The sequence below is a fragment of the Nocardiopsis sp. LOL_012 genome (assembly GCF_048060475.1).
Classification (GTDB): Bacteria; Actinomycetota; Actinomycetes; order Streptosporangiales; family Streptosporangiaceae; genus Nocardiopsis.
Window position 1 is genome coordinate 1 of sequence record NZ_JBHMIV010000035.1, and the last position, 55,176, is coordinate 55,176.

The 55,176-nt window shown below is 72.7% G+C and carries 52 protein-coding genes and 1 pseudogene; 27 read left to right on the forward strand and 26 right to left on the reverse strand.

The genetic code is table 11. The annotated features are described in order from the left end of the window. Positions 1–1,187, forward strand: a 1,187-nt coding sequence (locus ACFHWE_RS19260; protein ID WP_416603071.1) for a silent information regulator protein Sir2, incomplete at its 5' end; no start/stop codon positions are given. A gap of 70 nt (positions 1,188–1,257) precedes the next feature. Here ACFHWE_RS19260 and ACFHWE_RS19265 read toward each other — a convergent pair. The 3 genes from ACFHWE_RS19265 to treY all read right to left on the reverse strand — a co-directional run bounded on the left by ACFHWE_RS19265 (position 1,258) and on the right by treY (position 5,122). Beyond that, positions 1,258–2,226, reverse strand: a complete 969-nt coding sequence (locus ACFHWE_RS19265; protein WP_416603072.1) for a TIGR03557 family F420-dependent LLM class oxidoreductase — start codon at positions 2,224–2,226, stop codon at positions 1,258–1,260. 14 nt (positions 2,227–2,240) lie between these two features. After that, positions 2,241–2,651, reverse strand: a complete 411-nt coding sequence (locus ACFHWE_RS19270) for a ChaB family protein (protein WP_416603073.1) — start codon at positions 2,649–2,651, stop codon at positions 2,241–2,243. Between the two features lie 86 nt (positions 2,652–2,737). Then, a complete protein-coding gene (gene treY / locus ACFHWE_RS19275; RefSeq protein ID WP_416603074.1) occupies positions 2,738–5,122 on the reverse strand; it encodes a malto-oligosyltrehalose synthase in 2,385 nt (794 codons plus the stop codon). Between the two features lie 181 nt (positions 5,123–5,303). Here treY and pstS point away from each other — a divergent pair, with 181 nt between their 5' ends. Continuing rightward, on the forward strand, positions 5,304–6,449 hold the full coding sequence (gene pstS / locus ACFHWE_RS19280; protein ID WP_416603075.1) for a phosphate ABC transporter substrate-binding protein PstS: 1,146 nt from the start codon (positions 5,304–5,306) through the stop codon (positions 6,447–6,449). A gap of 275 nt (positions 6,450–6,724) precedes the next feature. Here the strand turns inward: pstS and ACFHWE_RS19285 are convergent, their stop codons facing one another. Continuing rightward, positions 6,725–6,901: a DUF397 domain-containing protein gene (locus ACFHWE_RS19285; RefSeq protein ID WP_416603076.1), complete on the reverse strand. Its 177-nt coding sequence runs from the start codon at positions 6,899–6,901 to the stop codon at positions 6,725–6,727. Further along, entirely contained in the window at positions 6,898–7,200 is a 303-nt protein-coding gene (locus ACFHWE_RS19290; RefSeq protein ID WP_416603077.1) for a Scr1 family TA system antitoxin-like transcriptional regulator, read from the reverse strand. Before ACFHWE_RS19290 ends, ACFHWE_RS19285 begins: the two co-directional genes overlap by 4 nt. On the opposite strand from ACFHWE_RS19290, the gene ACFHWE_RS19295 reads away from it, so the two are divergent. Both ACFHWE_RS19295 and ACFHWE_RS19300 read left to right on the forward strand, forming a co-directional pair. Then, on the forward strand, positions 7,099–7,647 hold the full coding sequence (locus ACFHWE_RS19295; RefSeq protein ID WP_416603122.1) for a hypothetical protein: 549 nt from the start codon (positions 7,099–7,101) through the stop codon (positions 7,645–7,647). The genes ACFHWE_RS19290 and ACFHWE_RS19295 overlap by 102 nt on opposite strands. After that, a pseudogene (locus ACFHWE_RS19300) lies at positions 7,641–7,829 on the forward strand (amino acid--tRNA ligase-related protein); the annotation flags it as partial. The gene ACFHWE_RS19295 and the pseudogene ACFHWE_RS19300, both read left to right, overlap by 7 nt. Before the next feature lie 51 nt (positions 7,830–7,880). On the opposite strand, the gene ACFHWE_RS19305 reads toward ACFHWE_RS19300, so the two are convergent. From ACFHWE_RS19305 to ACFHWE_RS19315, 3 genes are all read right to left on the reverse strand, one after another. After that, the gene (locus ACFHWE_RS19305; protein WP_416603078.1) at positions 7,881–9,479 is read right to left on the reverse strand and encodes a glycosyltransferase; all 1,599 of its coding nucleotides are present in this window, start codon (positions 9,477–9,479) and stop codon (positions 7,881–7,883) included. A gap of 173 nt (positions 9,480–9,652) precedes the next feature. After that, the gene (locus tag ACFHWE_RS19310; RefSeq protein ID WP_416603079.1) at positions 9,653–10,651 is read right to left on the reverse strand and encodes an NlpC/P60 family protein; all 999 of its coding nucleotides are present in this window, start codon (positions 10,649–10,651) and stop codon (positions 9,653–9,655) included. A 487-nt stretch (positions 10,652–11,138) separates the two neighbouring features. Beyond that, positions 11,139–11,600: an Rv3235 family protein gene (locus ACFHWE_RS19315; protein WP_416603080.1), complete on the reverse strand. Its 462-nt coding sequence runs from the start codon at positions 11,598–11,600 to the stop codon at positions 11,139–11,141. Between the two features lie 144 nt (positions 11,601–11,744). Here ACFHWE_RS19315 and ACFHWE_RS19320 point away from each other — a divergent pair, with 144 nt between their 5' ends. From ACFHWE_RS19320 to ACFHWE_RS19340, 5 genes are all read left to right on the forward strand, one after another. Beyond that, complete coding sequence (locus ACFHWE_RS19320) at positions 11,745–12,560, forward strand: glycerophosphodiester phosphodiesterase (RefSeq protein WP_416603081.1); 816 nt, start codon at positions 11,745–11,747, stop codon at positions 12,558–12,560. A gap of 6 nt (positions 12,561–12,566) precedes the next feature. After that, a complete protein-coding gene (locus ACFHWE_RS19325; RefSeq protein WP_416603082.1) occupies positions 12,567–13,973 on the forward strand; it encodes an MFS transporter in 1,407 nt (468 codons plus the stop codon). A 78-nt stretch (positions 13,974–14,051) separates the two neighbouring features. Then, positions 14,052–17,018: a DEAD/DEAH box helicase gene (locus ACFHWE_RS19330; protein ID WP_416603083.1), complete on the forward strand. Its 2,967-nt coding sequence runs from the start codon at positions 14,052–14,054 to the stop codon at positions 17,016–17,018. Beyond that, positions 17,015–17,695, forward strand: coding sequence for a hypothetical protein (locus ACFHWE_RS19335; RefSeq protein ID WP_416603084.1), 681 nt, complete (start codon positions 17,015–17,017; stop codon positions 17,693–17,695). Before ACFHWE_RS19330 ends, ACFHWE_RS19335 begins: the two co-directional genes overlap by 4 nt. Positions 17,696–17,923: 228 nt before the next feature. Then, on the forward strand, positions 17,924–18,760 hold the full coding sequence (locus tag ACFHWE_RS19340; RefSeq protein ID WP_416603085.1) for an SAM-dependent methyltransferase: 837 nt from the start codon (positions 17,924–17,926) through the stop codon (positions 18,758–18,760). A gap of 18 nt (positions 18,761–18,778) precedes the next feature. Here ACFHWE_RS19340 and pcaD read toward each other — a convergent pair whose 3' ends face one another. Together pcaD and ACFHWE_RS19350 are read right to left on the reverse strand one after the other, a co-directional pair. Beyond that, a complete protein-coding gene (gene pcaD / locus ACFHWE_RS19345; RefSeq protein WP_416603086.1) occupies positions 18,779–19,546 on the reverse strand; it encodes a 3-oxoadipate enol-lactonase in 768 nt (255 codons plus the stop codon). A gap of 126 nt (positions 19,547–19,672) precedes the next feature. Further along, positions 19,673–20,848, reverse strand: coding sequence for a thiolase family protein (locus tag ACFHWE_RS19350; RefSeq protein ID WP_416603087.1), 1,176 nt, complete (start codon positions 20,846–20,848; stop codon positions 19,673–19,675). Between the two features lie 294 nt (positions 20,849–21,142). Between ACFHWE_RS19350 and ACFHWE_RS19355 the strand changes: the two genes are divergently transcribed. Continuing rightward, positions 21,143–21,946: an IclR family transcriptional regulator domain-containing protein gene (locus ACFHWE_RS19355; protein ID WP_416603088.1), complete on the forward strand. Its 804-nt coding sequence runs from the start codon at positions 21,143–21,145 to the stop codon at positions 21,944–21,946. Positions 21,947–21,988: 42 nt separating this feature from the next. On the opposite strand, the gene ACFHWE_RS19360 is transcribed toward ACFHWE_RS19355, so the two are convergent. The 7 genes from ACFHWE_RS19360 to ACFHWE_RS19390 all read right to left on the reverse strand — a co-directional run bounded on the left by ACFHWE_RS19360 (position 21,989) and on the right by ACFHWE_RS19390 (position 28,764). Continuing rightward, positions 21,989–22,522: a GNAT family N-acetyltransferase gene (locus ACFHWE_RS19360; protein WP_416603089.1), complete on the reverse strand. Its 534-nt coding sequence runs from the start codon at positions 22,520–22,522 to the stop codon at positions 21,989–21,991. A 148-nt stretch (positions 22,523–22,670) separates the two neighbouring features. Next, on the reverse strand, positions 22,671–23,504 hold the full coding sequence (locus ACFHWE_RS19365; protein WP_416603090.1) for an alpha/beta fold hydrolase: 834 nt from the start codon (positions 23,502–23,504) through the stop codon (positions 22,671–22,673). An 84-nt stretch (positions 23,505–23,588) separates the two neighbouring features. Next, entirely contained in the window at positions 23,589–23,906 is a 318-nt protein-coding gene (locus ACFHWE_RS19370; RefSeq protein ID WP_416603091.1) for an L-rhamnose mutarotase, read from the reverse strand. A 99-nt stretch (positions 23,907–24,005) separates the two neighbouring features. Beyond that, positions 24,006–25,076, reverse strand: coding sequence for a rhamnose ABC transporter substrate-binding protein (locus ACFHWE_RS19375; RefSeq protein WP_416603092.1), 1,071 nt, complete (start codon positions 25,074–25,076; stop codon positions 24,006–24,008). A 32-nt stretch (positions 25,077–25,108) separates the two neighbouring features. Further along, positions 25,109–26,158 carry an ABC transporter permease gene (locus tag ACFHWE_RS19380; protein WP_416603093.1) on the reverse strand — a complete coding sequence of 350 codons (1,050 nt, stop codon included), beginning with the start codon at positions 26,156–26,158 and terminating at the stop codon, positions 25,109–25,111. Further along, on the reverse strand, positions 26,148–27,197 hold the full coding sequence (locus ACFHWE_RS19385; RefSeq protein WP_416603119.1) for an ABC transporter permease: 1,050 nt from the start codon (positions 27,195–27,197) through the stop codon (positions 26,148–26,150). The genes ACFHWE_RS19380 and ACFHWE_RS19385 overlap by 11 nt, the downstream gene beginning before the upstream one ends. A gap of 46 nt (positions 27,198–27,243) precedes the next feature. Next, positions 27,244–28,764, reverse strand: a complete 1,521-nt coding sequence (locus ACFHWE_RS19390) for a sugar ABC transporter ATP-binding protein (protein ID WP_416603094.1) — start codon at positions 28,762–28,764, stop codon at positions 27,244–27,246. A 341-nt stretch (positions 28,765–29,105) separates the two neighbouring features. Between ACFHWE_RS19390 and ACFHWE_RS19395 the strand changes: the two genes are divergently transcribed. Together ACFHWE_RS19395 and ACFHWE_RS19400 are read left to right on the forward strand one after the other, a co-directional pair. After that, the gene (locus tag ACFHWE_RS19395; protein ID WP_416603095.1) at positions 29,106–30,176 is read left to right on the forward strand and encodes a LacI family DNA-binding transcriptional regulator; all 1,071 of its coding nucleotides are present in this window, start codon (positions 29,106–29,108) and stop codon (positions 30,174–30,176) included. Positions 30,177–30,211: 35 nt separating this feature from the next. After that, a complete protein-coding gene (locus tag ACFHWE_RS19400; RefSeq protein ID WP_416603096.1) occupies positions 30,212–31,651 on the forward strand; it encodes an arabinose isomerase in 1,440 nt (479 codons plus the stop codon). 70 nt (positions 31,652–31,721) lie between these two features. On the opposite strand, the gene phnE (ACFHWE_RS19405) is transcribed toward ACFHWE_RS19400, so the two are convergent. The 4 genes from phnE (ACFHWE_RS19405) to phnD form a co-directional block, all read right to left on the reverse strand. Next, positions 31,722–32,588 (reverse strand): phosphonate ABC transporter, permease protein PhnE, encoded by an 867-nt coding sequence (gene phnE / locus ACFHWE_RS19405; protein ID WP_416603097.1) that lies wholly within the window; start codon positions 32,586–32,588, stop codon positions 31,722–31,724. Then, positions 32,585–33,418, reverse strand: coding sequence for a phosphonate ABC transporter, permease protein PhnE (gene phnE, locus ACFHWE_RS19410; RefSeq protein ID WP_416603098.1), 834 nt, complete (start codon positions 33,416–33,418; stop codon positions 32,585–32,587). Before phnE (ACFHWE_RS19410) ends, phnE (ACFHWE_RS19405) begins: the two co-directional genes overlap by 4 nt. Further along, positions 33,415–34,191 (reverse strand): phosphonate ABC transporter ATP-binding protein, encoded by a 777-nt coding sequence (gene phnC / locus ACFHWE_RS19415; protein WP_416603099.1) that lies wholly within the window; start codon positions 34,189–34,191, stop codon positions 33,415–33,417. The genes phnE (ACFHWE_RS19410) and phnC overlap by 4 nt, the downstream gene beginning before the upstream one ends. 86 nt (positions 34,192–34,277) lie before the next feature. After that, positions 34,278–35,273 carry a phosphate/phosphite/phosphonate ABC transporter substrate-binding protein gene (gene phnD / locus ACFHWE_RS19420; RefSeq protein WP_416603100.1) on the reverse strand — a complete coding sequence of 332 codons (996 nt, stop codon included), beginning with the start codon at positions 35,271–35,273 and terminating at the stop codon, positions 34,278–34,280. 301 nt (positions 35,274–35,574) lie between these two features. Here phnD and ACFHWE_RS19425 point away from each other — a divergent pair, with 301 nt between their 5' ends. Next, positions 35,575–36,216 carry a GTP cyclohydrolase II gene (locus tag ACFHWE_RS19425; protein ID WP_416603101.1) on the forward strand — a complete coding sequence of 214 codons (642 nt, stop codon included), beginning with the start codon at positions 35,575–35,577 and terminating at the stop codon, positions 36,214–36,216. 37 nt (positions 36,217–36,253) lie between these two features. Here ACFHWE_RS19425 and ACFHWE_RS19430 read toward each other — a convergent pair whose 3' ends face one another. Continuing rightward, a complete protein-coding gene (locus ACFHWE_RS19430; RefSeq protein WP_416603120.1) occupies positions 36,254–37,258 on the reverse strand; it encodes a LacI family DNA-binding transcriptional regulator in 1,005 nt (334 codons plus the stop codon). 178 nt (positions 37,259–37,436) lie between these two features. On the opposite strand from ACFHWE_RS19430, the gene ACFHWE_RS19435 reads away from it, so the two are divergent. The 11 genes from ACFHWE_RS19435 to ACFHWE_RS19485 all read left to right on the forward strand — a co-directional run bounded on the left by ACFHWE_RS19435 (position 37,437) and on the right by ACFHWE_RS19485 (position 48,825). Further along, positions 37,437–38,705, forward strand: coding sequence for an ABC transporter substrate-binding protein (locus tag ACFHWE_RS19435; RefSeq protein WP_416603102.1), 1,269 nt, complete (start codon positions 37,437–37,439; stop codon positions 38,703–38,705). A 35-nt stretch (positions 38,706–38,740) separates the two neighbouring features. Next, the gene (locus ACFHWE_RS19440) at positions 38,741–39,697 is read left to right on the forward strand and encodes a carbohydrate ABC transporter permease (RefSeq protein WP_416603103.1); all 957 of its coding nucleotides are present in this window, start codon (positions 38,741–38,743) and stop codon (positions 39,695–39,697) included. Beyond that, positions 39,694–40,575 carry a carbohydrate ABC transporter permease gene (locus tag ACFHWE_RS19445; RefSeq protein WP_416603104.1) on the forward strand — a complete coding sequence of 294 codons (882 nt, stop codon included), beginning with the start codon at positions 39,694–39,696 and terminating at the stop codon, positions 40,573–40,575. The genes ACFHWE_RS19440 and ACFHWE_RS19445 overlap by 4 nt, the downstream gene beginning before the upstream one ends. 60 nt (positions 40,576–40,635) lie before the next feature. Beyond that, the gene (locus ACFHWE_RS19450) at positions 40,636–43,002 is read left to right on the forward strand and encodes a beta-glucosidase family protein (protein WP_416603105.1); all 2,367 of its coding nucleotides are present in this window, start codon (positions 40,636–40,638) and stop codon (positions 43,000–43,002) included. Positions 43,003–43,120: 118 nt separating this feature from the next. Continuing rightward, the gene (locus tag ACFHWE_RS19455) at positions 43,121–43,879 is read left to right on the forward strand and encodes a CDP-alcohol phosphatidyltransferase family protein (protein ID WP_416603106.1); all 759 of its coding nucleotides are present in this window, start codon (positions 43,121–43,123) and stop codon (positions 43,877–43,879) included. Next, positions 43,879–44,859, forward strand: a complete 981-nt coding sequence (locus tag ACFHWE_RS19460) for a zinc-dependent alcohol dehydrogenase (RefSeq protein WP_416603107.1) — start codon at positions 43,879–43,881, stop codon at positions 44,857–44,859. The genes ACFHWE_RS19455 and ACFHWE_RS19460 overlap by 1 nt, the downstream gene beginning before the upstream one ends. 61 nt (positions 44,860–44,920) lie before the next feature. Further along, positions 44,921–45,304, forward strand: coding sequence for a 6-pyruvoyl trahydropterin synthase family protein (locus tag ACFHWE_RS19465; RefSeq protein WP_416603108.1), 384 nt, complete (start codon positions 44,921–44,923; stop codon positions 45,302–45,304). After that, entirely contained in the window at positions 45,301–46,338 is a 1,038-nt protein-coding gene (locus ACFHWE_RS19470) for a glycosyltransferase family 4 protein (RefSeq protein ID WP_416603109.1), read from the forward strand. Before ACFHWE_RS19465 ends, ACFHWE_RS19470 begins: the two co-directional genes overlap by 4 nt. 142 nt (positions 46,339–46,480) lie before the next feature. Next, positions 46,481–46,903 carry a hypothetical protein gene (locus ACFHWE_RS19475; RefSeq protein ID WP_416603110.1) on the forward strand — a complete coding sequence of 141 codons (423 nt, stop codon included), beginning with the start codon at positions 46,481–46,483 and terminating at the stop codon, positions 46,901–46,903. Positions 46,904–47,062: 159 nt separating this feature from the next. After that, entirely contained in the window at positions 47,063–47,839 is a 777-nt protein-coding gene (locus tag ACFHWE_RS19480; protein ID WP_416603121.1) for a class I SAM-dependent methyltransferase, read from the forward strand. Next, complete coding sequence (locus ACFHWE_RS19485; RefSeq protein WP_416603111.1) at positions 47,836–48,825, forward strand: lysylphosphatidylglycerol synthase transmembrane domain-containing protein; 990 nt, start codon at positions 47,836–47,838, stop codon at positions 48,823–48,825. The genes ACFHWE_RS19480 and ACFHWE_RS19485 overlap by 4 nt, the downstream gene beginning before the upstream one ends. On the opposite strand, the gene ACFHWE_RS19490 is transcribed toward ACFHWE_RS19485, so the two are convergent. Further along, a complete protein-coding gene (locus tag ACFHWE_RS19490) occupies positions 48,779–49,498 on the reverse strand; it encodes a creatininase family protein (protein WP_416603112.1) in 720 nt (239 codons plus the stop codon). The genes ACFHWE_RS19485 and ACFHWE_RS19490 overlap by 47 nt on opposite strands. A 137-nt stretch (positions 49,499–49,635) precedes the next feature. Here ACFHWE_RS19490 and ACFHWE_RS19495 point away from each other — a divergent pair, with 137 nt between their 5' ends. Both ACFHWE_RS19495 and ACFHWE_RS19500 read left to right on the forward strand, forming a co-directional pair. Continuing rightward, the gene (locus ACFHWE_RS19495; RefSeq protein ID WP_416603113.1) at positions 49,636–50,235 is read left to right on the forward strand and encodes an HAD family hydrolase; all 600 of its coding nucleotides are present in this window, start codon (positions 49,636–49,638) and stop codon (positions 50,233–50,235) included. 102 nt (positions 50,236–50,337) lie between these two features. Then, on the forward strand, positions 50,338–51,552 hold the full coding sequence (locus tag ACFHWE_RS19500) for an acyl-CoA dehydrogenase family protein (protein ID WP_416603114.1): 1,215 nt from the start codon (positions 50,338–50,340) through the stop codon (positions 51,550–51,552). Positions 51,553–51,748: 196 nt separating this feature from the next. Here the strand turns inward: ACFHWE_RS19500 and ACFHWE_RS19505 are convergent, their stop codons facing one another. Genes ACFHWE_RS19505 through ACFHWE_RS19515 form a run of 3 tightly spaced genes read right to left on the reverse strand, consistent with a single transcriptional unit; the run spans position 51,749 to position 54,053 of the window. After that, a complete protein-coding gene (locus tag ACFHWE_RS19505) occupies positions 51,749–52,357 on the reverse strand; it encodes a phosphatase PAP2 family protein (RefSeq protein ID WP_416603115.1) in 609 nt (202 codons plus the stop codon). Next, positions 52,354–53,565 carry an MAB_1171c family putative transporter gene (locus ACFHWE_RS19510; RefSeq protein WP_416603116.1) on the reverse strand — a complete coding sequence of 404 codons (1,212 nt, stop codon included), beginning with the start codon at positions 53,563–53,565 and terminating at the stop codon, positions 52,354–52,356. The genes ACFHWE_RS19505 and ACFHWE_RS19510 overlap by 4 nt, the downstream gene beginning before the upstream one ends. Further along, complete coding sequence (locus tag ACFHWE_RS19515) at positions 53,562–54,053, reverse strand: hypothetical protein (protein ID WP_416603117.1); 492 nt, start codon at positions 54,051–54,053, stop codon at positions 53,562–53,564. The genes ACFHWE_RS19510 and ACFHWE_RS19515 overlap by 4 nt, the downstream gene beginning before the upstream one ends. A 551-nt stretch (positions 54,054–54,604) precedes the next feature. Between ACFHWE_RS19515 and ACFHWE_RS19520 the strand changes: the two genes are divergently transcribed. Further along, positions 54,605–54,925, forward strand: coding sequence for a MazG nucleotide pyrophosphohydrolase domain-containing protein (locus ACFHWE_RS19520; protein ID WP_416603118.1), 321 nt, complete (start codon positions 54,605–54,607; stop codon positions 54,923–54,925). Positions 54,926–55,176 lie beyond the last annotated feature (251 nt).

A 55,176-nucleotide genomic window follows, 5' to 3' on the forward strand; every position in this document is an offset into this window, starting at 1 on the left:
GCGACCGCCTCTCCCAGTGGGACCCCCACGACGGCGCCAGCCAGATCTGGGACCTCATCGAAGTCGACGGCGGCACCGGCCCCACGGACCCGCCCGAGCCGACCGATCCGCCGGACGGTTCGGCGATCCACGCCGCGCCCGGCGGCAGCAGCGGCGCCTCCGGCAGCGCGTCGAACCCGACCACGCTCACCTCCGCGATCGACCGCGTCGACCCCGGCGGCACCATCTACCTGCGCGGCGGCACCTACCGCCTGTCCCAGACCGTCACCATCGGCGGCAACGGCGGCAGCTCCAGCGGACGCACACTGCTGTCGGCCTACCCGGGTGAGACGCCGGTGCTGAACTTCTCCGCGCAGAGCGAGAACTCCTCCAACCGCGGCCTGTCGCTGAACGCCTCCTACTGGCACCTGCGCGGCCTGGTCGTGGAGCACGCCGGGGACAACGGCATCTCCATCGGCGGCAGCCACAACATCGTGGAGGGCACCACCACCCGCTTCAACCACGACACCGGTCTGCAGATCTCGCGTGCCTCCTCCAGCACGCCGCGCAGCCAGTGGCCCGCGCACAACCTCGTGGTGTCCTCGGTCTCCCACGACAACGCCGACTCCGACGGCGAGGACGCCGACGGGTTCGCGGCCAAGCTGACCTCCGGTGAGGGCAACGTGTTCCGCGACACGGTGGCCCACCACAACATCGACGACGGCTGGGACCTGTACACCAAGACCGAGACCGGCGCGATCGGCGCGGTGACCATCGAGGACTCGCTGGCCTACGGCAACGGCACGCTCAGCGACGGGACACAGAACGCCAGCGGCGACCGCAACGGGTTCAAGCTCGGCGGCGAGGACATCTCGGTCCGGCACGTGATCAGGAACAACGTGGCCTACGACAACGGCAAGCACGGGTTCACCTACAACCGCAACCCGGGGCCGATGACGGTGGTGGGCAACGTGAGCGTCGGCAACGAGGTCCGCAACTTCAACTTCGACGGCGGGTCGTCCTACTTCCGGGACAACACCTCCTGCGACGGCGGCTCCACCGACCGGTACTACGGCGACGCCGACGGCTCCAACCAGTTCTGGAACGGGTCGAACGGGTCGCGCTGCTCGTCCTACAGCGGCGGGCTGGACTGGTCCTTCACCGGTGACGGCCAGCTCGTGGTGACCATCGGCGGCAACCGGGTCTGACCCCCGGCCGGAACGACGGCGGGGTCCGCACGGTTCGTGCGGACCCCGTTCGCGTTCACGGCCCGGCGTGTCAGGTGCGTACGCCCATCCGCCGCAGGGGCTCGGCGAGTTCGGTCTCGAAGAACGTGAAGAACCCCTGCGGGTCGGGGCCGGCGTTGATCAGGCACAGGTGGTCGAAGCCGGCGTCGGCGAACCGGGAGACGACCTCCAGGTGGCGGTCGGGGTCGGGCCCGTGGCCGAAGGTGTCGGCCATCTCCTCCTCGCCGACGAACGCGGTGGCGGCCTCGAAGTTCACGGGGTTGGGCAGTTCGGCCTGCACCTTCCATCCGGTGGCCCCGAAACGGAACATCGCACGGGCCGACTCCAGAGCGCCCTGCTCGCTGTCGGCCCAGGCCAGGGGCACTTCGGCGTAGCGCGGCCCGGTGCCGCCGCCGTCCTCGTACACCCTGGTGAGTTCGCGCTCGGGTTCCGTGCAGAAGAGGCCGTCGCCGAGTTCGGCGGCCAGGGCGGCGGCGCGGGGGCCGCCCGCGGCCACCAGGATCGGCGGCGGCTCGTCGGGGAGGTCGAACACCCGGGCGTCCTCCAGCGCCAGGTGCCTGCCCCGGTAGGAGTGGTATCCGCCGGACCAGAGGAGGCGGATGATCTCGATCGCCTCCCTCAGCATCTCGTGGCGCGTGGCGACGTTCGGCCATCCCTGGCCGACCACGTGCTCGTTCAGGCGCTCGCCGGAGCCCAGCCCGAGGCTGAACCGCCCGTCGGAGAGGATGGCCGTGGTCGCGGCGGCCTGCGCGACGATCGCCGGGTGCACGCGCAGGATCGGGCAGGTCACACCGGTGGCGAGTCCGACGGTGTCGGTGCGCTCGGCCATGGCGGCGAGCATCGACCACACGAACCCGGCGTGCCCGTGGTCGAACAGCCAGGGGTGGAAGTGGTCACTGACCTCGACGAAGTCGAATCCGGCCTGTTCGGCGCGGATCGCCTGGTCGACGATCTCGCGGGGCCCGTACCCCTCCGCGAAGAGCTTGTAGCCGACCTTCATGTCTGCCTCCCGTATCAGGTCGTGCCGCCGGAGCCGGAGGTGCGCCGTTCGCTCTCCCTGCGCAGGGCCTCCACGAGTTCGTCCTTGTCCATGGACGAGCGGCCCTGGATCCCCAGGTCCCTGGCCTGTGCGTAGAGGTGTTCCTTGGTGGCGTTGGCGTCGACGCCTCCGGCGGTCGGCAGGTCGCGGCCGCGTCCCGCCTCCGGGTTCTCGGCCTGGGCGTCGGAGGGGCCGCTGCGCTGCTTGGGCACCCACCGGTCGCCGTACTTCTCGAACTCGTGCTTGACCGCCGCGAACGCGACGCGGTGCGCGCGTTCGCCCTCCCCGTACTGTTCGACGGCCGAGTCGTGGGCCTTGACCCAGGTGTCCTGGGCCTTCTGCGGCGACCTCTGGAGGGTCGCGGGGAGTTCGCTTCTACCGGGCACCGGTCTCATCTCCCCTGTTCGGGACGGTTCACGGTGTAACCCACCATGCCCGGAGCGGGGTCACGCGAAAACCAAGGAGCCGGTGCCTACTCGCGGACCAGGACGGCGACGGGGTAGTGGTCGAGCAGGTCGGCCAGGGGCGCGGCGGTGAAGCCGTCGCTGCGCACGGGCGCGACGGCGCGGCCGGTGAGGCGGTCGGTCCAGGTGCCGGGGCCCGAGGGCAGCGGCAGGACGGTGTCGCGCCAGCCGCCCGTGTCGGCCAGGGTGAGCGGCAGCCGGGTAGCGACGGCGGCCAGGTCGGGGAAGCGGCCCCAGGCGGAGGTGCGGGCGAAGGCGACGGCGTGGGCGGCGGCCGGTCCGGTGGCGGTGAGCGGCAGGTAGCCGGTGGGGCGCAGGTCGCGGCGGGCGTGCAGGCAGGCGCGGACGAGGTGGAGTTTGGCGGCGCCGGTCGCGTCCACGGGCGGGCGCCAGCCGCGTTCGACGCGGCTGAGGAGGTCGTCGCGGGTGTCCCAGTCGACGGGGCGGCGGTTGTCGGGGTCGACCAGGGACAGGTCCCACAGTTCGGTGCCCTGGTAGAGGTCGGGGACGCCGGGGCCGAGGAGGTGCAGGGCCTTCTGGCCGAGGGAGTTGCTCCATCCGGCGCCTTCGACCCGGTCGACGAGGGCGGCGACCTCGCCGCGCAGGGCGACGTCGCCCAGGACCCGGTCGGGCCAGGCGCGCACGTGCTCCTCGAAACCGGGGTCGGGGTCGGTCCAGGAGGTGCCCAGGCGGGCCTCCTTGGCGGCTTTGAGCAGGTAGGCGGTGAGGCGTTCGGTGCTGATGGGCCAGGCGCCGACGAGGGTCTGCCAACCCAGGAGGTTGAGGGAGGGCTCGGGCAGGGGGCACCGCTCGGTCCAGCGGCGCACGGCGGCGGTGAAGTCGTCGGCGATCTCGGTGAGGGCGGCCAGGCGGGCGCGCACGTCCTCGGAGCGCTTGGTGTCGTGGGTGGACAGGGTGGTCATGGTGCGGGGGGCGGTGGCCTCGCGGTGGGCGGCGCGCTGGTGGAACTCCTCGGGCGGGACGGAGAACAGGGCCGGGTCGCCGCCGACCTCGTTGAGGGCGGTGAAGCGGGTGCCGCGGTAGAAGGCGGTGTTCTCGGTGCCCATGGCGGTGACCATGCCGCTGGTCTGCTGGATGCGACGGGCGGGCTCGCCGTCGGGGTCCTCGCGTACGCGCCGGTCGATGGCGTACAGGTCGTGGGCGAGGTCGGGTCTGCGGTCGGCGGCGCGGTGGACGGCCCGGGTCCAGGCGTCCTCGCCCTCGGGGAGGTAGGAGCGGTAGACGTCGAAGGAGCACAGGAGTTCGGTGACGGCGTCCTCGCGCTGGCGCACGGCCATGCCGGAGGGGCGGGGGGTGTTCTCCGGGGGCTGGGCGGGCAGCAGGGCGGCGATGCGGCGCACCTCGGCGTGCAGGAGGCCTGCGGCGGCCTGGCGGCGGGCGCGGGTGTCGACGGCGTCGGTGTCGGTCTCCACACCCTCCTCGACGGCCAGGGCGGTGAGCGCGTCCTCTCCGGCGGGGTCGGTGAAGACACCGCACACCTCGCGCAGGGCGTCGTAGCCGGTGGTGCCGTCCACGGGCCAGGAGGCGGGCAGAGCCTCGTCGGGGGCGAGGATCTTCTCGACCACCACCCACCCGTCGAAGCGCTCGGTGAGGCGGCGCAGGTAGCCGCCGGGGTCGGTGAGGCCGTCCACGTGGTCCACGCGCAGGCCGTCGAGCTGGCCCAGCGCGGCCCAGCGCAGGATCTCGGCGTGGGAGGCGTCGAAGACGCCGGGTTCCTCGACCCGGACGGCGGCGAGTTCGCTGACGTCGAAGAAGCGGCGGTAGGTGAGTTCGCTGTCGCCGCGGCGCCAGGAGACGAGCCGGTAGTGCTGGCGCCGGTGCACGGTGTCGGCGGTCTCACCGGGGCCGTGGGTGCCGGGGGCGAGGGGGTAGCGCTTGTCGTGGTAGGCCAGCGCGCCGTCGGCGATGGTGAGCTGGTCCAATGCGGCGCGGCCGCCGTCACCGTCGTCGGCCAGGACCGGGATGAGCAGGGGGCCGGCGTCGAAGTCGATGTCGAAGCAACGGGCGTAGGCGGAGTCGCGGCCGTGGCGGAGCACGTCCCACCACCAGGGGTTGGCGGCGGGGTCGGCGACGCACATGTGGTTGGGCACGATGTCGGCGACCACGCCCATGCCCAGGCCGTGCGCCTTGACGGCGAGGGCCTCGCGGGCGGTGTCGCCGCCCAGGGCCGGGGAGACCCGTGTGGGGTCGACCACGTCGTAGCCGTGCTGGGAGCCGGGGGCGGCGGCCAGGATCGGGGACAGGTAGACGGCGCCCGCGCCCAGGCGGTTCAACTGGTCCAGCCGAGCCGCCGCGTCGGCCAGGCCGAACTCGGGCCGCAGCTGGAGGCGGTAGGTGGAGGCCGGTTCTCGGATGCTCTTGTGGGCGCTCATCACGCTTGACTGTGCCCGCGCCGTCCGCGAGTCATGCACGGTGGAGGCGGCGAGTGGTGCCCGCTGCGCACCGGGGCGTGTTCGTCCGTGCGGTGACGCGATGGTTAAATCCTTGGGGGCCGCGCACCACCAGCCACGACGTGCCCAGGCCACCGGAACCGACGAAGAGGTGAGAAGAGCCGTGCCCGTGTCCAACCAACGTGCCCGTTCCTTCGGCCGAGGCGCCCGGGGTGCGGCGTCGGCGGCCCTGGCGGGCCTGCTGCTGTCGGCGACCGCCTGCGGCAGTGACGAGGCCGTGCCCGGGGGGCCCGGTCTGGCGGTCCCCGACGACCTGGAGTGCTTCTCCGGGAGCCTGTCGGGGGCGGGGTCCAGCGCCCAGGAGAACGCGATGACCACGTGGATCGCCGGGTACCAGTCGGCGTGTGAGGGCGCGCGGGTGTACTACGACTCGATCGGGTCCGGCGGCGGGCGCAGCCAGTTCATCGACGACGCTGTGGACTTCGCCGGTACCGACGCGGCGATGGGTCCGGAGGAGAACGCCGAGGCGCGGGAGCGCTGTGCGGGTTCGGACACGTTGAACCTGCCCGCCTACGTGGTGGCGATCGCGGCGGTGTTCACGCTGGAGGGCGTGGACTCGCTGGACCTGACGCCGGACACCCTGGCGCGGATCTTCAACCGGGACATCACGCGCTGGGACGACCCGGCGATCGCCGAGACCAACCCGGGCGTGGACCTGCCGGACCTGGAGATCACGCCGGTCAACCGGTCCGACGACTCGGGGACGACGGAGAACTTCACCCGCTACCTGTCGGCGGCGGCCCCGGAGGCGTGGCCGCACGAGCCCGATGGGCAGTGGCCGATCCGGCCGCGTGAGTCGGCGCAGGGCAACAGCGGTATCGCCGACACCGTGAAGCGGACCGAGGGCGCGATCGGCTATGTGGAGATGTCGCACATGCACGGCATGTCGGCGGTGAACCTCGGGGTGGGCGGCGAGTTCGTGGAGATCTCCCCCGAGGCCGCAGCCCAGGTGGTCGCGGGTTCCCCGCTCAGCGACACCAGCACCGGTGAGCACGACCTGGCCCTGGACCTGGACTACGGCACGACCGAGCCGGGCACCTACCCGATGGTGCTGGTGAGCTACGAGGTGGTGTGCTCGGTCTACCCCGACGCCGACGCGGCCGGGAAGGTGCAGGCGTTCCTGCGCTACATCGTCAGCCCGGAGGGGCAGGACAACGCCTCGGAGGAGACCGGGTCGGCGCCGGTGAACGACCGGCTGCGCGAGCAGTTGCTGGCCTCGATCGACTCGATCACCGCCGAGGAGGACTGAGGGCGGCGCCGTCGGCGTGGTCGATCGCGCCGACCGGGAAGGCCCGGCCGCCCGGGGTGTGGGCACCGGCCGGGGCCTTGCCGTCCAGGGCGGCGGTCAGCGGTCCGTTCGCTGCCGGGCGTTCGAAGACGCGCAGAGCGGCGCGGCGGCCTGGCCGGGTCCGAGAAGCAGGGGGCGCTCCGGAGACCGAAAGAGGACCACGCGTGGTACGGCCAGACCACAGCATGGAGAATCGGCCCCGCCAACACCTGGCAGGGCCGGTCCGTGCTGGCGGGCTATTGGACGCGCACGGCAGCCAGCAGAGCCACCCACTCCTGAGCCGGAGCCGAAAGGTGCCCCAGATCGCGGTTCTGGGTGTCACGGACCAGTGCGTCAGCCCCCTCGGAAACCTCGACACAACTTCCGCTACCACTGCTGTAGCTGGCCTTGTGCCACACGCGTTCTTCAGTCATCGTCCAACCATCTCTCGCAGCATGTGAAGCGTCGCCGCCTCTGACAGAGCCTCTCCCTGGAGAAGCCCGAACGAGGTCACGCACTCCTCATATCGGCCTTTATCGCTGATCACCGCCTTCCCGGTCATGTACTCCGCAGAGGCCACGGATGGCTCATCGGCGAACGTGTACAGACGGAACGGTCCACCGCTCCCGTAGTGGCGTCCGGTGTCTCGGGGGATGATCTGACGGGGTTGGACTTCGAGGAGCTGCCCGCCAACGACCTGCTGCCGCTGTCGGCCCCCTACTCGATGGGGCATGAGCCAGAAGCCTGGTCCTATGCGGGGCGCAACTGGGCGATGCTGCGCCACATCACCCGCCGCCCGGCTCCGCCGACCACTGTCGTGGCGGGTGAGGGGGGCGATGAGTTGCTGCTGGGCCAGGTGTTCGCCGTCGCGGACCGGATCGCCCGCGGTGACGCCGAAAACGGGTGGAGGGAAGCCGACACCTTCCCCGACCCGGCACGGGTGCGTGCCGTCCTCACCCACCTGCTCGCCGGGGACTACGACGCCCCCCGCGCCCGCCTGCAACGCGCTCTGAGCGAGGTCCCCTCCTGGTTCACCCAGACGTGGATGGACGAGGCCGCCGTCCTGCCCCGCCTCACTGACAGCTACCCCCGCCTCGGTGAGCCCGGCGGCATGACCGTCGCCTACTCACGCGGCCTGTTCGCCGAAGCCGGGGCCGCCGGACGAGCCCAGTGCGATTGATGGCCTCCGGTGGCGACCCCGAGGCGATGCAGCTCGACGAGGACTTCCTCCAGGCGCTGGAGTACGGCATGCCGCCGACCGCTGGCGTCGGGGTCGGGATCGACCGGCTGCTCATGGCCTTCACCGGCAAGAACATCCGGGAGACCGTGCTCTTCCCGATCGTGAAGCCGACCGGGAACTAGAGCCGGTGGAACCGGAGCCCCGGCGCCCTTGGGCACCGGGGCTCGCTCGCGTCAGGAACGGTGCCCGGAGGGGCCGCCCGGGTGGCGCCAGGCCCGGAGCCACTCCACGATCCGCCCCACACCGGGCGCGGCGGCCCCGCTCCGGGGGCGCCCCCGTCCGGAGCGCCCGTCGGCTCCCTCGTCCTCCTCGGCGCGGGCCGCCTCGACCGGCCGGGACAGGTCGGGCGGTCGGCGCGGCGGCGGTGGCACCGACCGGTACAGCGACAGGTCGGCCAGGGTCTCCTCGCCCGCGTGGATACGGTAGCGCCCGTGCAGCTGGGCGACCACGTCGCCCAGGTCCTCGCCGTCGCGGCGCACGCGCAGGGCCCGGGCCAGCGCCCTGGTGCGCCAGAGCCGCACGGCGCGCTCGCCCGAGGACGCGGCAGCGGGGAAGAGTTCGGTGAGCCCGGAGCGGGCGCGTTCGGCGCTGGCCAGCAGCCGGGACAGGGCCACCTGGCCCAGGCCCCACCCCACGGGGACCTGGAGCAGGAAGGGCGAGGGGAACCCGGTGCGGGGCGCGTTGGAGGCGAAGGACACCCGGGGCTCGCGCAGGTAGTTGGCCTGGACCAGGCGCAGGTCCAGGTGGGGGCCGGCGGCGCGCGCCGCGCCCTCCCAGTCGGCGACGAGGGTGAGGGCCAGATCGGTCTCGGCGCTGTCGAGGATCCGGTCGACGCAGCCGCGGACGAGGTCGTAGGGGGCTCCGGAGACGTCGACGACGGCGTGCACCAGCGGGACCCGGCGCCGGTGCTCGGGAAGGCGTTCGCGGTAGGCGTGCGGGTGGGGCATGTACTCGGCGAGCAGTTCGGTGCGGAAGCGCTCGGAGGGCAGGCGGGTACGGACGGCGGTGGCCCGGCCCACGTGCCAGGCGGTGGCGGCGCGTTCGGGCACCATGACGGCACCCGCCTGCCAGAGCCGGTAGCCGAACTCGGTGTCCTGGCCCAGGTCGAGGTCGGGGTCCAGGCCGCCGGCGGCCTCGTACAGGCTGCGCCGCAGGCCGGCGGCGGCCCCGACGTAGGCGTGGAAGCCCAGGTGGTCGGCGTCGCGCAGGTCGCGGCTGTCGGCCAGGAGGCCTTCGATCCAGTCGTGGTGGCGGCCGGTCTCCAGGATGTCGTGGAGGGTTCCGGCGCGGACGCGGGAGAGCACGTCTGCGGGGTCGGCGGGACCGGTGTCGGCGAAGCGGACCCTGCCGAGGGTCACGGTCTCGGCGTGGACGTGGTGCCACCGGGCCTGGGCCTCGACGAACTCGGGGCAGGCGACCATGTCGGCGTCCATCCACAGGAGGATGTCGCCGGAGCTGGCGTGTGCCCCGTAGGCGCGCGCGTACCCGGAGCCCCGGGCCCCGTCCAGGGCGGGCAGGATGCGGCAGTGGCGCGGGCGCAGGACGGGCAGGCGCAGGGGCGGCGAGGAGTGCGCGTCCACGACGACCACGTCGAGCAGGTGGTCGGGGTAGGTCTGGGCGGCCAGGGAGGCCAGCGCGAGATCGAGGCGGCGCTGGCCGCCCCGGGCGGGGATGACGACGCTGACCCGCAGTTCGGGGTCCCAGCGTCCGATCCGCGGCGGGGTCAGTCCGCCCCAGTCGTTGCGGTAGACGCGGCTGTGCACCTGTTCCACCCGGCCGCGGTGGGACACCCCGTCGACATGAGACCCTACGCGCTTATTCTGTGACACAGAGTCACTATAGCCGTGTTCTCCGCGTTCACGCGGTGCCGACGCCGCGAGTACGGCCGTCGGCCCGGGGACCGTGCCCCGGGCCGACATACGCTGCGGATTCGGGGAGGCCCCGATCAGCCGACGCGCACCGCGGAGGTGAAGACGCCGTCCCAGTAGTCGGCCAGTGCGACCTCCTCCAGGGGCTTGTCCGGGTTGGAGCCGTGGATCATCATGCCGTTGCCGGAGTAGAGGCCCACGTGGCTGGGCGCGGACTCGTCGTAGAAGAACAGCAGGTCGCCGGGTTGGACCTGGTCTCGCGAGACGCGGGTCCCGGCGTTGACCTGGTCGTAGGTGGTCCGCGGCAGGCTCACCCCGGCCTGCGCCCACGCGGCCTGGACGAGGCCGGAGCAGTCGTAGGCGTCGGGCCCGGTGCCGCCCCACTGGTAGGGCTTGCCGACCTGGGCGCGTGCGAAGTCCAGGACGGCCTGGACGTCGCCGGAGACGGCCACGTCCACGCCGGAGGCGGAGGACGTGCCCGCGGTCGGGTCCGCGCCGCCCAGTTCCTCCAGGAGTTCGGCCTGCTCGTCCAGGGCGGTCTCCCCAGCGGCCCGGGCCGCCTCGGCATCCTCCAGGGCCTGGGCCGCCTCGGTCTCGGCCCGGTCGGCCGCCTCGTGCAGGAGTTCGGCGTGCTCGAACTCGGTGACGTAGTCGCCCAGGACGGCCTGCTGGCCCTCCGACAGGAAGTTCAGGTCGGCGATGCTCTGAAGGGAGGCGTCCGGGTCGCCCTCGAAGAGCACGGCGAGCGGGTCGTGGGTCTGGCCGGTGTAGGCGGTGCGGACGATACTGCCCACGTCGCCGGACATCGAGTCCAGCTCCCCCTGGGCCTCCTCCAGCCGTTCCTCGACGTCGGCCAGTTCGGCCTCGGCCGCGGCGTGGTCCTCCTCGGCCTGGTTGTAGGCCTCGTTGAGGGCCGAGAGCTCCTCCTGCAGCGCCTCGTAGCGCTCCCGGGCCTGCTCGACCGTGGTGTCGGCCAGGGCGGTGCCCGAGGAGAGCAGCAGGGCTCCGGCCGCGACGCATCCGACCGCGGCGCCGCGGCGGGCCCCGCGCGTGCGGGTCTTGGGGTTGCGAGTCATGGGATCGGCTGCCTTTCTCCCACACCCGTCTACCGGCGCCGAGGACACGCCCGTCCGGGGCGTGCGGCGCTGTGTGGCGGGGGATCCGGTGCGGCGGCGCGGAGCCGTGCGGCCCGGGTGTCGATGGCGGCCCCTGCTCGTGGGAAGTGAGGTGAGGACGGAGGGCGAGCAGAGTACGACGGGAACCGGACACTGAACTCTTTTATGGGATCTTCAGTGCAATCCGGCTTGAAAAGAGACTAAACCACCCCCAAAGGGGTCGATGCCTATTCGTGACCTCCCCTTGGGCAACCCTCCTGACCAGCGCGATCCCTCTCTTCCCACACCCCCGCCCACTGCGGGGATACGGGAGCGCGCCCCCACCGGACCACCCCCTGAAGCGCCTCCAGAATGTGATTCACATCACTTTGATTACGGGAAGGTCTCGGGGCTGCCGCGAAGCCGAGCTCCGCCGCCCCGGCCCGGCAGGGGCCGGGGCGGCACCGGCTCACCCGGATCCGCGGGAGAGGTCGGTCTCCAGGTGGGTGCACACCCACCGCCCGTCCTCACGGCTGGCACGGAAGGCGAACGCCCGCGCACGCCGGTCGCAGGAGATCACGGCGCTCACCTCCAGGGAGGCGGGAGGGTGCGGCTGGTGGAAGACGCGCTCCAGCCGGGGCGAGAGCTCGCAGGGGACCGCCCCTCGCAGGCGGCGCAGTTCCTCGCGCACGGGCACGGCCACGAAGTCGCGCATCGCCTCCGGCCGGCGGCGACCCACCAGGACCTCCGCCATCCACTGGGCCAGGAGGCGGACATCGCCCGGGGTGCGGTGGCCCACCAGGGGCGAGCCGCAGCGCGCGGCACGCGCGGAACGGAGCGGGGTCCGGGCGGGGGTGGTGACAGGACGGCAGGCGGCGGTGCGGCGGTCGCAGACGGGGCGCGGGCACGGCCAGCGGCGTTCGTGGGTCACGGAGGGGTCCCTTCCTACGGCGAGGACGTGTGCCTTCACCCCTACAAGGAGGCGCCCGGACCGCGTTCGTGTCACCTGGAATTCCAGGTTTCGCGTCCTGATCGCGCTGGACTTACCACCGGTCACACGCGGCATACTGCACACGTGACCAACGCCTACCTTTCCTCCCCCGTCCCCATCGCCCTGGCCCACCGCGGCGGCTGGCTCACCGACGGCCGGGGAGTGCGGCGCACCGAACTGGAGAACACGGCGGCGGCCTTCCAACACGCCGTCGACCTCGGATACACCTACCTCGAAACCGACGTGCACGCCACGAGCGACGGCCGCCTCATGGCCTTCCACGACCCCACGCTGGACCGCGCCACCGACATGAGCGGCGCGATCGGCTCCCTGCCCTACCGGGAGGTCTCGCGCGCCCGCGTCGCGGGCCGCGAACCGGTGCCCGCCATGGAGGACCTGCTGGGCTCCTGGCCCCAGGCACGGTTCAACATCGACCTGAAGTCGGACGCGGCCGTCGAGCCCATGCGCGAGGTGCTGCGGCGCACCGGAGCCTGGGACCGCGTCTGCGTGGGCTCCTTCGACCAGGCCCGCCTGGACCGGGCCCGCCGCCTGTTCGACCGGCCCGTGGCCACCTCCTGCGGCCCGGTCGACGTGGTCCGCCTGTGGTCGGCCTCCCTGTCCCCCCTGCTGCGGGCCCTGGCCAGCCGGGTCCCGGTCTGCGCGCAGGTCCCGCTGCGGCAGGGGAGGTTCCCGGTCCTGAGCCGGGACCTGATCCGCACCGCGCACCGGCTCGGCCTCCAGGTGCACGTGTGGACCGTCAACGACACCGGCGTGATGGGCCGGCTGCTCGACGCCGGGGTCGACGGCATCGTCACCGACGACACCGTCGGCCTCAAGCGGGTCCTCACCCGGCGCGGCCGGTGGCACGGCGCCGCCGGCACCCCTTTCGAGAACGGATAGTCCCCCATGTCCCACGGCACGGAACCGCAGACCACCGCAGACCCCTCCCCCGACCCCGCGCAGCGCAGACGCGAACAGCGCGGCTGGTACATGTACGACTGGGCCAACTCGGTGTTCATGACGTCGGTGGTCACCGTCCTCATCGGCCCCTACATGAGCAACCTGGCCTGTGTCTCGGCGGGCGCGCCCGACACCGGGTCCTGCCGGGACTCCTCCCTGGCGCTCACCCCGCTCGGGGTGGACTGGATCACCCTGCACCCCAACGCCCTCTACCCCGCCCTGACCACGCTGGCGATCCTGCTCCAGATCCTCCTGCTGCCGGTGGTCGGCGCGATGGTCGACCAGTCCCGCCACAAGAAGCAGTGGCTGCTCACCCTGGCCGTCGCCGCCTCGGCGTGCACGACCGGCCTGTACGCGGCCACCGACGGCTACCACCTGGCGTCGGTGCTGTTCGTGCTGGCCAACGTGCTGTACGGGCTCTCGATCGTGGTCTACAACGCCTTCCTGCCCGAGATCGCCACGGCGGACGAGCGCGACCGGGTGTCGGTCACCGGCTGGGGGATCGGCTACCTGGGCGGCGCCCTGCTGCTCGCCGCCCACCTGGGGCTGGTGCTGTCCTCCGGGGCGCTGGGGATCGGCACCGACGACGCGGCCCGGATCGCCTTCGTCACCGTCGGGCTGTGGTGGGCCGGGTTCACCGTGGTCGCGATCAGGCCGCTGCGCAACCGCTACGGGGCCCTGGCGCTCAAGCGCCAGGGGCGGCCGAAGGTGGGGGCCTCCCTGCGGCAGTTCGGGCACACCCTGCGCGACATGCGCAAGTACCCCAACACCATCCTGTTCCTGCTGGCCTTCATCTTCTTCAACGACGGCGTCCAGGCGGCGATCCGCTACGCCGCGCCGTTCGCCACCCAGGACCTGCTCCTGAGCCAGGACGTCCTGATGGCCACCATCCTCATCATCCAGTTCGTCGCGTTCTTCGGGGCGTTCCTCACCGGGAGGGTGGCGCGCGTGTTGGGCTCCAAGGCCACGGTGCTGGCGACCCTGGTGGTCTGGGGCGGGCTGGTCACCGTCGCCTACTTCATGCCGGCCGGGAACGTGCCCGTGTTCATCGCCATGGGCGTGGGGATCGGCATCGTGCTGGGCGGAACGCAGTCCCTGGCGCGGTCACTGTACTCGCAGCTCATCCCCAAGGGCCGCGAGGCGGAGTACTTCAGCCTCTTCCAGATCTCCGACCGGGGATCGTCGTTCCTGGGCTCGCTGGTCATCACGATCGGGGTGAGCCTGACCGGCGGGTACCGGGTGGCGATCCTGTCCCTCATCGCCTTCTTCGTCCTGGGCGGCGTGCTGCTGTGGCGCACCCGGATGCGCGAGGGCATCGTCGCGGTCGGCAACGAGGTCCCCGAACGCCTGTGAGGCGTTGCCCGCGCAGGCCGCGTCCCGCACTGTCGTGGGCGGCGCCCATACTGGGAGGCCGACGACGAGGAGGCGGCGGTGCGGGTTCTGCACGGTGTGTGGGCGGGCGACGCACTCATGGTGTGGGGCGAGGCGCCGCCGGGGGAGGTCCGCACGGCCGGGCGGGGTGAGCACCCCTTCGCCCTGGACACCGGTGCCCTGCGGTCCCTGCTGGGCTCCCTGGGGGCCGGGAGGGCGCCGTCCGCCGAGGCGGGCGAGGTGGTGCTCACCCTGCCCGGTGACGGCGGCGCCCCGGCGCACTCGCTCCGCGCCGACCACTGCCCCGCGCGCCTGGACCCCTGGCGGGTCCCGGCGCTGCGCCTGGACGCGCCACGCGCGGACGCGCTGCTGGCGGCACTGGCCGCCCCCGCCGAGGGGGAGGTGCGGATCGGCCCGGCCCTGGCCCACCTGCGGGCCGTCCACGGGTTCGCCGAACGGCTCGTGGACGCCGGATGCGTCCTGCCCGACCTGGTGGGCGACCCGCCGCGCGCCCGGTGGCGGCCCGCGCCGGTGGACGAGGCCGCCGACCACCTGTCCGCACTCACCGACGCGCTTCCGGCCGCCGCGCGCGCCCACCTGCCCGGCACCGGCGCGCAGGAATGGGCGCGCACCTGCGTCCTCGCCCCCGCGGAACTGCTCACCGACGCGGTGGCCCGGCGCCGCACCCGGCCGGGCTCCGGCGAGGGGGACGGCCCGGCCCACCGGCTCGCCGCGGCGCTGACCGGCACCGGGTCCCGTGTGGACGAAGGCACCGCCGCTGCACTGCGCGAACCGCTGCGCCGCTGGCGCTCCCGGGTGCGCGGTGCCGGACGGGCCCGGTTGTCGCTGGTGCTGCGCGAACCGGAGGGGGGCACCCCGTGGGCGGTCGAGTTCTGGGTGGACTCGACCGCCGACCCGGGGCTGCGGCTGCCCCTCGAACAGGTGTGGCTGGGCGAGGGCGCCGCCTGGCTGCCCGCGGACGTGGGCACCACCGCCCTGGCCGACCTGCGCCGGGCCGCACGCCACTACCCCGCGCTGCGCCGCGCCCTGAGCGACCTGGCGCCCGCGCGCCTGCTCCTGGACACCGCCGGAGCCGAGGCGTTCGTGGCCCGGGCCGCTCCGGCGCTGAGCGCCGCGGGCTTCCCCGTGGTCCTGCCGCAGTGGGCCGGAGGCGACGGGCTGTCCCTGCGGATGACCGTCGAGGAGGCCCCGGCCCGGCGCCGCGGCGGGGTGAGCGCCTCCGACCTGGTCCACGTGTCCTTCCAGGCCCTGGTGCGGGGGGTGGAGGGCGGGCCGCTGTCGGAGGAGGAGCTGGACGAACTGGCCGAACTGGCGCGGCTCAAGCGCTCCCTGGTGCGGGTGCGCGGGCGGTGGATGGAGATCGACCCGGGCCGGGTGGAGTCCGCGCTGGAGGCGCTCCGGCGGCACGGGCGGCGCAGGGCCGGGGTGGGTGAGGCGGTGCGGACCGCGATCGGCGTCGCGGGAACCGCTCCCCTGCCCGTCACCGACGTGGTCGCCCAGGGTGCGGTCGGCGCCCTGCTGGAGGGCGGGTCCGGCGCCGAACTGCGGCCCATGGGCACGCCCCCCGGGTTCGAGGGGGCGCTGCGGCCGTACCAGGACCGCGGCGCCTCGTGGCTGCGCTTCCTCGGCGAGCTCGGGCTCGGGGCGGTCCTCGCCGACGACATGGGGCTGGGCAAGACCGTGCAGTTGCTGGCACTGCTCGCCGACGAGCGCTCCGCCTCCCCCTCCCCGGGCCCCACCCTTCTGGTGTGCCCGGTGTCGCTGGTGGGCAACTGGGTGCGCGAGGCCGAGCGGTTCACCCCCGGGCTGCGCGTACACGTCCAGCACGGGCCCGACCGCCCGACCGGCAACGCCCTGGCCCGCCTGGTGGGCGGCTGCGACCTGGTGGTGACCACCTACGGCGTGGTGGTGCGCGACCGCGAGCAGATGGCCGCGCTGCCCTGGCACCGGGTGGTGTGCGACGAGGCCCAGGCGCTGAAGAACAGCACCACCCGCCAGGCCCGGGCGGTGCGGTCGCTGCCCGCCGCCGCGCGAATCGCGCTCACCGGGACCCCGGTGGAGAACAACCTGGGCGAGCTGTGGTCGGTCATGGACTTCGCCAACCCCGGGATGCTGGGGTCGGCCGAGGGCTTCCAGCGCTCGATCGCCCACCGCGCCGAGTCCGGCGACGAGGCGGCGACGGGCCTGGTGCGCCGCCTGACTCGCCCGTTCGTGCTGCGCCGGGTCAAGACGGACCGGTCGGTCATCGCCGACCTGCCCGAGAAGTTGGAGATGCGTGCCTGGTGCACGCTCACGCCCGAGCAGGCCTCGCTGTACAAGGCGGTGGCCGACCACACGGCCGAGCGCATGGCCGAGGCCGACGAGAAGGAGCGCAAGGGCCTGGTCCTGGCGGCGATGGCGCGGCTCAAGCAGATCTGCAACCATCCGGCCCAGTTCCTGGGGGACGGCTCGGCGCTGGCCGGGCGCTCGGGCAAGCTGGACCGGTTGGAGGCGATCCTGGCCTCGGCCGCGGCCGAGGGGGACAAGGCCCTGTGCTTCACCCAGTACACGAGCTTCGGGGAGCGCCTGGCGCCCTACCTGCGCTCCCGGCTGGGGGTGCCGGTGCTGTGGCTGCACGGGGGCACGCCGCGCGCCGAGCGCGAGGAGCTCACCCGGCGCTTCCAGGAGGCGCCGGGGCCGGTGGTGTTCCTGCTCTCGCTCAAGGCGGCCGGGACGGGGCTCAACCTGACCGCCGCCAACCACGTGGTGCACGTGGACCGGTGGTGGAACCCGGCGGTGGAGGACCAGGCCACCGACCGGGCGTTCCGGATCGGGCAGCGGCGCGACGTCCAGGTGCGCAAGCTGGTGTGCGTGGGCACCGTCGAGGAGCGGGTGGACGAGATGATCGAACGAAAGAGGGCGCTGGCCGACGGCGCGGTGGCCGACGGGGAGCAGTGGCTGGCGGGGCTGTCGGTGGCGGACCTGCGCGAGGTCGTGCGCCTGGCCCCGGAGGCGGTGGCCGGATGAGCGCGACGTGGTCGGCACTGGTGGAGGCGGCGCTGGGGCCGGCCGGCCCGGCGGACGGGGTCCGGGTGGAGCGGTGGTCGGTGCGCCCGGGCGAGGTGCTGGCGCGGGTGGCCGACGCGCGGGGCGGGCACGAGGTGAGCCTGATCCGGCCCCTGCTGGCCGGACCCGAGTGGGACCGTGTGGGAGCGGCGCTGGCCTCGCAACCGGTGTTCCGGGCCCGGCTGCTCTCCGGCGGCCTGCCCCCGGCCGCCGCGCGCGTGTTCGAGGTCCTGGGCCTGGACCTGGTGCCGCGCGGGTGGGAGGGGATCGTGGCCACCTGCTCGTGCGACCACTGGGGCGGCCGGTGCGCCCACGTGCGCACGGCCGCGGCGGTACTGGGGAGCGAAGCCGACCGGGACCCGTTCACCCTGACCCTGTGGTGGGGGTGCGGACGCGACTCCCTGATCGCCCGGGTCGGCGCCTCCTCCGTGGAGGGGGGCCCGGGGTCCGCCGAGGGTGCCGGGCCCGGGGAGGGAAGCGGTGCGACGGGGGCCGCCGCGTTCTGGGCGGCTCCGGAGCCGCCCGGCCCGCCGTCCCTGCCGCGGGAGGCGGGACGGCGCGTGCGCGCCGCGGCTCCGGGCTCCGTCGCCGACACCCTTCCGGTCCCGGGTGCGGATACCACTCCGAAAGGCGAATGAGCACCGCCGAAATTCTTCGGAAAACGCCGACGCGAGCGTGATGCGGCGATTACGCTTCTTCACGGAGGCCGCCCGCCGGTATCCGGCGCCGGGCGTGTTCCTCCTGACGCGGTTCCCGTTGTCCGTGCACTCCGCCGTGGGAGCGGCTCCCCTGGCGCGGTGCACCGTCCAGCAAAGGAGGCAGGGGCCCCTCCCCGTTCACCGACCGGTGCGGGCTCCGAACGAGACATGGCCGATCGCTTCCCCCCGGACATCGACATGGACACCCCCGACGCGGTGCGGATGTACGACTACCTGCTCGGCGGCAAGGACAACTTCGAGGCCGATCGTAAAGCGTGCGACGCCCTTCTGGAACGTGTTCCGGAACTGTTCACCGTCGCCAACGAACACCGCTCCTACATCCGGCGGGCGACGGAGTACGTCGCCTCGCGGGGGGTGGAGCAGTTCCTCGTCCTGGGGGCGGGGCTGCCCTCGGCCAACGTCACCCACCTCGCGGTACGGGCCGTCCGTCCCACGGCGCGGGTGGTCTACGTGGGCGACGATCCCGTGGTGCTCGCCCACGGACGGGCCCTGGCCACCGACGGCGGCCGGACCGCGTTCGTGCTCGGCGGCCCGGGCGGGGCCGAGCGGGCCCTCGACGGTCCCGAGGTCCTGGAGCGGATCGACCCCGGACTGCCGGTGTGCGTGACGGCCGGGTGGCCGCTGCGCCTGTCACCCCGCGGAGACGACCCGTTCGAGGGGGCGGCCGCGCTCCTGGACCGGTTGCCGCCGGGCTCGCACGCGATCCTCTCCCACGGTGTCTGCGAGGACCGGGAGCTGGCGGCGTGGATGGACGGCCAGGTCCGTTCGGCCCTGGGCCCGGGCAGCGGGATGCGCTGCCCGGGCCGCCCGGCCGAGGCCTTCGGCGGTTCGGAGGCCGTGGGCGCCCACTCCGACGGCCGGGACACCGGACCGCGCGTGGTGGACTGCGCCACCTGGCGCCACCCCGAACGGTCCCCGCTGCCCCGGCCCGCCGACCCGGCGGCCACGGTGTGGGAGGCGGCCGCGGTCGTGGTGAGGCGCTGACCGGAGGCGGTGCGTCCCTCAGGCGGAGAAGTGGTCCGCGAGGAGTGTGTTGACCGCGGCGCTGTGCTGCCAGGACAGCAGGTGCGCGGCGTCGTCGAGGACCACCAGGCGGGCACCGGGAACACGTTCGGCGATGAGGTCGGCGTTGCCCTCCACGGGTGTGGCGGGGTCGTCCGCCCCGCCGACCACCAGGGTGGGTGCGGTGACGGCGGGCAGGTCCCGGCGGACGTCGTGGCCGGCGATGGCCTCGCAGCAGCCCGCGTAGCCCTCGGGGTCGGTGGCGGCGATCTGGTCGCGCAGCAGTGCGGCCTCGTCGGGGTGGGTGCTGGCGTAGCCGGGGGTGAACCAGCGCTCCACCACGGTGTCGGCGACGGCGGCCGTGCCCTGGGCGCGGACGAGGGCGGCGCGGTCGTGCCAGGCGGTCGGCGGCCCCGCGTAGGGGGAGGTGGCCAGCAGCGCGAGGCGGTCGAGCCGGTCCGCGGCGTGGACGCCCAGCCACTGGCCGACCATGCCGCCGATGGACAGGCCCGCGTAGTGGGCGCGCTCGATCCCCAGGCGGTCCAGGAGGCGGACGACGTCCCCGCCCAGGTCGGCCATGGTGTAGGGCCCGTCGGGGACCGGAGAGCGGCCGTGGCCCCGGTGGTCCATGGCGATCACGCGAAAGCGCGCGGACAGGGCCGCCGCCTGGGGCTCCCACATGCGGGCCGTGGTGCCCAGGGACCCGGCGAGCACCAGCGGCGGGGCGCCTTCGGGGCCGCTCTGGGTGTAGTGGACGTCGACGCTCATGGTCTCCCCCTCGGTACGGTGTCCCGGAACGGGGACACCGTACCGGCCCCGGTGCCGACGGGGAGAGCGGCGCCGCGGTGCGGGCGGCGGTCCTGCCACCGTGTCCGCACCGCGGCTCGGCGCACCTCAGGCCTGGAGGACGACGGCGATGCCCTGACCGACGCCGATGCACAGCGCCGCCAGGCCCCAGCCGCCGCCGCGGCGGCGCAGCGCGTGGGCCAGGGAGCCCAGGACGCGGGCCCCGGAGGCGCCGAGCGGGTGACCGATCGAGATGGCGCCGCCGTTGGGGTTGACGATGTCGGGGTCCAGACCCTTCCAACTGCGCACGCAGGCCAGGGACTGGGCGGCGAAGGCCTCGTTCAGTTCGACGGCCGACAGGTCGCCCCAGCCGATGCCGGCGCGTTCGAGCGCGATCTCGGCGGCGCGGACCGGGCCGATGCCGAACACGTCGGGGTCGACGCCGGCGACGCCGCGGCTCACGATGCGCGCGAGGGGGCGCACGCCCATGTTCTCGGCCGCGGCGAGGTCGCCCAGCAGGAGGGCGGCGGCGCCGTCGTTGAGCGGGGAGGCGTTGCCGGCGGTGACGGTGCCGTCCTTGCGGAAGGCGGGCTTGAGTCCGGCGAGCTTGTCGGCGGAGGTCTCACGGATGCACTCGTCGCGGTCCAGGTGGGCACCGGGGACCTGGACGATCTCATCGTCGAAGACCCCGTCGGCCCAGGCCTTGGCGGCCTTGGCGTGGCTGTTCAGGGCGAAGGCGTCCTGCTCCTCGCGGCCGATGCCGTGGCTCTCGGCGAGGCGCTCGGTGCACTCGCCGAGGGAGAGGGTCCACTGGTCGGGCATCTCGGGGTTCACCATGCGCCAGCCCAGGGTGGTGGAGTGCAGGGTGGCGTTGGTGGCCGGGAAGCCCTTGGCGGGCTTGGGCAGGACCCAGGGGGCGCGGCTCATGGACTCCACGCCGCCGGCGACGACGACGGAGGCGTCACCGGTCTGGATGGCGCGGCTGCCCTGGACGGCGGCCTCCAGGCCGGAGCCGCAGAGGCGGTTGACGGTGGCACCGGGCACGGAGGTGGGCAGACCCGCGAGCAGGGAGGCCATGCGGGCGACGTTGCGGTTCTCCTCGCCCGCGCCGTTGGCGTTGCCGAAGAGGACCTCGTCGATGCTCTCGGGGTCCAGACCGGAGGTGCGGTCGACCAGAGAGCGCACGACGTGCGCGGCGAGGTCGTCGGGACGCACGCCGGAGAGCGCCCCGCCGTACCTGCCGAAGGGGGTGCGGACGGCATCGAGGACGTAGGCGTCGGTCATCGTGGGCCTCCTGGAGTGGTGTGGTTCGACGGGGCGGGCACCAGTTAACCTAACGCCGTTAGGTGAAATGGACCCGGGGTGGCCGAGTCAAGGGAATCCACCCCGCCGGAGGGCTACCGCCGCCACCCTTCAGTTCGTATAATGAACACCAGTTCGCATGAAGAACAAGCAAGCTTGACCGTAGTACCCCGCCCATCGGCGGTCAAGCGGCGAACCCGTGCCGTCCGCGTCCACGGTATGGGAGCATCACTGCGAAACCAGCATCCGCCCCAGCCCCCGAGCAGGAAAGACGCCATGCCCCCCGCAGAAGAACCGGCCCGCGGCACCCATTTCGTGCAGTCCCTGGAACGGGGGCTGTCGGTGATCCGCGCGTTCTCCGCCGAGCATCCGTCGATGACGCTGAGCGACGTCGCCCGCACGACCGACCTCACCCGTGCCGCCGCCCGGCGCTTCCTCCTCACCCTGGTCGACCTGGGATACGTGCGCACCGACGGCCGCCTGTTCTCCCTCACCCCCCGGGTCCTGGACCTGGGCTACGCCTACGTGGCCTCCGCCGGGCTCCCCGACCTGGCCCAGCCCCACCTGGAGGACCTGTCCTCCCGGGTCCGGGAATCGGTGTCGGTATCGGTCCTGGACGGCGACGACATCGTCTACATCGCGCGCGTGGCGACCCTGCGGATCATGACCGTGGCGATCACCGTGGGCACCCGCTTCCCCGCCGCGGCCACCTCCATGGGCCGGGTACTGCTGGCCGGCTTCGACGGGGACGAGCTGGACGCCTTCCTGGCCAGGGCCGAACTGCGTCGGCTGACCGCGACCACCATCACCGACCCCGGCGAGCTGCGCGCCGAGATCCACCGCGTGCGCGAACAGGGCTACGCGATGGTGGACCAGGAACTGGAGGCGGGGCTGCGCTCCCTGGCCGCCCCCATCCGCGACGGTTCCGGTCGGGTGATCGCGGCGGCGAACGTGTCCGCGCACGCGGGCCGCTCCTCCGTGGAGAACGTCTACCGCGACCTGCTGCCCGCCCTGTTGGAGACCACCGGGCGGATCGAGGCCGACCTGGCCGCGGTGGGGCGCCGCAGCGCCGACTTCTGACCCGCGCCCCCTCAGGACACGTGGACACCCGCGTGCGCCGGCTCAGGGCTCCTGGCCGGCGGGGCGCAGCCGGAACACCTGGAGGGTCATGTCGTAGTACTTCTCCGTCTCGCCCACCCACTCCATCCCCAGGCGGCGCGCGACCGCGATCGCCGGTTCGTTGTCCGGCCGGGCGACGGCGAAGATCTCCTCCAGCCCCTGCTCGAACGCCCACTCGATGACGGCCCGCCCGGCCTCGGTGGCGTAGCCCCTGCCCCACTGGTCCGGGCGCAGCGCCCAGGTCAGCTCGAAGTCCTCGTCGAAGGGCGGCAACTGCTTGACCGACAGTCCGCCCACCAGTTCGCCGTCGTCTCGGCGTACCACCGCCCAGCAGCCCGCGGGTGGGACGAGATTGGGGCTCGCCTCGATCCACGCCCGCAGAATCGATCGCATCTCCTGGATGCCGGTCACCGGGTACCATTCCGGCGTCAGCCAGCGCGCCACGTCCTCGGCCCCGTAGATCCGCAGGGCCGCCTCCGCGTCGCCCGGCTCCCACTCCCGGATGAGGAGTCGGTCGGTTGGCAGCTCAAGGCTCATACGTTCCACGGTAACCCGGACGAAACGCCCGCGACAGGGGGTGCGGAAAAGAGCGGGAATCCCCGTCCCCCAGGGCTTCCCGCTGCTGGAACGGCGCTCGCGCACCCGGGTGTGGCCCCCGCGTGGGGCCCCCTTGACCGAACCCGGGCTACCTCTCCCCCAGGACCTCGCGCAGGCGGGCGGCGAACGGCTCGGGGGTGTCGGAGAACCCGCTGTGCCCTCCGGGGAACATCGCGGGCCGGACACCGAGCCCGGCGGCGAGCGCCATGGAGGTGCGGTCGCACAGTTGCCCGGCGGACTCCTCCCCGATGCCGGGCACCACGCGCACCGGCGCGGAGCGCAGCGCCTCGAAGTCGGGGCGCCAGCGGGTGGTCGACCGCAGGTCGAAGGCGAAGAACCGGCGTTCGTCGGCGACCTCACCGGGGTCGCGCTCGCCCCCGAACATCTGCTCCAGTGCCTCCTCCGGCACGTCCAGACCGGCCACCGACATGAACAGCCGCCACGCACCGACCACGTCGCCGGTGCCATGCAGGGCGACCATCTCCTCGGTCGCGGCGTGCAGCTTGTCGCGGTCCTCCAGGAGGTCGTCCAGGGGCGCCTCGTGGGCGACGACGGTGTGCACGAGTTCGGGGCGGTCCTGGACGAGCGCCAGGGCCGTGACGGCACCGCCGCTGGACCCCAGGACGGCGGCCGGACCGGCATCGAGGTGGGCCAGGAGCCGGGCCAGGTCGTCAGCGCGCACGGCGACGGGCACGCCCCGGACGGGGTCGTCGACCGGGCTGCGGCCGATGCCGCGCGGGTCGGTGGTCAGCACGGTGTGGTCGGCGGCGAGCAGGTCGGCCAGCGGGGCGAAGGGCCCCGCGGCCATCGGGGAGCCCACGAGCGCGACCGGCGGCCCCTCCCCGCGCACCTCGTAGTAGAGGGTCGCGCCGGGGACGGCGAGGGTGCCGGTGCGGACGGCATCACTGGTCGGGTGCTCCACGGGGAATCCTCCCGGTCTGTGGCCACGGAGACGGGACTGCACCCCCGTGTCTACCGCCCGGCACCGACATTCGCGCGGACCGGCTCAGTCGATGTGGAAGATCTCCGCCAGCGGGGCCATGTTCTCGTCGGCGCGGCCGTCCATGTCCTCAAACAGGGGCGCCATCTCCGCCTGCCAGCGGGCGTTGACGTCGGCGGTCTCCATCGCGGCGCGGGCGGCCTCGAAGTCCTCGGTCTCCAGGTAGCCGATGACCAGTCCCTCGTCGGTGCAGAACAGCGAGTAGTTGTTCCAGCCGGCGGCGCTGAGCGCCTCACGCATCTCCGGCCACACGGCGGCGTGCGCTTCCTTGTACTCGGCGAGGCGGTCCTTCTTGACCTTGAGGGTGAAGCAGATGCGCTGCACGGCGCTCCTTTCGAACAGGGGGCTCGCCCCGGACGCGGACGGGGCGGGCGAGAGTGCTCCCGCCCGCCCCGGGCCCCTCCATGAGGGGTCGTCGACCCGTTAGAAGTCGAAGTCGTCGACGTTGTCGGCGTTGAAGCGCGTCGGCTCGCCGAGCACGATCTCGCCGTCGGCGCCGATGGTGTACTCGCCCAGCTCACCGGCCTGGAAGGTCTCACCCTCGGCACCGGTGATCTGGCCCGCCTTCAGCGCGGCACCGGCGTAGCCCGCCAGGTAGCCCAGGTCGCTCGGGTTCCACAGGGCGAACTCCTCGACGGTGCCGTCGTGGATGTACTGGGACATCTGGTTGGGCGTGCCCAGACCGGTGACGGCGACCTCGCCCTTGTACTCGGAGTCGCTGATGTAGCGGGCCGCGGCGGCCACACCGACGGTGGTCGGGGAGACGACGCCGTCCAGGTCCGGGTAGGACTGCATGAGGCCCTGCATCTTCTGGAAGGAGTCCAGGTCGTCGTCGTTGCCGTAGACGACGTCGACCATCTCCAGGTCGGCGTACTCCTCGTTCTCGGCCATGACCTCCTCCATCGCGGCGATCCAGGCGTTCTGGTTCGTCGCGTTGGGGGTGGCGGACAGGACGGCGAAGGTGCCCTCGCCGCCGATCTGCTCGGAGATCATCTCCACCAGCGCCGTCCCGATGAGCTCGTCGGAGGACTGGTTGACGAAGATGTCGGTGCAGTTGGCGTTGGAGTCGTAGCCGACGATCGCCGAGCCGTTGTCACGGGCCTCGTTCAGCGCGGGGCAGACCGCGTCGGGGTCGTTGGCCGCGATGACGATGACGTCACTGCCCGCCTGGCTGGCGGCGTTGATGTACTCCACCTGGGAGTCCGCGGTGGGCTCGGTGCCGCCGCGCTCGGTGAAGTTTCCGGCCAGCTCCTCGACGGCCACCGCACCGCCGGCGTTGACGATGTCGGAGTAGGGGTTGTTGAGCTGCTTGGGCAGGAAGTCGATGTTCAGGCCCTCGGGGATCTCCGCATCCGGGTTGGCCGTACCGGTCGGCCCGGTGGTCTCGGAGTCCTGCGCGTCGTCGATGGTCGTACCGCCGCAGGCGGAGGCGAACAGGACGACCGCGGCCGCGGGAGCCGCGAAGAGCGCACGGCGGAAGAGGGGATGCTTCATCTTGATTCTCCGTGTGTTCGTTCTGACCGGAGTCAGTTGGTGGAAACGGGCGCGGATGCGACGGTGACCGACGCTTTCTCGACGGCGCGCCGTCTGCGCCGTTCCTTGGCCTTGGCCACCACGTTGGGTGCGACGACCGAGGCGATCAGGATCAGACCGGTGATGACCTGGAGGACCTCACTGGTGAGCCCGAAGAGTTGGAGGGAGTTGCGGATGGTGCCCAGCAGGAGCACACCGCCCATGACGCCCACGATGGTGCCGACGCCGCCGAAGATCGACACTCCGCCGAGCAGGACGGCGGCGACGACCTGCAGCTCCAGCCCCATGGCCGTGTCGGCGCGGGAGGTGCCGTACTGCAGCGTCCAGAAGACGCCGGCCGCCGAGGCGACCAGCCCGCTGGCCACGAACAGCCAGAACTTGGTCCACAGGACGGACACGCCCGTGAAGCGGGCGGCGGTGTCGTTGTTGCCGATGTCGAACAGGGAGCGGCCGAAGGCGGTGGCGTGCAGCAGGACGCCGAACAGCACCGCCAGGACGGCGATGACCACCGCGATCCACGGCAGGCCCTCGATACCCAGGAAGGGGTCGCGGGCACCGCTGACCCAGTCGCGCGGGTAGCTGGCCACGGCACGGTCGCCCAGCAGGACGTAGGCCAGGCCCCGGTACAGGGCCATGGTTCCGATGGTCACGGCCAGGGACGGCAGTCCGCACAGGGTGACCAGGACGCCGTTGAAGGCGCCCAGGAGCACGCCGACCGCCAGACAGATCACGACGGCCGTCTGGATCGGGATGCCCATCTCCCAGAGCACGCCCATGGTCGCGCTGGTCAGAGCCAGGGTGCTGGCCACCGAGAGGTCGATCTCCCCGGTGACGATGATCAGCGTCATCGGTAGCGCCATCAGGGCGATGGCCGCGATGCTCAGGAACAGGAAGCTGATGTTGCGGTCGGTCGCGAAGTTCTCGACGAAGAAGCTCGCGACGAACAGGACGATCACCAGCGCGCCCAGTACGGGGCTCTCACGCCGCCTCAGGACCGACAGGACCCGGCCGGCCCCGTTCTGCGTGGTGCGTTCAGGCGCCACTGGAACCTCCTCCTCGAAGCTTGCGGGCGTTGCGTGCGGCCAGGACCCGGTCCAGGCCGATGGCGGCGAGGATCAGGGCGCCCACGACGGCCTCCTGCCAGAACCCGTTGACCTGCCAGATGGGCAGGGCCGCGGTGATGGTCGTCATGAGGACCGCGCCGATGGCGGCGCCGAAGACGGTGCCGACACCGCCGGCGATGGCGACGCCGCCGACGACGGCCGCGGCGACGACCTGGAGTTCCATGCCGGTGCCGACGGTGGAGTCGACCGTGCCGTAGCGCGCGGTGAACAGGACCCCGGCCAGCCCGGCGAGTGCGCCGTTGACGACGAACGCGGTGAGGACGCGGCGGCCCGCGGGGATGCCGGACAGGCGCGCGGCGTCGACGTTGGAGCCGATCGCGTACATCTCTCGGCCGGAGCGGAAGCGGGACATGTAGAAGCCGACCACGGCCACCACGGCGATGGCGACGAGGGCTGGCAGCGGGATCCCCAGGACGCCGACCCTGCCCAGCTCCAGGAAGGAGGAGGGCATGTCGACCGCGTTGACCTGGGCGCCGGAGGCCCACCAGTGGTTGAAGCCCCGGTAGACGTACATGGTGCCCAGGGTCACCACGAGCGCGGGGACCCGGACGGTGGTGACCAGCGCGCCGTTGAGCAGGCCCGCGAACGCGCCGATGGCCACGCCGGCGGCCATGACGACGGGCATGGGCAGGCCGGGGAAGGCCACGAAGAGCGTGCCCGTGCCGAAGGCGGCCAGTCCCATGACCGAGCCGACGGACAGGTCGACGTTCTTGGTGATGAGGACGAGTGCCTGGCCGACCGCGAGGACGGACAGGACGGTGGCGCCCAGGAAAAGGTCGCGGACGCCCTGGGTGGACAGGAACCCGGGGTTGTGCAGCCAGGTGGCGGCGATGAGCACGACCACGGCGAGCAGGACGCCGAGTTCGCGGAACTGCGGGAGGCGGCGCGGGCGGCGCGCGCCGGTGGGCGGGGGTGCCTGCGCCGCGGGGGGCGCGGGCGGCGCGCCGGTGTCGGACAGGGTCACGACGCCTCCTTGTCGGGGACGGGTGCGGTTCGGGGGAGCATCAGGCTGCCTCCTCCGTGCGCTGGCCGGTGGCCGCGTACATGACGGACTCCTCGGTGGCCTCGGAGCGGTCCAGTTCGGCGGTGACGCGGCCCTCGTGCATGACCAGGACGCGGTCGGCCATGCCCAGGACCTCGGGGAGCTCGCTGGAGACCATGACGATCGCCAGGCCCTCACCGGCCAGCTCCGAGAGGAGGCGGTGGACCTCGGACTTGGTGCCGACGTCGATGCCCCGGGTGGGCTCATCGACGAACAGCACGCGCGGCTCGGTCGACAGCCACTTGGCCAGGACGACCTTCTGCTGGTTGCCGCCGGACAGGGTGCCGACGGTGTCGCCGAGCGCGCCGAACTTGAGCTGGAGTCGCTCGCCCCAGTGGCGGGCGGAGTCGCGCTCGGCGCGGGAGGCGAGCCATCCGAAGCGGCTGAGCGCGCGGCGCCTGGTGGAGGTGGAGTTGCGTTCGATGGAGGACTCCATCACCAGGCCCTGCTGGCGGCGGTCCTCGGGGACGAGCGCCATGCCGGCGTCCATGGCGGCCTTGACCCTGCCCGGGGCCAGGGGCTCGCCGTGCACGCGGACCGTGCCGGAGTCGTAGCGGTCCACTCCGAAGACGGCGCGGATGACCTCGCTGCGTCCGGCGCCCACGAGCCCGGCCAGGGCGACGATCTCACCGGCGCGGACGGTGAAGGACACATCCGAGAAGGCGCCCGCGCGGGTCAGGCCCTCGACCTCCAGGAGGGTGTCCCCGGGGGTGGTCTCGGTCTTGGGGAAGAGGTCGGAGACGTCGCGGCCGACCATGCGGCGCACGACGGTGTCCACGTCCAGGTCGGCCGTGGGGTCGCAGGAGACGAAGGCGCCGTCGCGCACGACCGTGATCCGGTCGCACAGGGAGAAGACCTCGTCGAAGCGGTGCGAGATGAACAGCAGGGCGGCGCCGGAGTCGCGCAGGGAGCGGGCGACCTTGAACAGGCGCTCGGCCTCCACGCCCGACAGCGCGGCCGTGGGCTCGTCCATGATGAGCACGCGCGCCTCACGGGTGATCGCCTTGGCGATCTCGATGAGCTGCTGGTCGGCGATGGACAGCCCGCGCGCGGGCCGGTCGGGGTCGATGTCCACACCCAGGCGGGCGAAGGCCTCCCGGCTGCGCTGGCGCATGTAGGCCCGGTCGATGGTGCCGAAGCGGGTACGCGGCTGCCGGCCGACGTAGATGTTCTCGGCCACCGACAGGTCGGGGAAGAGGGTGGGTTCCTGGTAGATCACCGCGACCCCGGCCCGCTGGGAGTCCGCCGGTGCGTGGAACTCGGCCGCCCGGCCGTCGACGAGTACCTGGCCGGTGTCGGGGCGGTGGACCCCGGCGATGGTCTTGACCAGGGTGGACTTTCCGGCGCCGTTCTCGCCGACGAGGGCGTGGATCTCCCCCGCCCGGAGTTCGAGGGACAGTCCACGCAGGGCTCTGACACTGCCGAAGGACTTCGTCACATCGACCAGCGCCAGTGGTGGGGCCTGTGCCGCCTGCTGCGCCACGTGCGCCCTCCTTCCTCTGGTGCTTCGGGTCTGTTCCCGGCTTGACCCCTACGGTCTAGCCATGTCCCGAAAAACGTTTTAATGTGAAAGGGATGTTAAACGCCCCACACACTCACGTCAAGGGGAGTTCCGGGGAACCCGCTGGTGGCCGGATCCGTCACCGCGTAAGGAACCGGGCATCCGGCACGGACGCCCCGCTCCGGTCGCACTGCTCTCGGAAACACCGTGTTGACACGTTTCAATCCGAGTGTGACGATGATCGCCCATGTGGGGGACCTGATCAGTAGCATGCGACCACGTCGCCCGATCCTTTCCCTCCAGCACGCCCGGGAGTGCCGCACGTGTCCACCACCGCTCCGAGCCCGCCCGAAGGCGGCCCCGCCCAGACCCGCCCCGTCGGGATCACCGAGGTCGCCAAGCACGCCGGTGTCTCACCCGGCACCGTCTCCAACGTCCTCAACCGGCCCGAGCGCGTCGCCGAGGCCACCCGGCTCAAGGTCGAGGCCGCCATCGCCGAGCTGGACTACGTGCGCAACTCCTCCGGCAGCAGCCTGCGGTCGGGCCGCAGCGCCTCCGTGGGGCTGCTGGTCCTGGACGTGACCAACCCGTTCTTCACCGAGGTCGCACGCGGCGTGGAGGACGAGGCGGCCGCCTCCGGGCTGTCCGTCGTGCTCCTGAACTCCGCCGAGTCCCGGGAGCGCCAGCACGGCAACGCGCGCCTGCTCGCCGAGCAGCGCGCCGCCGGCGCCGTGGTGATGCCCGTCGACGACGACCTGTCGGACCTGCTGTGGCTGAGCAGGCAGGGCACCCCGTGGGTCGCGCTCGACCGGGGAGACGTGGCGGAGACGGTCGGGTGCAGCGTCACCGTCGACAACCACGCCGGAGGGCTGGCCGCCGGGCGCCACCTCGTCGGCCTGGGCCACGAGCGCGCCACCTTCCTCACCGGCCCCTTCGGTATCGAACAGGTGCGCCGCCGCCACCAGGGCCTGCGCGACGCCTTCACCGAGGCGGGCCTGGACCCCGACGCCTGCCTGCGCCTGGTCGAGAGCCCCATGCTCAACGCCGAACAGGGCGAGCGGGCCGTCGACGCCGTCCTGGCGGGCGGCCCCCGCCAGCGCCCCGCGGCCGTGTTCTGCGCCAACGACCAGCTCGCCCTCGGCCTGATGAAGGGCCTGGGCCAGCGCGGGCTGCGCGTACCCGACGACATCTCCGTGGTCGGCTACGACAACGTCGACTTCGCCGACCTGGTCCACCCGGGTCTGACGACGGTGGCCCAGCCCAAGTACGAGCTGGGCCGGGCCGCCATGCGCCTGCTCGCCTCTGAGCTGAACGATCCCGGCCACCGCCACGAGCAGTTGCGGTTCACCCCCGAACTGCTCGTGCGCGGCTCCACCTCCGCCCGCCGCGCCTGAGCGGGCATCCCTGTCCCGACCCCTTGGAGCACACCATGACGGCCACAGCCGAACCCGCCGCCGCGACCACCCGCCGCACCCGCCCCGTCGTCGGGCTGGTCGCGGGGGGGCTGGGGACCTACTGGCCCCAGTTCCCGGACCTGCTGCCGCAGTTGCAGCGCTCCGCCGACCGCGTGGCCGAGCGCATGCGCGGATTCGACGCCGACGTCGTCGACGCCGGGTTCGTCTCCGACGAGCGGGACGGCTCGGCCGCGGCCGAGCGCCTGCGCGCCGCCGACTGCGACCTCATCGTCTGCTTCCTCACCACGTACCTGACCTCGTCGATGATCGCCCCGATCGCCCGGCGCAGCCAGGCTCCGGTGCTGTTCGTCAACCTCCAGCCCACCGAGTCGATGGACCACGCCAGCTTCGACACCGGCCAGTGGCTGGCCTACTGCGGCGCCTGCCCGCTGCCGGAGATGGCCAACATGTTCGAGCGGCTGGGCGTGGAGTTCCGCTCCGTCTCGGGCTACCTGGAGGACGAGCGCGCCTGGGAGCACATCGGCCGCTGGATCCGCGCCGCCGGGGTGAAGGCGGCCATGGACAGTGCGCGGCACGGGCTCATGGGGCACCTGTACCCGGGCATGATGGACGTGTCGACCGACCCCACCCTCATCACCCGCAACTTCGGCGGGCACGTGGAGATCCTGGAGTTCGACGACCTGCGCGAGCGCGTGCCCGGCCCGGAGGAGGCCGCGGTGGCGGCCAAGCTGGCCGAGGCGCGCGAGGTCTTCGAGGTGACCGACTCCGTGGTGGAGGACGACTTCCGCTGGGGCGCCCAGGTCGCCGTGGGCCTGGACCGCCTGGTGGAGGACTTCTGCCTGGACAGCTTGTCGTACTACCACCGGGGGCTGGCCGGGGAGCTGCACGAGCGGCTGGGCGCCGGGATGATCCTGGGCGCGTCCCTGCTGACGGCCCGGGGCGTCCCGGCCGTGGGCGAGTACGAGCTGCGCACGTGCATGGCCATGCTGATGATGGACCGGCTGGGCGGCGGCGGCTCCTTCACCGAGCTCCAGGCCCTGGACTTCACCCGCGGCCATGTAGAGATGGGCCACGACGGCCCGGCCCACCTGGCGATCAGCGCACGCAAGCCGCTGCTGCGCGGGCTGGGTGTCTACCACGGCAAGCGCGGCTGGGGCGTGTCGGTGGAGTTCGACGTCAAGCACGGCCCGGTCACCCTGTTCGGCGTCATCCAGCGCAAGGACGGGTCGTTCGCCCTGCTCACCGCCGAGGGGCGGACGGGCGAGGGCCCACTGCTGCGGATCGGCAACACCACCTCGCGCGTGGACTTCGGCTGCGACCCGGGCGAGTGGACCGACGCCTGGAGCGCGACCGGCATCGCCCACCACTGGGCGCTGGGCACCGGCCACCGCGCCGCCGAGGTGCGCGCCGTCGCCGACCTGATGGGGCTGGAGCACGTCCACCTCACGGTGTGAGACCCCTCGCGCAGCGGAGCGCCCCGGGCACAGGGAGAGTGTGCCCGGGGCGCTCCGCCCGTGGAGGCGGTCAGTTCGCGGTCCGCACCGGTGCGGCGGCGCGGCCGGAGCCGCGCTCGGGGCCCCGGATGATCCGGCGGCGCACCCGGCCGGAGACGGTGTCGATGGCGATGGTGGCGACCACGACCACGATCAGGGCGACCCCGGCCTGACCCCACTCGCGGAACTGGATGGCCTGGGTCAGCATCGTGCCGATACCGCCCGCGCCCACCACGCCGAGCACCGCGGAGGCCCGGATGTTGATCTCGAACCGGTAGAGCCAGAAGGCGATGATCTCCGGCATCACCTGGGGGACCACGGTCCAGCGGACCCGCTGCACGGCGTTGGCGCCCGCGGCGGTGGAGGCCTCGACCGGCCCCGGGTCGCAGTCCTCGACGATCTCCGCCGACAGCCGTCCCAGGGTGCCCACCGAGCTGAGGCCGATGGCGACCGTTCCGGCCACCGGCCCCAGACCGAAGACCGGGATCAGCGCCACGGCGAAGATGATCTCGGGGATGGCGCGCGGAACCGCCAGGAACACCCTGGCCAGGGCGGAGACCCTGCGGCCGGAGATGTTGGCCGCGGCCAGGAACGAGATCGGGAAGGAGATCAGGACGGCGATCAGGGTGCCCAGCCAGGCGATGGCCACCGACTCCCACATGAGTTCGAGGGCGCGGCCGATCGCGGACGGGTCGGAGGAGCCCAGCATGAGCACGAGGACGTCCCACAGGCGGGCCGGGGCCTCGGGCAACCGCTCCCAGTTGGCGTCGGTGGTGACCAGGGCTGCCAGCACAGCGCCGACGATGACCACCGTCACGGCCAGACGGAACCGGTCGAAGGGCTTCTCGGGGCGGAGCGCCTTGTCGAACCGCTCCTGCCGGGTGTCGGGCACGTTCACAGCAGCCTCCTGCGCAGGAGCACCGAGATCCGTTCGATGACGATGACCACCACCAGGAAGCCCGCGACGATGCCCCAGACCTGGTCCCATTCGCCGCGTCCGCGGTGGAAGTCGATGACCGCTCCGATACCCCCCGCTCCGACGAAGCCCAGGACGGCCGAGGAGCGCAGGTTCAGCTCGAAGCAGTAGAGCGTGAAGGAGGTGTAGGCGGGCAGGATCTGGGGGACCACGGCCCAGCGCAGTGTCTGGAGGTGGTCGGCCCCCGAGGCACGGGCGGCCTCCACCGGTCCCGGGTCGATCCCGTCGACGGTGTCGGAGGTGAGCTTGGTGACCACCGCGATGGAGAAGAAGAACAGCGCGAGCACGCCGGGCAGCGCACCGACACCGACCGCCGCCACGAACAGCAGGGCCCACAGCAGTTCGGGGATGGCGCGGATGACGTTGGTGACGAGTTTGACGACGGTGTAGGTGAGCCGGTCGGGGGCGCCGAGCGTGGAGTTGAACAGCGCCAGCGGCAGGGCGACCAGGGACCCGGCGACGGTGGCCACGACCGCCATCTGGAGGGTCTCCAGGAACCCCTCCCCCGCCCGTTCGCTGAACAGGCGCAGCAGGTCGGTCTCGGCCAGGCCGCGCATGGGGGCGTTGGGCCGGGTGAGGTTCTCCCAGACCTCGGTGAGGGAGAAGCCGATGCCGTAGCGCCAGTCCGCCCCGGTTGCGAGGGTGATCAGGACGACCGCCGCGACCGCGGTGATGAGCAGGGGGCTGGGCGGGGGTTTGCGGGGGCGCCGTCCGGGTTCGGTCCGCGGGGCGCCTACCTCGGTCCCGGTCACAGCGCGGCCCGGCCTTCCAGGACGTCGTCGGCGGTCAGGTCGCGCCCGTAGATGCGGGAGAAGACGTCGGCGTCGACCTGCGAGACGGGGCCGTCGAAGACCAGTTCGCCGCCGCGCAGGCCGATGATGCGGTCGGCGAAGTCGGTGGCCAGGTCGAGGAAGTGCAGGTTGACCAGGGTGGTGATGCCCATGCTCCGGTTGATGTCCTTCAGGTCGGCCATGACCGCGCGGGCCGTGGGCGGGTCCAGGGAGGCGACCGGTTCGTCGGCGAGGACGACCTCGGGCTCCTGGGCCAGGGCGCGGGCGATCCCCACGCGCTGCTGCTGCCCGCCGGAGAGCTGGGAGGCGCGCATGTAGGCCTTGTCGACGATCCCCACCCGCTCCAGGGCGCTCATGGCGCGCTCCACGTCGGCCGAGCCGTACCAGCCCGCCAGGGAGCGCCAGGTGGGTACGGCGTGCAGGCGGCCCACGAGGACGTTGTTGAGCACGCTCATCCGCGGGACGAGGTTGAAGTGCTGGAAGATCATGCCGACGTCGGAGCGGAGCGCGCGGCGCTCCTTCCTGCCCTGGGCACCGACGTTCCTGTCGCCGACGCGGACGGAGCCGTCGGTGAGGGGGACCAGTCCGTTGACGGTGCGGATGAGCGTCGACTTGCCGGCGCCGGACAGGCCGACGACGACGACGAACTCCCCCTTGGGGATGCGCAGGTCCACGGAGGCCAGGGCGCGGACCCCGCCCGGGTAGGTCACCGAGGCGTTGTCGAACTCGATCATGGCGGTCCTTCGGGGGTTGCGTGCGGCGGCGGGGGGACGGGGGACCCGGCCGCGTCGCGGGGACGCGGCCGGGTCCGCAGGGGCCGCTACTCCTCCAGCCGGTCGCCGAGTTCGGCCTCCAGCTCGCGGATGACGTCGTAGTCGGAGGACTCGATGGGCAGCAGGTCGTCGATGCTGTAGAGCTCGCCCATGACCGCGGCGCCCTCCTCGGTGGACATGATGTCGAGCAGGGCGTCGTTGATCTCCTGCTTGAGGTCCTCGGGGAGGTTGCCGTTGAGGGCGAAGCCGTCGTTGGGGATGGGCTCGGACCAGCCGAAGACCACGACCTCCTGGCCGACCTCCGGGGCCTGGTCGGCCACGTCCTGGCGGGCGTCCTGGTAGGACACGCCGACGTCGGCGTCGCCCTCCAGGACGGCGAGCACGGAGTTGTCGTGGCCGCCGGCGAAGATCGGCTCGATGTCCTCCTCCGGGTCGACCCCGGCATTGAGCAGCTGGAGGGAGGGGACTGCGTAGCCGGAGGTGGAGCCGAAGTCGACGAAGGCGACCTTGGCGCCGGCCACCTTCTCGACCGTGTCGGCGGCGATGGGGCCCTCGGAGGGGTCGGTGGCCTCCTCCACGCCGTTGCAGAACAGGTAGCCGTCCACGTCCACCGGGTCGGTCTCGCAGTAGGTGTCGGGGTCGTTGGTGAACCACTGCGTGACGTAGATGGTGCTGCCGTAGCGCTCGGACTGCAGGGCCAGGTCGGCGCCGGCCTGCTCCTCGGCCTGGACCATCTGGCGCGGGCCCAGTCCGCCCGCGATGTCGGCCTGTCCGGACTCCAGGGCGACGATCACACCGGCGTAGTCGGTGGGCACGTTGGGCTCCACCTCGATGCCCAGGCGCTCTTCGAGCATGTCGGCCAGGGGCTGGGCGGACTCGATCAGCTCGCCCTGCTCGGCGGAGGGGGTCAGGGTCAGGACCAGTGTGTCGGGCCGGTCCCCGTCCGCGGAGTCCGCGGTGTCCTCGCCGTTGCCGCCGCCGCACGCGGTGGCGGTCAGCGCCAGGCACGTCATCGAAGCGAGCAGCAGTCGCTTTCTCATCATCTTGCACACCATCGCTTGGGGTCGGGGGAAGGCCCGCACGCGCGCAGCGGCGTCCTCGTTGCGCATCGCACGCTAACGAGGGGGCATTGCGAGCGAATGAACCAGACAAGCCAGTCATATGACCCATTCGTAACGGCCTTGTCCCCGGCACCCCGGGGCTACCACCCGTGCGGCACACCGTTCGAGGGACCTCAGAACCTTTCGGGGCGGGGCCGCCATCGAACACCCCGAAGCCGGTTGCCCGTAGCCCGGCAAGGTTTCCACAAGGGAACGGGCGGGCACCGGGCGGATGAGGGAGAGCATGCACGAACACGACATCGACCCCGCGAACACCGCCGAGTCCGAGTTGGCCACCCGCAGCGGCCCGTTCCGCGCCCTCGCCTTCCGCGACCCCGTCGACGGGGCGGAGCACCTGGCACTGCTGTCCGGGTCCCTCGGCGACGGCGAGGAGGTACTGGTCCGGCTCCACTCCGAATGCGTGACGGGCGACGCCCTGGGGGCCCTGCGCTGCGAGTGCGGCGACCAGCTCCGGGAGGCCCTGGACGCGATCGCCGCGGAGGGCCGCGGGGTCCTGGTGTACCTGCGCGGACACGAGGGCCGGGGCATCGGACTGCTGGAGAAGGTGCGCAGCATGACACTCCAGGACGAGGAGGGCCTGGACACCGTCGACTCGGCCACGGCCCTGGGCCTGCCGGTGGACACGCGCTCCTACGGCCCGGCCGCACGCGCCCTGCGGTTCCTGGGGGTGCGGTCGGTGCGGCTGCTGTCGAACAACCCTGACAAGGCGCGGGAGCTGGAGGAGCACGGGGTGAAGGTGGCCGCGCGGGTGCCCGTGCTGCCCCCGGCCCGGGCGGAGAACCTCGCCTACCTGACGGCCAAGCGCGACCGGCTGGGGCACGACCTGCCGCACCTGGACGGCGCGGTCCCCAGGGCCCGCGCGTAGGACACCCCGGACGGGGCCACACCCGGCGGGCGGCCCCTCACCGCGGGGCGGCCGTGCTGGCACGGACGACCAGGTCGGTGGCCAGGTCCAGGCGCAGGTTGGCCGGCCGCTCCCCCCGCGCGAGGGCGAGGGCCATCCGGGTGGCCTCCTCCGCCATCTCGGTGAGGGGCTGGCGCACCGTGGTCAGCGGCGGCCCCGTCCACCGGGCCACGGGCAGGTCGTCGTAGCCCACGACACTGAGGTCCTCGGGGATGCGCACACCCAGTTCGCGGGCGGCCTCGTACACCCCCATCGCCTGGAGGTCGCTGCCGGCGAAGACCGCCGTGGGCGGCTCCTCCAGCCGGAGCAGTTCCCGCCCCCGGTCGCGTCCGCTCTCGACGTGGAAGTCGCCGTGGCGGACCAGTTCCGGGTCGAGGGCGATCCCGGCGGCGTCCAGCGCGGCGCTGTAGCCGTCGAGGCGCGCCCGGCTGCACAGGACGTGCCGGGGCCCCCCGATCACCGCGATGCGGCGGTGCCCCAGTTCGATGAGGTGGCGGGTGGCGGCGAGCCCCCCGTTCCAGTTGGCCGAACCGACCGCGGGCATGTCCGGGCCCGGGTCGCCCGCCGGGTCCACGACCACGAAGGGGATGTCGCGCGCGGTGAGCCGGGCGCGCTGTTCGGGCGCAAGGTCGGAGAAGACCAGGATCGCCGCGGTCGACTGGCGGGCGAGGACGGCGTCCACCCAGGTCTCGCGCGGCGTCTGGGCCCCGCCCGACTCGGTGAGCACCACACTCAGCCCCTCGGCGCGCGCGACGTTCTCCACCCCGCGGACGACCTCGATCGCCCAGGCGCTGTCGAGTTCGTGGAAGACGAGCTCGATCATGGACGACCGGCCGCCGCCGGGGCCGCGCCGCCTCCGGTAGCCGTGGCGGCGGATGAGTTCCTCCACGCGCTCACGGGTCCGCGCGGCCACGTCGGCCCTGCCGTTGAGCACCTTGGAGACGGTCGGCACCGAGACACCGGCGGCTTCCGCAATTTTCGAGATGGTGACCGGCTCCGACAGGGGTTCCTGTCCGGAGTCGGACGCGGGATCTGCACTCACGCCGCCTGATACTACGCCCTCCCCCGCCCCGCGGGCGTACGGCCGCCGGGGTTTCCACCCTTGACGCACTCCGTTGCATGGGCGTAAATTCTGGCCTCACGATTTCGAAAGAACTTCCGATAGTTTCGAAAGGTCGGCCATGGACACCCCCCGATTCGCCGCAGCAGGCGCGTCAGCTCTGGCCCTGCTCGCCGCCACCGCCTGCGGAGGCGGCGGCGCCGACGAGCGCATGCACGTGTGGATGTACCAGGACACGCTCGTCGTCGTGCAGGACGCCGCCGTCGAGCGCTTCAACGAGTCCTCCGAGGTCGAGGCCGTGATCGACGAGGTTCCCGGCGACAACTACGAGGAGCGGCTGCGCACGGCGATGGGGTCGAGCGAGCAGCCCGACGTCTTCTTCAACTGGGGCGCCGGCAGCATCGAGCCCTACGTGGAGCAGGACATGCTCATGTCCCTGGACGGCCTCATGGAGCAGGACCCCGACTTCGCCGCCTCCTTCATCCCCTCCGTCCTGGAGTCGGGACAGGTCGACGGCGTCCAGTACGGGATCCCGCTGCGCGGCACCCAGCCCGTCATCCTCTTCTACAACGAGGCCGTCTTCGAGGAGGCCGGCGCAGAACCGCCACAGACCTGGCAGGACGTCCTCGACCTGGTGGACACCTTCACCGAGGAGGGGGTGACCCCCTTCGCGCTAGCCGGGGCCGACCCGTGGACCGAGCAGATGTGGCTGCAGTACCTGGTGGACCGCATCGGCGGGCCGGAGGTGTTCGGGCGCATCGACGACGGCGACATGGCGGGCTGGCGCGACCCCGCCGTCCTGGAGGCCGCGGAGATGGTGCGCGACCTGGTGGAGCGCGGCGCCTTCGGCGACGCCTACGCCTCGGTCAGCTACACCGAGGGAGGGGCCTCCACCCTGCTGTCGGAGGGCCGGGCCGCCATGCACCTGATGGGCTCGTGGGAGTACTCGACCCACCTGGACCAGGCACCGGCCTTCGCCGAGTCCGACCTGGGCTACACGGCCTTCCCCCCGCTGCCCGGCGGTGAGGGCGACCCGGCCAACGTGGTGGGCAACCCCACCAACTACTTCTCCGTCAGCGCCGACACCGCCCACCCGGAGCAGGCCCTGCAGTTCCTGCGCGAGACCGCGCGGGAGGAGTACGTGGCGGACATGGTCGCCAACGGCGAGGTGCCGACCACGGTGGACGCCGAGCAGGCCGTGGCCGACAGCCCCAACCCCGAGTTCGCCGCCTACCAGTACGAGATGGTGCGCGACGCCCCGCACTTCCAGCTCTCCTGGGACCAGGCGCTGCCGCCGGAGATCGCCACGCCGATGGTCACCGAGATCGAGTCGCTCTTCAACGGCCAGAGCACGCCCGAGGAGTTCGTCGACGCCCTGGCCGCCCTGTGACCCGCCCCGCGACAACCGCCGCGCACGGAACCCCCGTGAACGGCCCCGAAGGCCCCGCCCGGCCCGCCGCGCCGCCGACCGCACCCGCCCGCCGGGGCGGGGTGCGCACCGCGCACCGCGTCGCCAGGCCGGGCGGGGCCTGGGCCCTGCCCGCGCTGCTGTTCTTCGCGGTGTTCGCCGCGCTGCCGATGGTGCTGGTGGTCTACCTGTCCCTGACATCCTGGGGCGGGCTGGGGTCCCCGCGCTTCATCGGCCTGGACCACTGGGAACGGCTGGCGGGTGACCCGCTCATGCACAAGGCGGTGCTCCTGAGCCTGGTGCTGACCGTGCTCAACTGGGCGATCCAGACCCCCATCAGCCTCCTGCTCGGTGTGTGGGCGGCCGGCCCGCAGCGCAACCGCGCCGTGCTCTCGGCCGTCTTCTTCCTGCCGCTGCTGCTGTCCTCCGCGGCCATCGCGATCATCTGGCGGGCGCTGCTGGACCCCAACTTCGGTCCGCTCGCCTGGCTCGGTCCGCGGCTGGGCCTGGGGGAGGTGGACGTCCTAGGCGGCTCCACCAGCGCGTTCGCCGCGATCGTCCTGGTCACCGCCTGGCAGTTCATCCCCCTGCACATGCTGCTCTACCAGGGCGGCGCGCGCCAGATCCCGGATTCGCTGTACCAGGCGGCGCGCATCGACGGAGCGGGCACGGTGCGCTCCTTCTGGCACATCACGCTCCCCCAACTGCGGCACACCATCACCACCTCCTCGGTGCTCATGGTGGTGGGGTCGCTGACCTACTTCGACACCGTTCTGATCCTGACCGGCGGCGGGCCCGGCACCGACACCACCATCGTGCCGTTCCTGATGTACCGCGCCGGTTTCCGCAGTTGGGAGCTGGGCTACGCCAGCGCCGTGGCCCTCACCCTGGTGGTGACGGCGACCGTGGCCTCCCTGCTGCTCGTCCGCTTCACCGGCTTCGGCACCATGCGCAGCACCCGGGAGGGAATGTGAGTACCGCGACCCTCCGGCGCCGGACCGCGCGTCCGGGCACCCGCCGGCCCCGGCGCCCCGGCCGTACCCGCCCCAACCCGCTGGCCGGGGCCGGCGCCCTGCTGTGGCTGGCCGTCGTCGCCATCCCCCTGTACGTCCTGCTCGTGGCGACCGTACGGCGCGGTGAGGACTACACCGCTGAGGGGCCGCTGGCGCTTCCGTCCGACCCGACCCTGGACAACTACGCCACCGCCGTCGAGAACGGGCTGCTCGGCTTCGTCCTCAACACCGCGATCGTGACCGCCGCGGTCGTGGCGATCGTCGCGGTGCTGTCCGCCACCGCCGGGTACGCCGTGGTGCGCTCGCGCACCCGGTGGACCGACGGGGTCTTCCGGACCTTCCTCCTGGGCCTGGCGATCCCCTCCCAGGCGGTGATCATCCCCGTGTACCTGATCATCGTGGAACTGGGCCTGTACGACTCACTCACCGCGATCGTCCTGCCCACGGCCGCGTTCGCGCTGCCGGTGTGCATGCTGATCCTCGTCGGGTCGATGCGCGACATCTCCGAGGAGCTGTACGAGGCGATGGCCCTGGACGGGGCGGGACCGGTACGCACCTTCCTGCGGCTGGTGGTACCGCTCTCGCGCCCCGGCCTGAGCACCGTGGCGGTCTACTCGGCGCTCCAGGCGTGGAACGGCTTCCTGTTCCCGCTCGTGCTCACCCAGTCGCACGACAAACGGCTCATCACGATGGGGCTGTTCGAGTTCCAGGGCGAGTACCGGGTGGACGTGCCGGGCCTGCTCACCGCCGTGGTGCTGTCCACGGTGCCGATCTTCCTCGTGTACCTGGTGGCACGCCGCTCCCTGGTACGCGGGCTGATGGGCGTGGGCGGCAAGTAGCCCCGCCCGAGCGCCACCGAGGCCCCGGGAACCGGGGCACACCGAACGGAGAGAGGGCAGATGACGAGCCGTACCCGACCCCTGGCCGCCGAACCGTGGCGCGATCCCGCGCTGTCGGCCGACGACCGCGTCGACCGCCTGCTGGGGCTGATGACCCTGGAGGAGAAGGCCGCGCAACTGCGCGGCCTGTGGGTGGGCGCCGACGGCGGCGGCGAGGGCGTAGCCCCGCACCAGCACGACCTCGTCGAGGAGCCGCCGGTGTGGGAGGAGGCCGTCGACGGCGGGATCGGGCAGCTCACACGGCCGTTCGGCACCGCCCCGGTGGACCCCGCGGCCGGGGCTGCCTCCCTGGCGCGCTCCCAGCGCGAGATCGCCGCGGCCAACCGCTTCGGCATCCCGGCCCAGGTGCACGAGGAGTGTCTGGCCGGGTTCACCACCTGGAAGGCCACGGTCTATCCGGTCCCACCCGCCTGGGGCGCGGCCTTCGACCCGGACCTGGTGGAGCGCATGGCCGAGCAGATCGGGGCGTCCCTGCGCGGGATGGGCGTCCACCAGGGGCTCGCCCCGGTCCTGGACGTGGCCCGCGACCTGCGGTGGGGGCGGACCGAGGAGACCATCGCCGAGGACCCCTACCTCGTGGGCACGGTCGCCGCCGCCTACACTCGCGGGCTCCGCTCGGCCGGGGTGGTGGCCACGCTCAAGCACTTCGTGGGCTACTCGGCCTCGCGCGCGGGCCGCAACCTGGCGCCCTCCGCGGTCGGGCCGCGCGAACTGGCGGACGTGCTGCTGCCTCCCTTCGAGATGGCGCTGCGGCACGGCGGCGCCGCGTCGGTCATGCACTCCTACACCGACAACGACGGGGTGCCCGCCGCGGCCGACCGCGCCCTGCTCACCGGGCTGTTGCGCGAGGACTGGGGCTTCACGGGCACCGTGGTGGCCGACTACTTCGGCATCGCCTTCCTGCACACCCTGCACGGTGTGGCCGGTTCGGAGGCCCAGGCGGCGGGGCTGGCGCTGGCCGCGGGGGTCGACGTCGAACTGCCGACCCTGCACTGCTACGGCGCCCCCCTGGTGGCGGCGGTACGGTCGGGCGAGGTCCCCGAGGCGCTGGTGGACAGGGCGGCGCGGCGGGTGCTGCGGCAGAAGTGCGAGCTGGGCCTGCTGGACCGCGACTGGACCCCCGAGCCCCCCGCCGCCGGAGAGGTGGACCTGGACCCGCCGACCCACCGGGACCTGGCACGGCGCCTGGCCGAGGAGTCGGTGGTCCTCCTGTCCAACGACGGGATCCTGCCGCTGGCCCCCGGCGGGACGGTGGCGGTGGTGGGGCCCAACGCCGACACCGCCGAGGCCATGCTGGGCTGCTACTCCTTCCCCAGCCACGTGGGGACGGCCCACCCGGGGCTGGACCTGGGGGTGGAGGTGCCCACCCTGCTGGAGGCGCTGCGAGCCGACCTGCCCGGCACCGACGTGGTGTACGCCCGCGGCTGCGGGGTGGACGGGGGCGACACCTCCGGGTTCGCCGAAGCCGTGGCGGCCGCCCGAGCGGCCCGGGTGTGCGTGGTGGTGCTCGGCGACCGGGCCGGGCTGTTCGGCCGCGGGACCTCCGGAGAGGGCTGCGATGCGCCCGACCTGCGACTTCCCGGTGTGCAGCAGGAACTGGTGGAGGCGGTGGCGGCCACCGGGACCCCGGTGGTGCTGGTGCAGTGCGGGGGGCGGCCCTACGCGCTGGGCGCGGTGGCCGACCGGCTGGGAGCGGCGGTGCAGGCCTTCTTCCCCGGAGAGGAGGGCGGTCCCGCCGTGGCCGGGGTGCTCACGGGACGGGTCGGCCCCAGCGGGCGGCTGCCGTTCGGGGTTCCGCGCGCTCCCGGCGGACAGCCCTCCACCTACCTGGGGCCGCCCCTGGCCGGGCGCAGCGAGGTGAGTTCGGTGGACCCCACCCCGCTGTTCCCGTTCGGACACGGCCTGTCCTACACCCGTTTCACCTGGTCGGATCCGCTCCTGGACGGCCGCCCCGCCGGGGACGGCACCGTTGCGCTGCCCACGGACGGGGCGGTGACGGTGGGGTGCACGGTACGCAACGACGGCCCGGTGCGCGGAACCGAGGTCGTCCAGCTCTACCTGAGCGACCCGGTGGCGGCGGTGACCCGGCCGGTGCGGCGGCTGATCGGCTACGCCCGGCTGGACCTGGAGCCTGGACAGGAGAGCGGGGTGGAGTTCACCGTCCACACGGACCTGGCGGCCTACACCGGCCCGGACCTGCGGCGGATCGTGGACCCGGGCGACCTGGTTCTGCGCCTGGCCGCCTCCTGCGCCGACCCGGGGCTCGCCTTCCACCTCCGCTTGCACGGCCCCGTCCGGGAGGTCGGGCCGACGCGCCGCCTGCTCACACAGAACAGAATCCTCGGTCCCCGCATCCACCCTGGATGAGCGGCGGTACCGGATCCGCCGCCTGAACGGCGCGGCGCGGACGCCCGGCACCGGGTTCCCGGACCCGGCCGGCGGGCACGCACCGTGTGGCCGCTTCCGCGACGGATCGAAGGGACCTATGGGCGAGCAGGGCACGATGGCAGGGGCCTGGGCGCCGACGGCGCGCGGCCCGGCGCTGTGGACCGCCGGGGAGGCGGGGACCGCACTGGTCGCCCAGTCGGCCCTGCTGTGGGCGCTCGTCCCCCTGGCGGGCCTGGGCCCGCTGGGGTGGGGGGCGGGCGCCCTGCACGCCGCGGCGCTCACGGGCCTGCTGCTGTGGGCGATGCGCCGCCGGGGACGCACCGTGCTGGGCACCGCGGACCGGGTCACCCTGTCCAGGGCGGTCCTGGGCGGCGGGGTCCTGGCCCTGGCCGTCGACGGCGGCCCGGCCTGGGCCCTGGTGACGCTGGCCTCGGCCGCGCTCGTGCTGGACCTGGTGGACGGGGCGGTGGCGCGCGGCAGCGGCACCGCCTCGGAGTTCGGGGCGCGGTTCGACATGGAGGCGGACGCCTTCCTGATCCTGGTGCTCAGCGCGTACGTGTCGCTGCACCTGGGCCCGTGGGTGCTGGCCGTCGGCCTCCTGCGGTACCTGTTCGCGGCCGGGGCGCGGGTCGCTCCGTTCCTGCGCGCGCCGCTGCCCCCGAGCACGGCCCGCAAGGTGGTGGCCGCCGCCCAGGGGATCGTGCTGACCGTGGCGGCGTCGGGGGTCGCGGCGCACACGCTCTCGGTCGTCGCGGTGGCCTCGGCGCTGGCCGCGCTGCTGTGGTCGTTCGGCAGGGACACCGTGTGGCTGTGGCGGTCGCACCGGCGACCGGGCCTGACGGGAGGGGAGGCGTGATGCCGGAGGGGAGGCGCGCCCGCGCGTTCTGGACGGACGGGGCCGGCCGGGGCGAGGTCCGCGAGGCCGTGGTGCCGGAGCCGCGCGAGGGCGAGGTGGTGGTACGCACCCTGTACTCCGGGGTGAGCCGGGGGACCGAGACCCTGGTCCTGCGCGGCGGCGTTCCGCGGGGCCAGCACCGCGTGATGCGCGCCCCCTTCCAGGAGGGCGACTTCCCCGGTCCGGTCAAGTACGGCTACCTCAACGTCGGCGTGGTCGAGGAGGGGCCCGACGGGCTGGCGGGGCGGACGGTCTTCAGCCTGTACCCGCACCAGACCCGGTTCGCCGTTCCGGCCGAGGCGGTGCGGTGCGTGCCCGACGGCGTCCCGGCCGGGCGGGCGGTACTCGCCGGAACCGTGGAGACGGCGGTCAACGCCCTGTGGGACGCGCCCGTCCTGGTGGGCGACCGCGTCGCCGTGGTCGGCGCGGGGATGGTGGGCTGCTGCTTGGCCCTCCTGGCGGCACGGGTGCCCGGCGCCCGCGTCCAACTGGTGGACGTGGACCCGCGCCGGGCCGCGACGGCGAGCGCCCTGGGAGCGGGCTTCGCGCCCCCCGGGGAGGCCGAAGCCGACTGCGACCTGGTCTTCCACACCAGCGCGACCGAGGAGGGGCTGGCCCGGTCACTGGAACTGGTCGCGGACGAGGGGGAGGTGGTCGAGCTGAGCTGGTACGGGGACCGCAGGGTCCGCGTGCCGCTGGGCGAGGGCTTCCACTCCCGCCGCCTGACCGTGCGCGCCAGCCAGGTCGGGACGGTCTCGCCCGCCCGGCGCGGCCGGTACGGCTACGGCGACCGGCTCGACCTGTCGCTGCGCCTGCTCCGGGACCCGGCCTTCGACGCCCTGGTCACCGGGGAGAGCCCCTTCGAGGACCTGCCCTCGGTGCTGCCTCGGCTGGCCGACGGCTCCCTGCCCGCCCTGTGCCACCGCATCGCCTACACCTGAGACCCGCCTGCGGGTACCGGGGCCCCGGTACCCGACACCCGCGACCTTCGAGGAGCACCCCTTGTTCAGTGTGACCGTCCGCGACCACATGATGGTCGCCCACAGCTTCCGCGGCGAGGTGTTCGGCCCCGCCCAGCGGCTGCACGGCGCCACGTTCGTCGTGGACGCGACCCTGTACCGCCCCGAACTGGACGCCGACGGGATCGTCGTGGACATCGGCCTGGTGACGGGGGAGCTGGCCGCCGTGGTCGCCGGCCTCAACTACCGGAACCTGGACGAGGACCCCGAGTTCGCCGGGGTCAACACCTCGACCGAGTTCCTGGCCAAGGCGGTCGCCGACCGCCTCGTCGACCGGATCGGCGCGGGGGAGCGGGGCCTCACCCGGGTCTCGGTCACGCTGCACGAGTCGCACGTGGCGTGGGCGACCTACGAACGCGACCTGTGAGCACGCCGTTCGTGGTGCCCGCGCCGTCCTCCCCCAGCGGGGGCAACACGTTCGACGCGCGCATCGCCGAGGCGCTGGGGAGGATCGGGCGGCCGGTGCGCCTGGTCGAGGTGCCCGGCGCCTGGCCCCGCCCCGGCACCGGCGCCGAGGCGGACCTGGCCCGGGTCCTGGAGGGGGTGCCGGACGGGGCGGTCGTGCTGTTGGACGGCCTGGTCTCCTGCGGGGTACCCGAGACGGTCCTCCCCCACGCCCGGCGTCTGCGGCTGGTGGTCCTGGTGCACCTTCCCCTGGCCGACGAGTGGGGGCTGCCCGCCGGAGAGGCGGCGGACCTGGACGCGCGGGAGCGCGCGGTCCTGGCGGCGGCCGCGGCCACCGTCGCCACCAGTGCCTGGGCCGCCCGGCGTGTGGGCCGCCACCACGGTCTGGAGGGCGTCGGGTGCGTGGCCCCGGGGACGGACCCCGCGCCGCTCGCGGCCGGGACCGACGGCGCCCGCCGCCTGCTGTGCGTGGCCTCGGTGACCCCGCGCAAGGGGCACGACCTGCTCCTGGAGGCCCTGTCCCGCTTGGAGGGCCTTTCGTGGGAGTGCGTGTGCGTGGGCCCCGGCGACGGGGAGCACGCCGACCGCGTGCGGTCCCGGGCCGAGGGCCTCGGGGTGCGTATGGCGGGGCCGCTCACCGGAGCGGACCTGGACGCGGCCTACTCGACCGCCGACCTGGTGGTCCTGCCCTCCCGAGCGGAGACCTTCGGCATGGTCGTGACCGAGGCGCTGGCGCGCGGGGTCCCGGTGGCGGCCTTCGGTGTGGGCGGCGTTCCCGAGGCGCTGGGACTGGCCCCGGACGGCTCCCTGCCCGGGATCCTCGTCGAACCGGTCGGGGCCGGCCCGCTCTCCCAGGCGCTGCGCCGGTGGTGCACGGATCCGGGGCTGCGGGGGCGGCTGCGCGCCTCGGCCCGCCTGCGGCGGCCGGAGCTGGCGGGCTGGGGCCGGTCGGCGCAGGCGATGGCCGCGGTGCTCGACGGGGCGGCTCGCCCCTGACCGCGTCCGCGCACGCGGAGCGATCCGCGGCCCGACCGGTGCGCGGCCGGTGATTCCCCTACGTGTCTCCGCGGGGCGCGTGATACGTGTCTACCACGCAATATCACTCTGGGTGATCAACCCAATGCCGAAAGGAAGAACCGTGCCCCGCTGCTCCACCGCCGCCACCGCTCTCGCCGCCTGCGCCGCGGCCCTGTCGATCGCCGCCCCCGCCCACGCCGCGGAGGGCACGCTGGCCTTCGAGGTCGTCGACTGGCACGAGGTCGCCATCGTCGAGCACGTCATCACCGACACCGCCCCGGGATCCTGCCACAGCGTGCCGGAGGAGACCCTCTCACCCGAGCGCCACCAGGAGTTCTACAGGTTCACCAACGGAACCGAACTCCCCGTCCTCATCGTCCGCAACTCGTGCGAGGAGTTCGAGGCCGACGGTCGCGCGGAGGCCCTCCGGTACGTCGCACCCGGCGACAGCATCCGGGAACTGCCCGAGCGGACCAAGGCCGTGATCGTCCTGCGCGAGGAAGCGGAGGAGGTTCCGTCGGAGGCCGCCCGCCAGCGTCGGTGACCCCGGTCCCGCACCCTGCCCCGGAACCCGCGTTCCGGCGCATCGGCGGATGCGATCGCACCGCCGCGCGCCCCCGTGCATCTGACCGGTCAGGTCAGATGGACACGGGCGGCCCGCGGCGGCCGCGATACCCGACGGGGAGGCTCGGTGACGGGCACGATGAGGACTTCGGCGTTCACACCGCAGTGGCTGGCGCTGCGCGAGGAGGCGGACGGCAGAGCGCGGTCCGAGCGGGCGGTGGAGGCTGTACGCGGGCACGGCCGGGTGGTCGCCGACCTGGGGTGCGGCACGGGATCGCTCGGCCGTTGGCTGGTGCCGCGCCTGCCCGAGTCGCGGCGCTGGGTGCTGTTCGACCGCGACCCGGAGCTGCTGGACCTGGCGCGGCGGAGCGTGCCCGCCGCCGAGGTCGCCACCCGCACGGGGGAGCTGTCGGAGCTGCGCCCGGCCGATCTGGAGGGCGTGACGCTGGTGGCGGCCTCGGCCCTGCTCGACCTGTTCACCCGCGCCGAGGTGGCGGCGCTGGCCGCAGCCGTCACCGGCGCCGGCTGCCCGGCCCTGCTGACCCTGTCGGTGGCGGGCCGGGTGGAGCTGTCCCCCGCCGACCCGAGGGACGCGGACATCGCCCGGGCCTTCGACGCCCACCAGCGCCGCGGCGGGCGCCTGGGCCCCGACGCCGCGAACGCCACCGCCGAGGTGTTCCGGGGCCTGGGGGCGCGTGTGGAGGAGTTCGCGAGCCCGTGGCGGCTGGGTCCGGAGCAGGCGGCCCTGACCGAGCAGTGGCTGCGCGGGTGGGTGCGGGCCGCCGCCGAACAGGAGCCGGGGCTGCCGGTGCGCGACTACCTGGACCGGCGGCTGGCGGAGTGCGCGCACATGCGCCTGCGCGTCGTGGTCCACCACACCGACCTGGTGGTCCTGCCCGGAGAGGGCACCGCGTGAACCGGAGCGCGTGGCTGCGCGCACTCGCGGGGGCCGCGGTCCTGGCGGCCGTGGCGGCGTGGTTCCCGGCCGGGACGTTCGCCGGGGCGGTCGCCCTCGTGGACGGCCCCGCCCTGCTGGCCGCTCTGGCCGCGGGTGTGTGCACCACCGTGTTGAGCGCGGCGCGCTGGTGGGTGGTGGCGCGCGGCGTCGGCCTGCGGCTGCCGTTCGCGCGCGCGGTCGGCGACTACTACCGCGCCGTGTTCCTCAACGCCGTGCTCCCGGCCGGGGTGCTCGGCGACGCGCACCGGGCGGTGAGCCACGGCCGGTACGCGGGAGACCTGTGGCGAGGGGTGCGCGCGGTGGTACTGGAGCGCGTCGCGGGCCAGGTGGTGCTGATGGCCACCGCCGCCGGTGTGCTGTTCGTCCTGCCCACGGCCCTGTTCGGGCCGGGGCTGCGAGCCGTGGGCGTGTCCGCTGGGGTCGTCGCGGCGGCGGTCCTGACGGGCGCGGCGGTCCTGTTCCTGGGTCGGACCCGCCGGCCGCGCTGGTGGCTCGCGCTGCGGGACACGGCGGCCGACACCAGGGCCGGGGTGGTGGCCAACGCCGTCCCGGTGCTGGCCCTGTCGGTGGCGGCGCTGGCCGGGCACGTGGCCCTGTTCGTGTACGCGGCGTCCCTGTCGGGGGCGGACGCACCGGCGCTCCAGGTGGTCCCGCTGGCGGTGCTGTCGCTGCTGGCGATGAGCCTGCCGGTGAACGTGGGCGGGTGGGGGCCGCGCGAGGCGGTGACCGCCCTGGCCTTCGCCGCGGCGGGCCTGGGCTCTCAGACCGGCGTCACGGTGTCGGTGGTCTACGGCGTGCTGGCTCTGGTGGCGGCGCTGCCCGGGGCGGTGGTGCCGCTCGTGCGGTGGGCGCAGGCCTGGCGGAACCGCGCACGGCCCCGTGAGGTATCGATCGTGGTCAGGGACGCGGATCAGCAGCCCCGAGAGCGGTCAGGTGTCCGGTGAAGGCGGCGGTGAGGGCCTCCAGGAGGCGGCGGCCCTTGTCGGCGGCGGCCAGTGAGGGGCGCCCGACCACGCCGTTGGGGGTGTAGGGCGCCAGCCCCCGGGTGGGCATGTGGTCGCGGGGGCCGCTGACGTGGTCGGCTCCGTCCCAGCCGGGCCGCACGAGGTCGGGGCGGGTGTGCAGCAGGACCGACGTCTCCAGTTCTCCGGCGTGCATGTCGGTGTCGTTGTCGGTGGCCATCCCGGCCTCGCGCCGGGCCGCCTCCCACTCGTGGCCCTGGGGGAAGAGCGCCATGGCCCCGCCGGAGGCCTGGACGGTGTTGGCCAGCACGTGGTTGCCGCCGTGCCCGTTGACCAGGACGAGCGGCGTCCCCCGCAGGGAGGCCGCGATGTCGGTGACGACGGCGTGCAGGGTGGGCGCGGAGATGCTGACGGTGCCCGGCCAAGCGGCGTGCTCGTGGGAGCAGGAGACGGTGACCGGCGGCAGGAGGCGGAGCCGGTGGGCCCGGGCGAGCTCCCGGGCCAGGACGCACGCGATGACGGTGTCGGTCACCAGCGGCAGGTGGGGGCCGTGCTGTTCCAGACTGCCGACCGGCAGGAGCGCGGCGGGGGCGCCGTGCTCACCCTCCTCAGCGGTGGTGGTCAGGGGCAGCAGGGAGAGCGTGGGGTCGTCCATGGGCCCAGTATCGCCGCCGCCGCTCCACGCGTTCCGGGAGGGGCGGGCCCGGGGCGCGGCGGCACGCCGGAGCGGGCAGGATGGGACACGTCCCGGGGGAACCGGGATCCATCACGACCGGGACGGGAGACGCCAGCGTGGACGCCGTACTCTTCGACATGTTCGGAGTCATCGCCAGGGACCAGTCGGAGGAGGGCCGCACCGCCCTGGAACGGGCCGTGGGTGCGCCGCCAAAGGAGTTCTGGGCGGCGTACTGGCATCCGCGCCAGGCCTACGACCGCGGCGACACCGACGGCGCCGGGTACTGGAGGCGCGTCGGGGAGCGGCTGGGGACGGAGTTCGACGAGCGGCTGGTGCGGCGGCTGATCGCCCTCGATCTGGAGAGCTGGCGCCGCGTCGACGAGGAGATGGTGGACTACGTCTCCTCCCTGTCCGGGCAGGGGGTGCGGCTGGGGCTGCTGTCCAACATCCCCTTCGAACTGGCCGACTACTTCGGCGAGCACCACCGGCGGGTGCTGGACCTGTTCCCCGTCCTGGGCCTGTCCTGCCGGATCAACCGGGCCAAGCCGGAGCCCGCCGCGTTCGCGTGGGCGCTGGAGCGCCTGGGGGTGCCGGCCGGGCGGGTGCTGTTCGTCGACGACCGGCGGTCCAACGTCGACGCCGCCACCGCCCTGGGCCTCCAGGGGCACCGGTTCACCTCGCTGGACGCGCTGCGCGAGCGCGTCGCCGGGCACTGAGCGGCGGCTTCCCGCGTGTTCTCCCGGATGGTGTGGACAAGCGGAAACGCGAATGCTACTCATGAGTAACACACCACGTTCCGAACCGAGGAGCCCCCACCCATGTCCGACTTCTCCCTCGAACTCTCCGACGACCTCAGCACCATGCGGGAGTGGGTCCACGGGTTCGCCGCCGACGTCATCCGCCCCGCGGCCGCCGAGTGGGACGAGCGCGAGGAGACCCCCTGGCCGGTCATCCAGGAGGCCGCCAAGATCGGCCTGTACTCCCTCGACTTCTTCGCCACCCAGGGCCTGGAGCCGACCGGGCTGGGCATGTCCGTGGCCATCGAGGAGCTGTTCTGGGGCGACCCCGGCATCGGCCTGTCCATCATGGGCACCGGCCTGGCCGCGGCGTCCCTGAGCCACACCGGTACCCCCGAGCAGGTCGGCGAGTGGGCCCCGCAGATGTTCGGCACCCCCGACGACGTCAAGGTCGCCGCGTTCTGCGCCTCCGAACCCGACGCCGGGTCCGACGTCTCCGCCATCCGCACCCGCGCCGTCTACGACCAGGCCAAGGACGAGTGGGTGCTCGACGGAACCAAGACCTGGGCCACCAACGGCGGCATCGCCGACGTGCACATCGTGGTCGCCAGCGTCCACCCCGAACTCGGCTCGCGCGGCCAGGCCTCCTTCATCGTCCCCGCCGCCACACCGGGTCTGTCCCAGGGCCAGAAGTTCGCCAAGCACGGCATCCGCGCCTCCCACACCGCCGAGGTCGTCCTCGACGGCGTGCGCGTCCCCGGCAGCCACCTCATCGGCGGCAAGGAGCGGTTCGACGAGCGCGTCGCCCGCACCCGCGAGGGCAAGAGCTCCAAGGGCCAGGCCGCGATGAAGACCTTCGAGGCCACCCGCCCCACGGTCGGGGCGATGGCGGTGGGCACCGCCCGCGCCGCCTACGAGCACGCCCTGGAGTACACCGGCCAGCGCGAGCAGTTCGGCCGCCCCCTGGCCGACCACCAGGCCGTGGCCTTCCTGCTCGCGGAGATGGCCACCCGCATCGACGCAGCCCGCCTGCTGGTGTGGCGCGCCGCGTGGATGGCCCGCAACGGCAAGCCCTTCACCAGCGCCGAGGGGTCCATGAGCAAGCTCTACGCCAGCGAGACGGCCACCTTCGTCACCCAGAACGCCCTGCGCCTGCTGGGGGGCAACGGCTACACCCGCGAGTACCCGGTCGAGCGCTGGCACCGCGACGCCACCATCTTCACCATCTTCGAGGGCGCCAGCGAGGTGCAGAAGCTCATCATCGGCCGCACCGTCACCGGCCAGCCGCTGCGCTGAGGTTTTGGCAGTTCAGAGGACTGGAAGCGAACATGTGATCCATACCCCCGGGCCCGGCGGCGGGGCCAGGCGACGCCGGTTCGTTTACCGGTTCTTACCGGGATCATCCGGGATTGCGCGGACGACTGTTTCCGAACCTGTTTCCGGCGGAAACAGATGCGCCCCCTGGGCTGACCCGGGCCTGCCCCGGCCCGGGTCAGCCCACCCACTGGAAAACCACCCCGGCCAAGACCGCCCCCAGCACCGCCCCGGCCACCGTCTGGGCCGGTGTGTGGTCCCGCAGCCGCACCCTCGACCACGCCACCAACGCGACCACCGGCACCGTGACCGCCATGAACAGCCCGTAGGTCAACATCAGGATCACGGCCACACCACCGGCCACCGCCGTGTGCACGGAGATCTTCCACCGGGCGGCGACCGTGATGCCGAGGGTGGCGAACAGCGTCACCAGCATCGCGGCGACCAGAGCGAACAACGGCCCGGGCGCCCCCAGAACGGCCAGAGCCGCAATACCCGCCACGACGCAGGCGATGATGATCAGAAGGGGGACGAGCCGCTGTCTGCGATCCCCCACATGGTGGTCGGTCCACCAGCCCGCACGGGCACCGGCGATGAGGATGCCGTAGGGCACGATGCCGCAGAACAGCGCGGCCAGCAGCCCCCAGCCGAGCCCGACGAGTCCCGGGGCGGCGTACCAGCCCACCGCGACGAGGATGACCACCACCAGGATGCCCGGGGCGCACACCTCGGTGACCAGACGCGCCACCCTGCTACCGGTGATGGGTGCTGGTGTCGTTGTCGTCATCGGCTGGTCTCCTGAAGTCGGGTGGCGGGCAGCGGGAAAGAATCGGCAAGGGTCCGGACCGGCCGGGACCGGTAGGCGCGGGCGATCCGGCGCAGCCTGCGCACCTCGTGGGTGAGCCATTCTTCGCCTGCGCCATCCTCTGCCGGGGGCGCTGCACCGGCAACGTCGGCCCGGGGTGTGCCTCCCTTTTTGGCGCGCAGGGCGACACGCCACCGGCACGCCTCGATGAACGCTTCGGTGTCTTCTGCGGACAGGCCGTGTGCGGCTTTGGCGGCAGCTTCGTCGACGCCGGGTTGCATGTGGCCGTGCAGGGCAAGTACGCCGTCTTCGATCTCGACGACGCACCGGTACAGGAAGAACCGTGTGCTCCTACCCCAGCGGGACGAGAATGCCCTGGTCAACACTACGTCAGGACTGTTTCGGCTGGTTTCTCTCCACAGCGGGTAGAGGGCGGCCAGGGAGCGCAAGTCCCGGAGTTGGCAGGCGGCAGCGCCAACGAACGGCGCCGGGAAGGTGGTTCCCACCACAACGAAGAGGAGGGAGAGGTTGAGGAGCGCGGAGTTGAGGGCCGCAGTGGCGTCCGGGCTGAACGGGGCACCCGGCCCTCCGGGGAAGCTGCCGACCATGAACGCAAGCTTGTTCGCCACATAGCCGAGACCGATGGTGGTTCCGGCCCCGCTCAAGGTGAGCCCGACCTGGAGCCGCCACGCCGACTCCGAGCCCGCACGGTGCGCCTGCCGGAAGAACAACAGGCTGGCGAGGGTGAGCATCGTGCCCAGGTGGGTGAGCCAGGCCGCCCAGTAGATGAGGGCGGGGACGCTGCCGCCCACTCCGAGCGCGAAGTCGCCGTCTTCGGCGCGGGGCACGAACGGCAGCGCGGCCAGCATGACCGTGACCATGAGAGCGGTGAACGCATACCGCTGGTGTCGGGACCGTCGCCTGTTGGTGGCGGGGCCGATCATCCGTGCGACGAACTCTAGGACGGCTGCTGTCATGACGGCCCCAGCAAGGTGTTTGGGGACGGTCAGCAGCAGGACCAGGTCGAGGCCGCGCAGGAGCGTCTCGGTTTGGGGGGCGCGGACGGTGGTGACGATCGCGAGGAAGAAGAACGCGATGACGAGGGGGCGCTGGTTGGGGTGGTGGAGTGCTTTGGGGGCACGCCAGACGACCACTGCCCACAGGAGTAGAGGGACCAGCAGGGCGGTCATATTCGGGGCTCCTCTTCTTTCCCGCTGAGGGTTCTCTGGAGGCGGCGCAGGGGTCCGTGGGGGGTGGGTGGTGGGGGGAGGCTGTCGATCTGCTGGCCGAGGATGGTGGCGGTCATCTCGGCCTGCTGTTCTTCGACGCTGTCGTAGCGTGCGCGTTTGCGGAGCAGCATCCGGCGGACGGCGCTTGGTGGGAGGCTGGGGAACAGCTCGGTGAGGGCCTGATCATTGCTGAGGAGTGTGTGGCCCCAGATCATGTGGGCGAGTTCGTGGAGGATGATGTGGCGCTGGTGTGCTCTGGAGGTGAGGTCGGCGTAGAAGATGTGGTCGGTGTTTTCGCTCGCAACCCACGCCCCGCATAGTTTGCTTCTGTAGGCGTTCCAGGGGTGGAGTTGGATTCGCCTGCCGTTTTTGTTTTCTAGGCGCTCCAGGAGTTCCGGAAGGGATTTCGGTTCATCTTTTTCGAGATGGAGGGATTCCAGCTTCTCCATGCATTGGAGGTAAAGATCCCTGTTTGCCACCGTGCGGCCGGACAATAGCCGATGCCTTCGGAGGCGAAACATTACAGAAACCCCTTCGTGTGGTGGCAATATTCAGCGACAAGGGTCTTCTACCCCTTGAAGTTTTCGACACCCAGACAGCTTGACCGGCGCCGAGGGGACGATCTGAAGCCAGAGACACCCCCTGTGAGACTGACTCTCTGCCCACATCATGGCAGTTCAGAATGGGTGCACGAGTCACGGGAGGAGTGACGTTCAACTCAATGGTCAAGGTTTCATGTACCGCTTGTCTCGATGGCATTCCATGTCGGGAAAGTTTTTCAACCCCACCCAGAAGCAAGCGTCGAACCACTTCAACTACAGACAGGAACCTGAAATCTACCGACTGGTAGTAACTTCATCATTAAGCCACACCCACTACTCGGCGTACTCCTGTTCTGCAAGCTGAACCACACCTCGAACACAACCCGACCCGTCCCCCGCCAACACCCGCACCCCGCTGATAGCCTCCGCACTCTTCACCACCGAGAAGGGACCCTCGCATGGAGCCACTGCCGGAACGCCCGCTGACCCTGACCGAGATCCAGGAGTACGTGGCGCAGATGGAGATCGAACGGGGCTTCTCCGACAGCACCCTCATCGAACAGGCCCTCAAACTGGCGGAGGAGACCGGGGAGGTGTGCAAGGCGGTACGCAAACGTGCCTCGCTCAGTGTGGACCCAATCAGCACGGTCGGCGCTCTGGGCGAGGAGCTGGCCGACGTGCTCATCTACCTCGCCTCACTCGCCAACCGCGAAGGCATCGACCTGAACCGTGCACTGCGGGACAAAGAACAGGTCAACGCCACCCGCACCTGGAACTGACCCCGACCATCGCCTCCGACCGTCCTGACGCTCTCGTGGACAGCGATCACGCGGCCTCAAACGTGACCGGAACCGTCCGGGGCTCCGAAGAAGGCCCCGGCACAAGACCACTCCCCCGCCCCCGGCTCAGGCCATGAGGGTGCGCACCGCCCGGTCGTACACCGCCTGCACGATCGGGAGGGTGTCGATTCGCACCCGCTCGTCGGTGGCGTGCAGCCCCTCGTAGACCGGACCGAACCCCGCCGTGGCCG

What these genes read in the sequence shown, in the direction of transcription:
- ACFHWE_RS19265 (WP_416603072.1), bottom strand. Translation starts at nt 2,226, where the DNA reads ATGAAGGTCGGCTACAAGCTCTTCGCGGAGGGGTACGGGCCCCGCGAG.
- treY (WP_416603074.1), bottom strand. Translation starts at nt 5,122, where the DNA reads ATGAGCGCCCACAAGAGCATCCGAGAACCGGCCTCCACCTACCGCCTC.
- ACFHWE_RS19285 (WP_416603076.1), bottom strand. Translation starts at nt 6,901, where the DNA reads ATGACTGAAGAACGCGTGTGGCACAAGGCCAGCTACAGCAGTGGTAGC.
- ACFHWE_RS19290 (WP_416603077.1), bottom strand. Translation starts at nt 7,200, where the DNA reads ATGCCCCATCGAGTAGGGGGCCGACAGCGGCAGCAGGTCGTTGGCGGG.
- ACFHWE_RS19310 (WP_416603079.1), bottom strand. Translation starts at nt 10,651, where the DNA reads ATGACTCGCAACCCCAAGACCCGCACGCGCGGGGCCCGCCGCGGCGCC.
- ACFHWE_RS19325 (WP_416603082.1), top strand. Translation starts at nt 12,567, where the DNA reads ATGTCCCACGGCACGGAACCGCAGACCACCGCAGACCCCTCCCCCGAC.
- ACFHWE_RS19335 (WP_416603084.1), top strand. Translation starts at nt 17,015, where the DNA reads ATGAGCGCGACGTGGTCGGCACTGGTGGAGGCGGCGCTGGGGCCGGCC.
- ACFHWE_RS19340 (WP_416603085.1), top strand. Translation starts at nt 17,924, where the DNA reads ATGGCCGATCGCTTCCCCCCGGACATCGACATGGACACCCCCGACGCG.
- pcaD (WP_416603086.1), bottom strand. Translation starts at nt 19,546, where the DNA reads ATGAGCGTCGACGTCCACTACACCCAGAGCGGCCCCGAAGGCGCCCCG.
- ACFHWE_RS19350 (WP_416603087.1), bottom strand. Translation starts at nt 20,848, where the DNA reads ATGACCGACGCCTACGTCCTCGATGCCGTCCGCACCCCCTTCGGCAGG.
- ACFHWE_RS19355 (WP_416603088.1), top strand. Translation starts at nt 21,143, where the DNA reads ATGCCCCCCGCAGAAGAACCGGCCCGCGGCACCCATTTCGTGCAGTCC.
- ACFHWE_RS19360 (WP_416603089.1), bottom strand. Translation starts at nt 22,522, where the DNA reads ATGAGCCTTGAGCTGCCAACCGACCGACTCCTCATCCGGGAGTGGGAG.
- ACFHWE_RS19375 (WP_416603092.1), bottom strand. Translation starts at nt 25,076, where the DNA reads ATGAAGCATCCCCTCTTCCGCCGTGCGCTCTTCGCGGCTCCCGCGGCC.
- ACFHWE_RS19400 (WP_416603096.1), top strand. Translation starts at nt 30,212, where the DNA reads ATGACGGCCACAGCCGAACCCGCCGCCGCGACCACCCGCCGCACCCGC.
- phnC (WP_416603099.1), bottom strand. Translation starts at nt 34,191, where the DNA reads ATGATCGAGTTCGACAACGCCTCGGTGACCTACCCGGGCGGGGTCCGC.
- phnD (WP_416603100.1), bottom strand. Translation starts at nt 35,273, where the DNA reads ATGATGAGAAAGCGACTGCTGCTCGCTTCGATGACGTGCCTGGCGCTG.
- ACFHWE_RS19425 (WP_416603101.1), top strand. Translation starts at nt 35,575, where the DNA reads ATGCACGAACACGACATCGACCCCGCGAACACCGCCGAGTCCGAGTTG.
- ACFHWE_RS19435 (WP_416603102.1), top strand. Translation starts at nt 37,437, where the DNA reads ATGGACACCCCCCGATTCGCCGCAGCAGGCGCGTCAGCTCTGGCCCTG.
- ACFHWE_RS19450 (WP_416603105.1), top strand. Translation starts at nt 40,636, where the DNA reads ATGACGAGCCGTACCCGACCCCTGGCCGCCGAACCGTGGCGCGATCCC.
- ACFHWE_RS19455 (WP_416603106.1), top strand. Translation starts at nt 43,121, where the DNA reads ATGGGCGAGCAGGGCACGATGGCAGGGGCCTGGGCGCCGACGGCGCGC.
- ACFHWE_RS19460 (WP_416603107.1), top strand. Translation starts at nt 43,879, where the DNA reads ATGCCGGAGGGGAGGCGCGCCCGCGCGTTCTGGACGGACGGGGCCGGC.
- ACFHWE_RS19480 (WP_416603121.1), top strand. Translation starts at nt 47,063, where the DNA reads ATGAGGACTTCGGCGTTCACACCGCAGTGGCTGGCGCTGCGCGAGGAG.
- ACFHWE_RS19490 (WP_416603112.1), bottom strand. Translation starts at nt 49,498, where the DNA reads ATGGACGACCCCACGCTCTCCCTGCTGCCCCTGACCACCACCGCTGAG.
- ACFHWE_RS19500 (WP_416603114.1), top strand. Translation starts at nt 50,338, where the DNA reads ATGTCCGACTTCTCCCTCGAACTCTCCGACGACCTCAGCACCATGCGG.
- ACFHWE_RS19505 (WP_416603115.1), bottom strand. Translation starts at nt 52,357, where the DNA reads ATGACGACAACGACACCAGCACCCATCACCGGTAGCAGGGTGGCGCGT.
- ACFHWE_RS19510 (WP_416603116.1), bottom strand. Translation starts at nt 53,565, where the DNA reads ATGACCGCCCTGCTGGTCCCTCTACTCCTGTGGGCAGTGGTCGTCTGG.
- ACFHWE_RS19515 (WP_416603117.1), bottom strand. Translation starts at nt 54,053, where the DNA reads ATGGAGAAGCTGGAATCCCTCCATCTCGAAAAAGATGAACCGAAATCC.
- ACFHWE_RS19520 (WP_416603118.1), top strand. Translation starts at nt 54,605, where the DNA reads ATGGAGCCACTGCCGGAACGCCCGCTGACCCTGACCGAGATCCAGGAG.